Here is a 57,671-nt window from a genome sequence, read left to right on the forward strand (position 1 = left end):
GCATGCGGATTCGACGGGCCCGCCATGTTGCGCACCACCGTCGAGAGGTCGAAGTGCAGCACGCGCTCGTACACCGCGTCCTTCAGCGCATCGGCCCACAGGCCGGTGTGCTTCGCATAGGTTTCCACCAGCCGCACCTGCTCGTCGCTGCGGCCGGTGAGGCGCAGGTAGTCGATGGTCTGCTGGTCGATCGCGAACATCGCGGCCGTGGCGCCGTACTCGGGTGCCATGTTGGAAATGGTCGCGCGGTCGCCCAGCGTGAGGCTCGCGGCGCCTTCGCCATGGAACTCCAGGTACGCGCCCACCACCTTCGACTGGCGCAGGAACTCGGTGAGCGCCAACACCACGTCGGTGGCGGTGATGCCCGGCTGCGGCCGGCCCGAGAGCCTCACGCCGACGATGACGGGCAGGCGCATCCACGAGGCCCGGCCCAGCATCACGTTCTCGGCCTCCAGTCCACCCACGCCGATGGCGATGACGCCCAGCGCGTCGACGTGCGGCGTGTGGCTGTCGGTGCCGACCAGCGTGTCGGGGTAGGCCACGCCGTTTTGCGCATGCACCACGGGCGACATCCGCTCCAGGTTGATCTGATGCATGATTCCGTTGCCCGGCGGTATCACCTCCACATTCCTGAAGGCCCGCTTCGTCCAGTCGATGAAGTGGAAGCGGTCTTCGTTGCGCCGGTCCTCGATGGCGCGGTTCTTCTCGAAGGCATCGGGGTCGAAGCCGCCGCACTCCACCGCCAGCGAATGGTCGACGATGAGCTGCACCGGCACCACCGGGTTCACCTGCGCCGGGTCGCCGCCCTGCTCGGCAATGGCGTCGCGCAGGCCGGCCAGGTCGACCAGCGCGGTCTGGCCCAGGATGTCGTGGCACACCACGCGCGCCGGAAACCACGGAAAGTCGTGCTCGCGCTTGCCTTCGACGATCTGCCGCAGGCTCTGTTCGAGGATGGCCGGATCGCAGCGGCGCACAAGATTCTCGGCGTGCACGCGCGACGTATAGGGTAGCGTGGCCCATGCGCCTGGACGCAGGGCCTCGACGGCCTCGCGCGCGTCGAAATGGTCCAGCGAAGTGCCGGGAAGGTTCTTGCGGTACTGGGTGTTCATGGGGCGGCGCTCGGGCCTCTTGCCTTCTTGTCTTTTTACTTCCGATCCTGGATCGGCGCGAACTTCAGGTCTTCCGGCCCGGTGTAGTTGGCGCTGGGCCGGATGATCTTGTTGTCGACGCGCTGCTCGATGATGTGCGCCGCCCAGCCCGAGGTGCGCGCGATGACGAAGAGCGGCGTGAACATGGCCGTGGGCACGCCCATCATGTGATAGCTCACGGCGCTGAACCAGTCGAGGTTGGGAAACATCTTCTTGACTTCCCACATCACGCCTTCGAGCCGCTCGGCGATGTCGAACATCTTGGTCGAGCCCGCCTCCTGCGACAGCGACCTCGCCACGCCCTTGATGACCACGTTGCGCGGATCGCTCACCGTGTAGACCGGGTGGCCGAAGCCGATCACCACCTCCTTGGCCTCCACCCGGCGGCGGATGTCGGCCTCGGCTTCGCCGGGCGAGTCGTAGCGCTTCTGGATCTCGAAGGCCACCTCGTTGGCGCCGCCGTGCTTGGGCCCGCGCAGCGCGCCGATGGCGCCGGTGATGGCCGAGTACATGTCGGAGCCGGTGCCCGCCACCACGCGCGCGGTGAAGGTCGATGCGTTGAACTCGTGCTCGGCGTAGAGATTGAGCGAGGTGTGCATCGCGCGCACCCAGGCCTCGGAGGGCTTGCGGCCATGCAGCAGGTGGAGGAAGTGGCCACCGATGGAGTCGTCGCCGGTCTCCACGTCGATGCGCTTGCCCTGCGTGGACCAGTGGTACCAGTACAGCAGCATCGAGCCCAGCGAAGCCATCAGCCGGTCGGCGATGTCGCGCGCGCCCGGCAGGTTGTGGTCTTCCTTCTCTGGAAGCATGCAGCCCAGCGACGACACGCCGGTACGCATCACGTCCATCGGATGCGCGCCGGCGGGCAGTTGCTCCAGCGCCTCCTTCAGGCTCGCGGGCAGGCCGCGCATCGACCTGAGCTTCGCCTTGTAGGCGCGCAGCTCCGCCGCCGTGGGCAGCTTGCCGTGCACCAGCAGGTGCGCGATCTCCTCGAACTCGCAGACCTCGGCGATGTCGAGGATGTCGTAGCCGCGGTAGTGCAGGTCGTTGCCGGTGCGCCCGACGGTGCACAGCGCGGTGTTGCCGGCCGTCACGCCGGACAGGGCCACGGACTTCTTCGGCTTGAAGCCGGTGGGGGCTTCGGCAGGGGAGGCGATGTCGTTCATGCTGCTTCCTTTTCTGGATTCGGTTGTGCGTTGGGGATGCGCCTGGGCCGCCCGCTCTTGTCCACGGCGACCATCTCGAAGAAGGAGTGCAGCGCCTCGCGCGGCGCCTGCCCCAGTTGCTCGAAGCTGCCGGTGACGCTGACGGTGAGCGAGCTGCGGCCCTGCCGGCTGACCCAGGCGCGCAGCCGAAGCACGCTGCCGACCGGCACGGGCGCGAGGAACTGCGCGTCGCCGCAGCCGGCCATGACCACGTCGGCCTGCGCGAAGTCGCGCGCCGCCAGGAAGGCCGCCTTGGACATCAGCATCAGGGCGTTGCCGCCGAACAGCGTGCCGTAGTGGTTCGCATGCTCCGGGAACACGATTTCCGTGAGCTCGAGCGCGGTGTTCCGGTTTGTCATGATTCGCAATTTACGCAAATGCGTACCCATAATGAAGGACTGAATTTGCCAATCATTGCGAATAGAAAACGCCTGATTTGCAAATATTGCGAACACTAAAGATGCAGCAAGGAGCCGCACGATGAGCAAGACCTTCATGGGCGTGCGCCTGCGCAAGCTGCGCGCCGAGCGCGGCATGACGCAGGTGGCGCTGGCGCAGGCGCTGGGCCTGTCGCCCAGCTACCTGAACCAGCTTGAGCAGAACCAGCGGCCGCTCACCGTGGCCGTGCTGCTCAGGATCAGCCGCACGCTCGGCGTCGACGTGCAGCAGTTCTCGGAAGACGAGGAAGCCCGCCTCGTCTCTGGCATGCGCGACGCTCTGGCCGACAACCCCGGCGGTGAAGCCGTCGCCCTGCCCGAGCTGCGCGAGGTGGCCTCGCAGATGCCGGCCGTTGCGCGCGCGCTGCTCGCGCTGCACCGCCGCCACCAGGAAGCGATGGAGCGGCTGGAGATCATGGCCGCCGAGCTGGGCGACGGACGCGGCGAACTCACGAACGCGCGGCCCATGCCCTTCGAGGCGGTGCGCGACTTCTTCTTCGCCCACCAGAACCATTTCGAGGAGCTGGACCTGCAGGCGGAAAAGCTCGCCGACGAAGCGCACGCCCGCGGTGGTCCGCTGTCGGAATGGCTGCAGCAGCGCCTTTCGAAGCAGCACGGCGTGCACGTGGTGCCCACCGATGACGACGCCATCGACAGCCAGCGCCGCTACGACCCCGCCAGCCGCGTGCTGCACCTGTCGGCCGGCCTGGAGCCCGGCCAGCAGGCCTTCCAGCTTGCGACCCAGCTGGCGCTGCTGGAGCAGGCGCGGCTGATCGAGTTGCTGCTGCAGGGCGCCGACTTCAACGACGACGCGCCCACGCATGCGCTGGCCCGCATCGGCCTGGCGAACTATTTCGCCAGCGCCATGCTGCTGCCCTACGGCCTGTTCCTGAAGACGGCGGAAGCCCTGCGCTACGACATCGACCTGCTGGCGCGCCGCTTCGGCGTGGGCTTCGAAACCGTCTGCCACCGCCTGAGCTCGATGCAGCGGCCCGGCGCGCCCGGCGTGCCCTTCTTCTTCATCCGCGTGGACCGCGCGGGCAACATCTCGAAGCGGCAGTCGGCCACGCACTTCCACTTCTCGAAGACCGGCGGCACCTGCCCGCTGTGGAACGTGTACGAAGCCTTCGCGCAGCCCGGGCGGGTGCTGCGGCAACTCGCGCGCATGCCCGACGGGCGCACCTACCTGTGGGTGGCGCGCACCGTGTCGCACGGGCAGCGCGGCTTCGGCTCACCGAGCAAGACCTTCGCGATCGGCCTGGGCTGCGACATCCGGCATGCGCCGAGGCTGGTCTATTCCAAGGGTCTCGACCTCGCGGACCAGGAAGCGCCCACGCCCATCGGCATGGGCTGCAAGGTGTGCGAGCGCACGGCCTGCCCGCAGCGGGCATTCCCGTTCATCGGGCGGGCGCTGGACGTGAACGAGAACGAAAGCCGGTTCACGCCCTACGCGGTAGCGGATTCCTAGACGGCCGACATGGCGGCCGGGGCCTAGACTGCCGATACGGCGGCTGATGCCGCAGCGCGGCCGTCGCCGTAGACCGGCGGCGCCTTGACGATCGAAGTCAGCGCCGGCTCGGCCGCGCGCAAAGCGGTGAGATCGGGACGCGGCCTGCGCAGCTGCGCGCTGGACGAGAACGCCGCCTCCATCGCATGGGCTGCGCCCAGAACCTGGTGGTCGGCCCTGAAGCCGCCCACCACCTGCAGCCCGAAGGGCATGCCCGCATGGTCGAGGCCGCAGGGCAGCGTGATCGCGGGGTGCGTGGTCAGCGTGACCACGTAGGTCAGCGCCAGCCAGCGGTAGTAGTTGGCCTGCGGCTCGCCGTTGATGGCGGCGGCGTACAGCTGCGTCCACGGGAAGGGCGAGACCGGCGTGGTCGGCGACAGCACGAGGTCGTAGTCGGCGAAGGTGGCCTGGAAGCGCTTCAGCAGCCGGGTCTGCTCGGCCTGCGCCCAGGCACTGTCGAGCAGGCTCATCTTCGCGCCCATCTCGTAGTTGGCGCGCGGGTTGGGGCCGAGGCTGTCGGGGTCGCGCTCGTAGGCCGCCTGCATGCCGGCCACGAAGGCCTCGGCGCGCAGCACGTCGAAGCAGCGGTGCGCCTCGCCCATGTCGAACTCGACCTTGTCGCAGCGGCCGAACAGGTGCCGCATGGCTTCGATCTTGCGGCGGAAGGTGGCGCGGATGCCGTCGTCCACGGCGCAAGTGCCGAAGTCTTCGGTCCATGCCACGCGCAGCCGGCCCAGGTCGACCGGCGGCGGCGTGAGGAACGACATCGGGTCCAGCGGATAGCTCAGCGGATCGCCCGCGCACATGCCGGCCGATGCCGCCAGCTGCAGGCAGGCTTCTTCCACGGTGCGGCCCATGGGGCCGACGACAGAGATCGGCGTCCAGCCCAGCGGCTTGCGCACGCTGGGCACCACGCCGGGCGATGGCCTGAAGCCAACCACGCCGCACTTGGCAGCCGGAATGCGCAGCGAGCCCCCGGTGTCGGAGCCGGTGCACACCGGCAGCATGTCGCAGGCCAGCGCGGCCGCCGAGCCGCCCGAGGAGCCGCCCGCATTGAGGTTCGGGTTGAACGGGTTGCCCGTGGCGCCCCACACGTCGTTGCGCGAGTTGGCGCCCGCGCCCATCTCGGGCACGTTGGTCTTGCCCGCGACGACGGCGCCCGCGCGGCGCAGTCGCGCCACCAGCTCGATGTCTTCCGTCGGCACGTGGTCGCGGTAGATCGGCGAGCCCCAGGTGGTGAGCAGGCCCTCGGTAGGCTCCAGGTCCTTCACGCCCATCGGCAGGCCGTGCAGCAGGCCCAGCGCGTCGCCGCGCATGACGGCGCCTTCGGCCGCCTTCGCTTCAGCACGCGCGCGGTCGAAGCAGGTGGCGGTGACTGCGTTGACGAAGGGGTTCAGGCGCTCGATGCGCGCGATGCATGCCTCCAGCAGCTCGACGGGCGAGACCTGCTTGCTGCCGATGAGGCGGCGCAGTTCGACAGCGGATTTTTCGACGAGTTCGCTGGCGGAATCGTGGGTTGTCTTGGCAGAGGTCATCGATGTCTCTTGTTCTGGGCATGGCGCTGCGAATTCGCGGGACACCACGGAACCGGCTTCGCCGGGCCGTGGGTGTCGCCCCCGGCGAGGGGGTTGGCGCAGCGACACGAAGTGCGCGAAGCCCGGGGGAGAGCCAATTCAATCGGCGGTGATGTTGGCTCGCGCGGCAACGGCTCGCATGATCGGCAGTTCGCGGTTGATCAGCTCGACGCTTGCCGCCGCGCTGCTGTAGCTCGGCTCCAGCCCCGCGGCCAGCAGCTTGCTCCTGGTTTCCGGATCGGCGATGGTCGCGGCCAGCGCCTTCTCCAGCTTCGCCTTCACGTCGGCGGGCACCCCTTTGGGGGCCGCGAGCATGAGCCAGGAATCCATCTCGACATCGGGATAGCCGCTCTCGGCAAAGGTGGGCACGTCGGGCAGCAGCGCCGAGCGCTTCGCGGTGGTCAGCGCGATCGCCTTGATCTTTCCGTTCTTGAGCTGCGGAACGGCCGCGCTCACGGTGTCGATGCTGAACGGGATCTGCCCGCCCATCAGGTCGGTCATGGCCGGGGCGCTGCCCTTGTAGGGTATGTGCGTCATCTTCAGGCCAGTGGCGTGCAGCACGGTTTCGCCCGCGAACTGCGCGGTGGTGCCGGTGCCGAAGGAGCCGTACGAGTACTTGCCAGGCGCGGCCTTCACGTAGTCGACGAACTGCTTGACCGTCTGCACCGGCACTTCGCTGTTGGCCAGAAGGATCAGTGCTACGCGCCCGGCGATGCCGATGGGCTCGAAGCTCTTCACCGGGTCGTAGGGCAGGTTGCTGCGGATCGCGGGATTGACGGTGAAGGTGGAGCCCGAACTCAGCAGCAGCGTGTAACCGTCGGGCGTGGACTTCGCCACGTAGCTCGCGCCGACCACCGTGCCGGCGCCACCGCGGTTCTCGATCACCACCGGCTGGCCCAGTTCCTTGCCGAGCTTCTGGGCGATCACGCGGCCGTTGACGTCGGTGGCGCCGCCGGGCGGAAAGGGAATAACCAGCGTGACCGGCCGCGCGGGAAAACCCGTCTCGGCAGCAAGCGAAGCCAGCGGCATGGCGCCAAATCCAAGGCTGCAGCACAGCAATGCCATGCGCGCCACGAGCGGGAGACGGTTCATCGGGACTCCTGGAATTTCGACTGGATGACAGGGGTTCGAGGGTGCGAACGAGTTCATCCTAGGATCGTCATGACGGTGTCACAAGCGCAATGTTTAGAATTCTTCGTTGCCGAATCGGCAATCCACAGACTTCATCCAGATCACTTGCAGGAGCAATACATGGCGCCTCGTGCCTTGCAGGAAACCGCGGTGCGCTACTTTCTCGAGGTCGTGAAGACCGGTTCGGTGAAGGAAGCCGCGGTCAAGCTCAACGTCGCGCCTTCGGCCGTGAGCCGGCAGGTCGCGCGGCTGGAGCGCGAGCTCGACACCCTGCTCTTCGAACGCCATGCGCGCGGCATGGTGCCCAATGCCGCGGGCGAGCTGCTGGCGGCGCACGCCAAGCGCGCGCAGCAGGACATCGAGCGCGTCGCCAACGAGATCGCCGGCCTGCGCGGACTGCGCAGCGGCCATGTGCGCGTGGCGAGCACCGAGGGCTTCGCCTTCGACTTCATTCCCCGGCTGATCGCGCAGTTCCGCCTCAAGCACGCGGGCATCCGCTTTCACCTGGAGGTGTGTGCGCCCGCCGACATCTCACGCCTGGTGCGCGATGGCGAAACCGACGTGGGTATCACCCTCAGCGCCCTGCCCGAGCCAGGCATCGAGGTGGAGCTGCGGCACCCGAGCCCCATCCTTGCGGTGATGGCGATGGACCATCCGCTCGCGCAGCAGCGGCAGCTGTCGCTTCGCCAGGTGGTGGCCTATCCGCTGGGGCTGCCGCAGGAAGACAGCTCCATTCGCCGGCTGCTCGATGCCAGCTGCTCGCGGCAGGAGCTGCGCTACGAGCTGGCCATGTCCAGCAACCATGCGAACTCGCTGCTGAGCTTCGCGGCCGCGGGCGGCGGCAGCATCGCCTTCTACGGGCCGCTGTCGATCCGCACGCTGCTGCAGAGCAAGGCGCTGGTCGCTATTGCGCTGAAGGACCGAGAGATGCACGAGCGGCATCTCGCCATCGAGACCATGGCGGGCCGCTCGCTGCCCGATGCGGCGAAGGCCTTCGTGCGCTTCCTGGTGGATGCGGTGAAGGCCTCGGGCTGAGCGCTCAGCGCTCCATCAGCGTATTCGACGGCAGCGTCTCGTCGAGCAGCTTGCGCGCCGTCTCGATGCCGGCCACCGGCAGCAGCTTCGGGTCGAGCAAGCCCACCTGCACCAGCACGCTGGCCTGGTCCCAGTAGATGTGCTCGTGATAAAGCTTGTCGCCGCGGAACTTGATGACCGCGAGCAGCGGAATCTCCACGCGCTTGCCGGTGGGCGCCACGCCCGGCAGCATCCACGGGATCTCGGTGGTGTGGGTGAAGCAGAACAGCATCTCGTCGACCACCTGCGTGGCGCCGATGGTGCGCGAGATCGGCACCAGCGAGGTGTCGGGCGGGTTGCTGTTGACGAAGTGGTTCGAATAGAAGGCGTGCAGGTTCCTGTAGCCCACGCCGCCGGTCATGGTCGGGATGTGGTTGACGTAGGGCTCGGCCACCATGGTCGACATGGTGTCGTCGACGTTGCGCGTGCCGAACTCGTACTCGCAGTGCTTGTCCCACAGCGCCGAGAGGTCGTAGTGCGGTCCGATGGCGTCCTTCAGCGTGGCGATGCTGCGCTCGTGCGCCATCAGCGCCGAGGGCTTGTGGTAGTGCTCGCCGCCCAGGCGAGCGAAGGCGTGGTCCATGCCCGGGTACACGTGCAGCGAGACGCCGGGGCGGCCCTTGAGCGCCGCGGCGATGCGGTCGCGCGCCTCGGGCGGGCAGAACTTGTCGAGCTCTGCGATGTGCAGCGTGAGCGGGCGCCTGATCTTGTCGGCCTCGTCGAGCGCGGCATCGATGCCCACGCCGTAGTAGCCCACGGCCACGTCCGCGTCGGTGCGGCATGCCGCGAGGTAGGCCAGCTTGCCGCCGAGGCAGAAGCCGAGCACGCCGACCTTGGCACCCTGCACTTCGGGGCGCTGGCGCAGGGCGGTGATGGCGGCCTGCATGTCCTCCATGCCCTTGGCCTCGTCGAAGCCCTGGTAGAAGCCGAAGGCGCGCTGCCAGTCTTCGGGCGAATAGCCCAGCTCCACGTCGGGCTGCTGGCGCCAGAACAGGTCGGGCACGAGCACCACGTAGCCTTCTTCCGCGTAGTAGTCGGCCACCTCGCGCATCGTGGAGTTCACGCCGAAGATTTCCTGCGCGATGACCAGGCCAGGGCCGGTACCCGAGGCCGGCAGTGCGAGGTAGCCGCTGAAACTGCCGCTCGCGTCGGTGGCCTCGATGCGGATGCGTTGTGGTGCCGCTGCTTGAGGTGCTTTCTGCTGCATGTGTTTTGCTCCGTTCATGGGGTGGTGGTTGATGCGGGCCGCGCGCTCATTGCATGCATTCCGGATGTCTTGTGGTCACCTGGTAGTAGCCCGAATGAAAGACCAGCGGCTCGCCGTCGAAGCGGTCGTAGCGCTCGACCTCGCCGATGAAGATGAGGTGGTCGCCGCCATCGTACTGCCTGACGTTGCGGCACACGAATCGCGCGATCACGCCGTTGAGCAGCGGCACGCCGGACGTGCCCTCGCAGCACTCCACGCCGCCGAACTTGTCCGCCTGCGGCGTCGAGAACTGCCGCGACAGGTGATGCTGGTTCGCCGCCAGCACGTTGATCGCGAAATGGCTCGCGCCGGTGAAGTCGGCCAGGCTCGGCGCCTGCCGCGCGAGGCTCCAGAGCACCAGCGGCGGATCGAGCGAGACCGAGGAGAACGAGTTGGCGGTCATGCCCACTCGGCGGCCGTCCATCGCGCGGGTGGTGATCACAGTGACGCCGGTGCTGAATTGCCCCAGCGCCTTGCGGAAGTCGCGCCGGTCGAAGCGGTCCACGACGGCCTCGCGCGCCCGATCTTCGAGAAAGCGATCCGCCTCGGCGGCATCGAACCACCAGGGCGCGAAGGCGCGCGGATCGTCGAAGCCGTTGACCACGATGCTCGCGACCGCGGGCATGCTGGCGGCGCTCTGCAGCAGCTTCTGCAGATGAGGTTGGGGCGGCGCGAGCAGGCTGTTGGTCCAGCCTGTGGCCCAGCGGGCATAGCCTTCCCAGTAGCGGTCGAAGGTCTGCTGCATCCACGCGGCGTCGAAGGGCGCGTCGCCGTGTTCGAGGATGCGCTTGAGGTAGATGTCGGCGCACTTGGCCGCGTTGTTGGAGCCCTGTCCGGTGATCGGATCGTTGAGCACCACCGCGTCGGCCAGGCCCAGGACCTTGCGGCCCGACGGCAGCCGCGCCACCGGCTTGCGCACCGTGGGCGTGAAGCGGCCCGAGAGGATGCCGTTGTCGTCGGTCAGCTCGATGTCGCGGCAACGCTCGGCCTCCCAGGGCAGGAAGGTTTCCAGGATCCACTTGCTGCGGGCAAGGTGCTGCTGCGGTGTCTTCACGTCGGCCCAGCAGTCCATCGGGCCGCCCGGCACGCCTTCGAACACCATGATCTCGCACGGCCCCGTGGTCGTCAGCGCCGGAAACACGAAGTACTCGCCGACGCCGGGAATCAGGTTGAAGCACACCGCCGAGTGCGACGCGCGCGGCTTCATGCCCTTCACGTAGGTCAGCGCCAATGCGCGCTGCGGCTGCTCGTACGGGGAACGCTCGTCGTCGCGCTCGAAGAGCCTGGAGATCTCGCCCTTGCCACTCGCGACGACCACGAGGTCGTTCATCCGCGCGCAGGTCTCCAGGTCGTCGATGCCCATGTCCTGCAGCACCAGCCGGCCGCCGCGCCTCTCGAACTCGGCCATCCACGCGGGAATCTTGAGCCGCTGGTCGACCGACTGCGCGGGGCCGTCGAGCTTCGCGCTCCATTCGATGGCCTTGCCGCCCTCCGGATTGCGCACCGCGATGCCGATGCCCTCCACCGGCGGACACTCGTCCGCCCACCAGTCCAGTCCCAACTCGCGCTCGGTCTGCAGCGCGGTCTCGAACATGCACTGGCTGGACATCACCGGCCCTTCGCCGATCTCCTGCGCGCTGCGGTTGGAGAAGACCGTCACCTCGAGCCCCGAGCGCTGCAGGCCCAGGGCGAGCTGCATGCCGGACTGGCCGGCGCCGACGATGGCCACGCGTCGCTTCATGATGGGCTCCGCTCCAGGCTATGCGACGGCGGCGCAGGTGTCGATGAAGCGCTGCGCCTCGGTCGGATCCGCGAACCACGGAAAGTAGGTGCGCGGATCGTCGAAGCCGTTGGAGAATGCGCTGGCCAGCGGCGGCATCGCACCGGCCGCGCCGAGCAGGTTGAGCACGTGGGGCGGCGGCGGTGCCAGCAGCATGTTGGTCCACTGCGAGACCCATTGCGCGTAGCCGAACCAGTAGCGGTCGAAGGTCTGCTGCATCCAGGCCGCGTCGGCCGGGCCGTCGCCGCGCGCGAGGATGCTCTTGAGGTAGGTGTCCGCGCACTTGGCCGCGTTGTTCGAGCCCTGCCCCGTGATCGGATCGTTGAGCACCACCACGTCGGCCAGGCCCAGGACTTTGCGCCCCGATGGCAGCGTTGCCACCGGCTTGCGCACCGTGGGCGCGAAGCGGCCCGCGAGGATGCCGTTGTCGTCGGTCAGCTCGATGTCGTGGCAGCGCTCGGCCTCCCACGGCGTGAAGGTGTCGACGATCCACTTGCTGCGCGCGAGGTGCTCCTGCGGCGTCTTCACGTCGGCCCAGCAGTCCATCGGGCCGCCGGGCACGCCTTCGAACACCATGATCTCGCACGGCCCCGTGGTGGTGAGCGCGGGGAACACGAAGTACTCGCCCACGCCGGGAATCAGGTTGAAGCACACGGCCGAGTGCGGTTCGCGCGGCTTCATGCCCTTCACATAGGTCAGCGCGAGCGCGCGCTGCGGCTTGTCGTAGGTGGATTTGTGGGCATCGCGCTCGAAGAGCTTGGAGATTTCTCCCTTGCCGCTGGCCACCAGCGTGAGGTCGTGCGTCTGCGTGCAGGTCTCGAGCTCGTCGATGCCCGCATTCTTGAAGACGAGCTCGCCGCCCTTCTTCCGGAATTCGTCCATCCACGCCGGAATCTTCACGCGCTGGTCGACCGACTGTGCGCTCGAATTCAGCCGTGCCACCCAGTCGATGGCCTTGGCGCCCTTCTGCTCGGGATGCGGCACGGCCAATCCGATGCCATCCACCGTGGGGCACACGCTGCCCCAGTGGTCGAGCCCCAGGTCGCGCTCGATCTGCAGCGAGGTGTGGAACATGCACTGGCTCGACATGACCTTGCCCTGGCGGATGTCGCCTCCCGTGCGGTTGCTGAACATCGTGACCTCGTAGCCCGCGGCAAGCAGGCCCAGCCCCAGTTGCAGGCCCGACTGGCCCGCGCCGACGATTGCGATTCGCTTCATTGCCTTGCTCCTTGCTTGGTTGCTTGCTAGTCCATCAACTTGGGAATGGCGGGCACGGCCTGCTCGGGGCCCATGGCGGAGTAGCCGCCGTCCACCGCATAGTCGGCGCCGGTCACGAAGCTCGCGTGGTCGGAACACAGGAACAGCACCACCTGCGCCACCTCGTCCGGGTCGCCGACGCGGCCCAGCAGGTGGAAGGGCGCGGCCACGCGGTCGGTCTTGGCGCGGTCGCCATTCGTGAGCTGGTTCATCACGGCCGACCAGGTCCAGCCCGGGGACACGCTGTTCACGCGGATGCGGTCGGGCGCGAGGTCCATCGCCATGTTGCGCGTGAGCTGCGCCATCGCGGCCTTGCTCACCGGATAGAGCCAGCGGCCCGTCTGCGCCACGCTCGACGAGATGCTCGTGAAATTGACCACCGCTCCGCCACCGGCCGCCACCATGTGCGGATGCACGGCCTGCAGCATCGCCACCGCGCTGGCCACGTTCACGTTGAACGAGGTGAGCCAGTCGGCGCGCGGCGACTTGAAGCCGTCGTCCACGTAGGAGCACGCCAGGTTGACGAGAAAGTGCACGCCGCCGTGCCGCTCGGCCGCTTCAGCCACGCAGGCCTTCACCTGCGCGTCGTCCGTGATGTCGGTGCGCACGAAGTGCACGCCGGCGCCCAGCGAATCGGCCAGGGCCTGGCCGTTGCCGGCGTCGATGTCGGCGATGACGACCTTCACGCCCGCCGCATGCAGGGCGCGCACCACGCCCGCGCCTATCAGTGTGGAGCCACCGGTGACGATGGCGCTCTTGCCTTCGAGTCCCTTGAACATGACGCTTGCTCTCCTCGGTTGATCGGGCAGGCCCGGCTGGTGCCTGTGGGAGCGAACGTTAGGGGCAAGGGTTGCCAGGACGAGTCCCGCAAACGCAGGCGCTGTCCCTGGCGCGCAGATTTCTGGGGAGACGGCTCTCGCGGGCCCCGAGGGGAGGCCCGAATTGTGGGTAGGGATGGTTTTTGCTACGGTGCCCTGGCCCTGTACTCGCCCCATGGAAACCCTCACGACCCCACCGTTGCCGTTGCAGCGCTACCGGCTTTTCGAGAGCCACGACGTGGACGAGGCTCGTGAAAGCGTGGCCCGCATCTTCTGTCCGCACGGCCTGGTCATGCTCAGGCCGCGCACCACGCTGGACGCCTGCCACCACAGCGCGCGGCTGCATCGGGACGTGAGCCTCAACTACGTGCAGTACGGCCCCGGCGTGCAGATCGACCCGGGCTACCTGCAGGATTTCTTCCTGTTGCAGATTCCGTTGCGCGGCGGCGCCGAAATCCGCTGCGGCGCGCAGCAGATCGACGCCACGCCCCGCCTCGCATCGCTGCCCTCGCCCACCGAGCCGCTGTCGATGCGCTGGGCCGACGGCAGCCCGCACCTCATCGTGCGGCTGGCCCGTTCGGCGCTGCATTCGCGGCTGGAGTCGCTGCTGCAGGCGCCCCTCGGACGGCCGCTGGTGTTCGACCTCGGCGTGCCGCTGGACAGCCCCACGCTCGCGCCGCTGGTGCATTTCATCGACTACCTGCGGCTCACGCTCGACGCCGGCAACGGGCTGGAGGCCGGCGGCCCGCTGGCCGAGCATGCGGAGGCGTACCTGATCTCCAGCCTGCTGATGTCTGCCGGGCACAACCACTCGAAGGCCCTCGCCGGGGACAACCAGCGGCGCCTGCTGCCGCGCGTGGTCAGAAAGGCGCAGGAATACATGTCGGCGCATGCGGACCAGCCCCTGTCGCTGGCCGACGTCTGCCGCGAGGTCGGCTGCAGCGCACGCGCCCTGCAGCTGGCGTTTCGCCAGCATGCGGGTCAGGGGCCGATGGAGTTCCTGCGCGAGACGAGGCTCGACAGGGTGCGCACCGAGTTGCAGCGCACATCGGGCGGCGCCGCCGGAGCCGGCGTGCGCGAGGTGGCGCAGAAGTACGGCTTTCTCCACCTGGGGCACTTCGCGGCGCAGTACCGCTCGCGCTTCGGAGAGCGGCCCTCGGAGACGCGGGCTCCGCGCCCCTGCTGACCGCGCGCCCGCTGGGAGTGGATCAGACCGCCAGCGTCTGCTCCACGTCCTGCGTCTTGCGGCGCGCGAGCGCGAGGTTCGACTTCGACTTGTCGAGCACCAGGTAGATGAACAGGCCTTCGTGCTTCTGCAGCGGGCGGATGATGTGGTACTGGCGCCCCAGGGTGATCAGGATGTCCTCGATCACGTCGTTCAGGCCCAGTGCACGCATCGTCTTGTGCTTGGCGCGCACCACTTCGGTATTGCCGGCGGCGGCGACTTCCAGGTCGACGCCCGAACCGATCTGCCCAAGGATCATGCCGCTGCCCGAATCGACCAGCGCCGCGCACAACGCACCGTCGATCGTCATGAGTTCGTCCATGGATTGCTTGATGTTTGCCATCGGAGTCTTTCGTAGGTAGTCCATCGCCCTGATGATCGGCCGCCGCCCGGGCGAATGATGAGCGGCGGCCGCTTGTAAAAAGGCTGGGTGCTCAGGCTCGCTGTAGCGCGAGCGTGGCCTGCTTGGAGAAGTACAGCGCCTGGCCGATGACGGCGTCCTTGCCCGTCACCACGCTCACGATCAACCCCGCTTCCTCGTGGCGGGCCTGCAGCATCAGGATGTGGCCCAGCGCGGTTTCGATGGCGACGTTCTCGCACTGGCCGAGGCCGCTCTCCTCGCCCGCCACCGCGCCGAGCGCGGCCAGCGAGCTCGCGATGGCCGACATGCGCGCGACCTGCGCGGTGTTCTCGGCGCGCGCGGCGAGCTCCATGCCGTCCTCGGTCGCGATCACCACGGCCTTCACGCCCTTGATCTCGCGCATGAGCGTGTCCACGACGGTCTCGGCGGCGTCCTTGATGCGGGGTGCGATGTTCATGTGGGTGGGGTCCGGCGTTGCGGCAGGAAGAGAAGAAAAGGGAAGAACAGGAAAAAAGAAAGCAGTCCGGTGCCCGCTCAGGCTTCGAGCTGGATCAGCAGCAGATCGAGCAACTGCACCACCTGCTGCGGATCGGTCACGTTGGCGGGCAGCACGGGGCACAGCACGCCCTTGTCCTGCATGCGCTGGGCGTAGGCCTCCAGCCCGGGCTCGGGGTGCGTCTCCATGCGGCCCACCGCGACCACGCAGGCGGTCTTCTCGATGAGTTCGGCGAAGCCATCGAGATACACCTCGAGATCGGCCAGCGGATCGGGACGGCTGTTGTCGACCAGGACCACGAGGCCCAGCGCGCCGCGCGCGAGGATGCGCCACATGAAGTCGAAGCGCATCTGCCCGGGCGTGCCGTACAGGCGCAGCTTCTCGCCGTTGTCGAGCGTGAGCTCGCCGTAGTCCAGGCCGACGGTGGTGGTGGCCTTGGCGACCGAGGCGTCGTTGTTGCGCACCTCGGTGCGCACCGGTGGAATCTCGCTCACCGCGGCGATGGCCGTGGTCTTGCCCGCACCCATGGTGCCGGTGAAAAGAATCTTGTGCTCCACGCTGTTCAGGCCCTCGGTCCGGATGACAGCAGCCCCAGGCGGCTGCGGATGCGCGCGAGCAGGCCCGGCTCCACGGTGGCTCGCGGCGCGGGAGGCGCGGGAGGTGCGGCGTGAGGCGCCTCGTTGCCGGTTGCGATGTGCGAATCGGGCCAGATCGACTCGGGCGCGCGGCTGTTGGCGAAGCCGGTGGCCCCATGGCCACCACCACTGCTCGCGACGAAGCCCGCGCGTTCGAGCGCGGAGATGAAATCCGCGCACTCCTGCGCGCTGGCGTTCGAGCGCTGCTGCAGCGCCTGCAGCGAGGCCGGACGACTCGCGAGCAGCGTGGCGAGCTTCATGCGCATGGTGGTGTCGAGCAGCGTCGACGAGGGCCAGCGCAGCAGCCGGTATTCCTCGCTGCGCGCGGCCTGCTCGTTGCGGCTGCGCGAAGCCGCGGCCAGCCCGAGTTCGCGGGCATGGACCACCATCGCGCCGAGGCGGTTGAGCATGGCCTCGAGCGCATCTGCATGCAGCGGCAGGCGCAGGAACGGGCCGCGCGAGGGTGGCGTGTCGCCGATGGTCAGCAACGGCACCGGGCGGTCGGCCGGGTCTTCTTCAGGCGGCGCCGCAGCGAGCTTGTCGCCCACCACGCGGAGGTCGGCGTCCTCGACCTGCCAGGCCCAGTGCTGATGGGTGCGATGGTCCAGCAGCCGGACCAGGGACTTGAAGAGCAGTTCGTCGCGGGCCGGCAGGCCCTCGACGCTGAAGCTCAACAGCGGCCGGCGGGCACGCGAGGCGGCGACCGGCGTGTTCATGGACAGCCCCGGGACAGGCATGCGACGGCCGAAGCTGGCCGCACCAAATTGGGGCTTTCTTGCGGCTTGAACTGCAATTCCGGAGCTCCCCATGATGAACATTCACAGGGAGACGCGACGTCTGCCCTGGACTGAATGCCTAAGTGTTATGAGAATGTTTCTGGGAAAATATAACATTCGTTGCAAATAAAAACACTAGATTACAGAACCCGACTGTGGCCTACGGGAATCGGTGGGGAGGGGTGTGGCGAGGCGGCGACGGAATGGCGGATGGCTCGCCACTCCATGCACGTCGATGTGGCTGTCAGCCTGGCTGCGCGACTTCGTGAAAGCCCCGCGATCTGTCCCGCGCACGAGCTTCCCTCTGGGCAAGTCCAGGGCTGCCGGGAACTACCATCGGAACGTGGAAAAACAAATGAAATCTGCTGCCAGCCTTCTCGCATTTCTTCTGGCAGCCATGACCGCTCATGCCCAGACGAGCTACGAGCAACTGTCCCCCACCGCGCGCAAGAGTTACGACGCCTGTACCGATGCGGCAGCCTCGAAGCCAACGACCGAGGGCGTCCGCATTGCCATGAGCACATGCAACCGCCGCTTTTTCTCCGAAGAGCCATCTGCGGCGGCGGAGACCATGGACACGGAATCGTTGGCGGCCGCAATTGCCGAAGGCTTCAACAAGGAGCAGCAGCTACCGGAGGACGTCATCAGCAGGTCCGCCGTAGCCATCGGCAAGCAAGTCATCATCAAATACAAGGTGCGTTCGGGAGCTTGGGCTCCCGACAGTTTGGCTCGGAGGAAGAAGTTCGAGAATCTCGCCAAGGATGGTTGCGAAGTCTTCTCGGCGATTCCGGAGTTCTCGACTGGCGGGCTTTCGGTCACTTACATCTACGACGATGACGAAGGAAGTCGGCTAGCCAAGATCGTTACGAGTCAAAGGCACTGTGATCTGATTCGGTATCGCTAACGTCTCCCAGCGGGGAGCACCTGGCCGAGAAAGGTGCGAGGGCAGATCAAAGAAAAAAGTCCCGTCGCATGAACTGCGCGGGACTTTCAGAAACTGCCAGAGATTGATTCTGGCGGAGAGTGTGGCCGCCAAATTATAAACCCAGCGCCACCCAACAGCAACCAGCAAAGTACAAAAAACCTTTGGCCGCAAGCACTTACGCAAAGGCCATTGCCCAACAAAACCCAATGCGGTTTATTGGCAGCCAGTTCAAAAAATGGGCAAAAACAGGGGCATTTTTTAGGGTGCCACCCGGTAAAATTTGGGCCTAAAAGCAGCCGCCTATTAGTTGCAAATCCAACAAGGTACAGCTAGGCCCAAAAAAATGACCCGCCACAACCTACTAACCATCACCAGCATCAAAAGCAAAGCCAAAAAGCCCGGCTACCACCTGGACGGCCGGGGCCTGTACCTGCGCGTGGCCCCTGGCGGAAGCCAAGCCTGGATACTGCGCTACACCTTCCTGGGGCGCGTCCGCGACATGGGGCTTGGCTCCCTGGCCGACGTGAGTTTGGCCCGAGCTCGGGAACGCGCACAGGAGCACCGGATTCGAATCGCCGAAGGCATCGATCCCATCCAGCATCGCGAGCAGAGGAACATCGAACTCAAAGCAGCCGCCGCTCAATTGGCACAAGCTGCTGTCACCTTCAAAACATGTGCCGAGGAATACCACCGCGAACACGCTGGCGACTGGAAAAACGAAAAGCACAAGGATCAATGGATCAATACGTTGACCACCTACGCCTTTCCGCATTTTGGTGCTACACCTATGCGCGAAGTTGGGAAGCCGGAAATCCTCAAGGCGCTGACGCCGATTTGGAAAGAAAAGGCCGAAACTGCTGATCGCCTCTTGCAGCGGATTCGCAAGGTAATCAATTACGGTGCGGCCAAAGATTATTGCGGTGGCGTGGATAGCGAATTCTGGGAACAAGTCCGAATCGCGCTCGGCGCCAACAAGAAGGCCCGCGAGGTTGAGCACCACCCGTCTTGCCCGCATCCGCAGGTCGGCGCGCTGCTGGCGCAGGTGCGCGCCAGCACAGCAACAGCTACGGTGCAACTCGCCTTCGAGTTCGGCGTGCTGACGGCTGCCCGGTCGGGGGAGATTCGCGGTGCTCGCTGGTCAGAGTTCGACGAATCTCTGAGCAACTGGACGATTCCGGCCGAGCGCATGAAGGCTGGGCGTGAGCACCGAGTCCCGCTGCCGAACCGAGCTACCGAAGTGTTGCGAGCAGCGCGCGCCCTTCAAGCGGAACGGGAGGCCGAGCGCGACGGCGCAGCGAAGACTGCCGAAGCCAACGATCTGGTGTTCCCCTCGCCGCGCGGCAAGACCTACAGCGACATGGTGTTCACGCAGTTGCTGCGCCGCCTTGAGCAGCCGTACACGATGCACGGCTTTCGGGCCAGCTTCCGCACGTGGGGCATGGACCACACGCAGTACCCGGTTGAAATGCTGGAGTTCGCGTTGGCCCACTTGGTCGGCGATCAGACGGTGCGCGCCTACGCCCGTAGCGACATGGTGGAAAAGCGCCGGCAGCTGATGGAGAACTGGGCAATCTACATCGCGAGCCAAGCGACCTCAGCCGCGTAGTCGAATCCTTTACTGTCCACGCCGAAATAGAAACTGAGCTTCCGGGGCTAGCGCGCGTGCCGGCTCTGAACGCCCAATCAGCACCGCCACTCGGGAGAGCATACGACAGGCCCCTCCGACAGGCCTGCCGAGCAGGTCTACTCCGCAGCTTCTTTAGAAAACTGCGTTCTTGCGAGATTTCGAAGTGCAGGCACTTCCTTGTCGAAAACCGCTTCCATTCGCCTCACATGATCGACAAGCCATTCGATCATCTTCGGCCACGTATCACGGTTATGGCCTTCAAAGGGCGCAGCGCACTCGATGAGCGAAACCTTCTTGTCGTCCATTCGCCTCCAAGAAAGCGCCTCACCGAACTCCGCATCCAGTTGTTCCCGACGGGCATAAAGGTGGTCAAACAACGCCTTGTTCGCCTCCTTTGACCGCGTCCCAAGCGCAAAGTCCACACGCGCCTCGTCTCGATTAAAGATCATCGAGTAATAGATGCCGCTCGCCCCCGAACCGGCGTTGAGCCAGATGTCTCGGCTCGGGCTCACATTGGCATAAAGGCCGACATTGGACATCCGCAGAGCCTCAAGAGCTGCATGCCAGAAATCCGTACGCAGTTGATGGCGGGTCGCTTGACCGCGCTCGGAAGATTGCTCTTCATCCTCCTTCTCGGAGATCCCAATCATGAGTTCCTCGGCTTCAGGCAGCGGTATCACCTGCTCCACCGTAAGGAAAAGATCGCCACCGTCTTTGAATGGGGTTACTCTGAAACACTTCACAAGCACGCGGTGCTTCAAGAGCCATAAAACGGTTGAGGTTACTTCTTTGCGAAACTGCGCAGCCACCATGATTAGGCGCTGGTCGTTCCCGGGGTTGAGCACCACCTCGGCAAATTCTTCCTGCCCCAGGAAGTCACAGATGAGGGCCTTTGCATCTTGCCCAGGACCGGACTTATCGAGGTACTTCTGGAATATCTCGGCAATCTGCGATTTCGACAACGTCGAACAGTAGGACGCATACTTGAGTGCCTGCCACACGACATCTTTTCCGGAGTCGTCCAGCTTGTTTTCAATGATGACCAAGCCTCCGCTCTTGTCGATAGCTAGAAGATCTAGTCTCTCGCGGGTGTCATCGAAGCCATCAAATTCCTTTTGAATGATGAGCAGGTCTTCACCGAGAGCGTCAGGCTGGTTCGCGAGCCATTCCTGCAGATGGTTGCGCTCTGTGAATCCAAGCTCCGAGAAACTGAACTCCTTTACCTTGAGGATACGGTTCGATGTAGGATTGATTCGAAACATTGGGGCCGAGCAAGCTGACGATCAGATATCGGGCTGAAACAGGCAGACGCGGATTCCGACTTCGCAAGCTTTCAGTGCGGAATTGAGATTGGCGTGTCCGAAATGATTGGTGCCTGAGCCGTCAAGCTCACGGACCAGAGGCCCTCTGCCTCCTGCTTCGGCACCAGCAGATCATAGGTTCGAACCATATCGAGCAGGCCGGAGTGGCCGTAGGACTTCGGCGAGAAGGCCGGGTCGGTACGTTTGAGGTACTGCCCAAGCGCACCCAGACCAACCTTGCCTTCGGAGGTATCGCTAGCAAGTAAGCTGACTGCATCGACGATGAACCGAGGCCTGCGCTTGACTACCGGTTTGGCCGCTTCAGGCTTCGCCGTCTCGGGCTTCATGACAGCCCTTTCAGGCGTATCCACTGCCAGTTGAACAGCTTCAGACCTCGCCCATTCGAAGAACTGATCGCTGGCATTGCGGAGCGCATCCGGCGTCTTGGCCTCGCCAACGATGCAGACCGTCGCGCCACGCTCGCGTAGTTTCCGACAAAGATAGGCAAAGTCGGAATCACTGGTGACCAAGCAGAAGGTGTCGGCCCGGTGATCGAACATGGCCTCCATCGCATCGAGAGCCAGCGCGATGTCTGCGGTGTTCTTGCCGGCCGCATACTGGTACTGCAGGCATGGGGTGAACGCCAACCGGACCAGAGCCTCCTGCCACTTGTGAGCCAAGGTGCCGTGATTCCCATAGCCACGGCGCAAGACGACACGCCCAAACTGGGCGATCACGCGCAATGCGTACTCGAGGATTTCCGGGGTGACGTTGTCGCAGTCCACAAGGACTGCCACTCGAGTTTCAGCACTTGCCGACGCAGGATCCATCCGAAGGCTCGCCTCAGCGGTACCGGGCGAGCAGCGCCTGCAGTCGCTCCTTGGCTGGCGGCTTTAGACGCTCCGATCCTGCAAGCTCGCCAGCTTTGGCAAGGAGGCTGCTTTTCGCTTCGGCTTGCGAAGTCTTATAGAACTGCACAAGCTGCTGAGCATTGTCCGAAACAGCCACGGGGACTGGCTTTGAGCTGCCCCGATAGATCATCTTTTCCGGTCCTGGCAAGACACCGGATAGCTTAGGTTGAAGCACAGTCAACATCGCGAGCTGGATGCCGATGGCCTCGACGTATTCCTCTTGATACCACTTGCCCTGGCTTTTCTCGAACGCCGTTTCGTAGCGCTGAAGAATAGGTGGCAGTCCGTTGAGAATCTCGTTCGTGGCCTTCTCATTGCCGACGCCTGCGTGGGCGAGGCCATAGAACACCATGGCCGCGTTGTCCGCGTTCAAGACCGTGTCAACGCTCCTGCCGCCCTCGTCATGCAGCCAAAGGGGCTCATCTGGATATGCGACTTGTCGCTTCTCTGCCGCTCGCAACGCCAATACGTATTGATTCAAGAGGCTGGAGCTTTGGATTGCCGGATATGGCAATGCGGGCAGCGTGGCACGCCCGCAAGCAGTCGTCGCAACGACGGCACAAAGCACAAGCACTAGGCGGAGTTGGGGAATCTGCTTCATGTCACCAGTGTAATCATTGGTAACCAGAAAACCATCCCATATTCGTGCGAGTCGACTGGTGAAACTACTTACATTTCTTCATGCCGAGAGGGCCAGTTGATGCTGCCCGCTCGCCCTCCCCAAATTGCGACTTCAGATCTCGAATTCCGACAAGGATTTGCCCGCAGCCAGCACGTCAACTACCCACCTGGGCTTTCGTCCACGACCACCTGACCAAGTTTCACCGTTGGCATTACGGTATTTGGGAACCCCGATAGGGCGACCACCTTTGCTGCCTTTGGACGCAGCGAGCTTCAGGTCAGCAGCGGTGATGCCGTACTCCGCAATCTGCTTGCGTACTTCCTCGATCACCGTACCACGCTCGACTGCGTGAAGTTCCTTCGCTTGCTTCTTGAGTTGAGCAATCTTCTGCTCTTCTTGCTCGATTTGCAGGTTGATGTCGGCGAGCGATGTCATTCGGGTCTTTCCAAGTGAGGTTGAGTGCTTGAATAATTCCGCAATTCATTGCGGCGCACGCATTGTGCTTGCAAACCTCCGAGGGTTTATCCGAATTTCGAACGCCTATGACTTATTCACCCGAATGGTGAGTGAGTTGATGATTGAATGCTGGGCATGCCAGAGGAGTTGCTTTTGAGGTTCAGCCATCGCCAATTTTCTTGCGCTCTGCTCTCCGCGCTTTCTGATCAGGAACTCTTTGTGGATGATTTCGCCATTGAAGCGGGTTCCAGCGATCCAGGATGCCGGATTTGTTGGTACTGATGATTCGCTTTGACTTCTCGCGCTTGAGAATTGTGGGACGCCGCTCCCGCTCTTCTCTGGCGGTGCTGTGTCGTTTCACCGCCGGTGGATTCACATACGGATGGCACCTGTGAACCGCTTGTAAGGAATCTGGGCATAGACCGACACGATCTCGTGCCAGTGCTCAAGCAACTGGCGAGGCACCGCATGCGGGTCGTTGGAGAAAGCTTTGATGTGAATCGCGCGATCTTGCTCCAGCCTGACGAATGTCAGCCCCAGGCTCGCACTCCCCCAACGATTGAAGTCAAACCAGCTTGCGCTCGAGCCGTCGCTGGACAATGCCCCGATGACCGGATACTGCGGGTAGTGCCCCCAATCGCCAATAGGACGGCCCAGCATTCCGTCGAGAAAAGCACGACCGTCCTGGGTCGATCCATAGGTCAGGCTCGCCACGCGATGCTGCATCTCACGTTCCACCGCGACAGCGTCGGTCTCGAACGTCACATAAGCCTCTATGTGCGAATGGGGGGCGACGGTTGCGTTGACCTTGCCATCGCTGACGACTTTGGCATCTGCGGCAAAGTAGAAGAAGTACTCACCGAACGGCTCACGGCCCCATGAATAGATATCGTCGAGGACGCCCGGTGCATCTGTATCGACGGGCCTTTGCATCAGGATGTCCATGGTCGCGTTCTTATCAAGTGCAGTTGCAGAGCCGAGTAGCTCATGGCGATATTGTCCGATAGCGGAAGTCCAACCTGCAGGTCGATGACCCATCAATTCGTCGAGTTGAGATTCATGTTCGCTGACTTTCTGGTTGCGGGGGTCGATGTCGACCAGAAGCATCTTGCGTGGCGATCTTCGCCTCGCGCACGACTTCCTCGACCGGATGGACCCGCGCCATTCCCTGCATCTGTGCGAGCTGCCTTTGCCGTTCGGCAATGGCAAGGCGCTCTGCATCCTCGCCATAGCGGTAGACACTGAACGCTTTTTGCAGGATGTTGCCCGGACCTACCCATGTCTTCGCAAGCCACTGTCGCGGACGACCGTCGGGCCACACGATGCAGGTCACGCCCGGGATGCCCGTCTTGTTATTGCGTCGCACCTTCTGGGCGCGCTCCTTGCGCGCGACTGGCGGGTGGGCCGCCACGATCTCATCGCGCCACGCTTGGGCCAGTGCGAGTGCCACATCCCGCCCTCCAAGCTTCGCGAACGAGAACGTGCGGTTGAAGCGCTGTCGGTTGCGTTCGATCTTGACCCGCCAATGCGTCTGATGTTCGACGACCCCGTACATCGGCGCGCTTCGCAGGCCATTCGACAAGCGGTCGGCTTGTTGGCTATGTACGAGGTGAGTATCGTAGTGGGCCACCATGAGCAACAACTGCCGTTCGCGAGCCATGATCGCCAGTTCGCGTGCAGCCTGGCTTTCACGGGTGAATCGGTGGACTCGGCCAGGGCGGGCATCGGGGATTTGCGCGCCAACATCAAAATACTCACGCAGCACCGCGCCATTACCCAGAGGCGTTTCCGCCCACCAACGTTCAGGGCGTCCATTGACGTCCCGTTGAAGCCGGATGCCACCCGGTTTGCCACCACACAATGCCAACTCGATGATGCGCCATCGGGTGATCTCGCGATGAGTGGCCATGACGTCATCGCGCCACTGCTGGGCTATCGCCAGCGCGGTTTGGACGCTACGTTCAGGGCGGTCTTGATTCCCGCCTTCCGAGCTTTTGAAGGCCTTGCGATGCGATATGCCATTGCGAGTGATCTCGACCACCCACCCGGCTCGTGCATTGCGCACGATGCACTGCATCGCAACGGGGTTGGGCTGGCCTTTGGGCATTGCGGTTTCTAGAATCTCGCATTGAGATTGAAGGCAAGCATCAAAACCCCGATTCCCACGGCATGGCCTCATCCGTGCCGCTGGACCCGCAGTACGCCCAGGGCTCGGAACGCCTGTAGCCGCCATAGCCAGTACTGAACTGCACCTCGTATGGCGGCAGCAATGATTGGTGAGGTGACTGCCGATACATCCGACTCAAGGCACAGGATTGCAAGGCCTCATTCATGGTATGGACGCCCAGCTAAAGGTCTTGTCGCCGCTTGCACGCCTTGTGTCCCGTCCACGCGTCGCTGTATGCCGGCTCCACAATGACAGGAAGCGACGTGTCGCCGATCTTTTGGGATACTGTCAACAAGCACTGGAGGCCGAGAATCTGGCCCTGAAGTACATATTGCGCGTCCGCCGTCGTGGCACGAAATGAAGCGGTCACACTGCATGACATAATTCCACTGCCGTAGGCATAGCCGACAAGAATGTCCTTGTTGACAGGAATCTTGTAGACAGTTTCGGCATGCTCCGGTTTCGCAGGCTCAGACTTGAAAAATCTTCCGCAGCCGCGGTCGTCGGCTATCGAGAAACTCAACGTCTTGGAGCCAGCACTTCCTGGTCGCCAACTTGTTATCTTTGAGGGGACGACTAGCATGGCGGACGGACCGTCATCGCTAGGCACGTACGGTACTGCCGAGACACAACCGCCCAGTGATATGGCCATCACAACGGCAAGAACTCGTTTCAAGCAACCTCCACCAAGTGTCTGTGCTTCACTCAGAAGCTGGCATTCAGATTAAAGCCCAGCGTGACCTTCGCAGTGCGATAGCCCTCCGGCTTGCTGATCGGTGTGCCGACGAAGAAGTCGTAGCTCAGTTTGCTCCACTGGCCTCGCACACCGACGACTGCGCCAGCCAAGCTGCGGCCGAGCAGATCGACCGTCGAGCGGCCGCCGACATGGCCATAGTCGGCACCGACGTACAGCTCTGCCCCGCTTTGACCCACGGCCCATCCGATGTCGTTGCGGATGAGCCAGCCGCGCTCGCCCATCAGGCTTGTCTCTCCATCGAAGCCGCGCACCGTGTAGCGCCCGCCGATAGCGAAGCGGTCCTGCGGCGTCAGCGGCGTGCGATTCCACTGGGCGCGGATCAGGCCGGAGTAGCGCATCTTCTGCTCGCCCAGCTTGAAGGGCGCGTTGAGGCTGATGTCGGCGGTATAGAGCTTCAGGCGCGAAGTGCCCTCGCCGAACTCCTCTTCCGGCGCAGCACGCGAGCCGAAGCCACCGGTGCCGCGCTTGTAGGCCAGCGTGCCTTCCAGCGTCGCGTCACCGATGTACTCCTTGTGATTGAGGCTGAGCTCCCAGCCACCGACCACGCGGTGCTGCACCTCGACCTCGGTGTCGTCCACGAAGTTGCGCGACTCACGGCGCCAGCCCTTGATTGCCACGGTGGTCTTTCGGCTCTGGTCGCGGTAGACGAGACGTGAGAGCTTGACCTCGGCGTTGTTGGTCTTGCCGGCGTAGACGTAGTCCTGGTTCAGGCCGGTCACGCTCTGGTGGTACTGGCTGTTGGAGGCCGTGAGGCCCAGCAGCCAGTAGCCGTACGGCAGCGAGTAATGAACGGTCTGGCCCTCGGTGCCCTTGGCTGGGTCGCCGAAGACGTGGTTGTTGATGTTGTGGTTGGCGCTGACGTAGAACAGGTCGTTCAGGCCGAAGGGGTTGTCCAGGGACAGCGTGGCGCCGGCCTGGTAGCGGCCGGTGGCTTCGGTGCCACTGTCGTCCAGGCTCAGGGTGACGCGCCACTTCTTGGACTGGACGTATTTGACGACGAGGTCGCTGTCGCCGGGTTTGGCGTTGGGGGCGGTCGAGGGTTCGATCTGGATGTCGGCTTCGGCGGTCGGAGCACGCTTCAGGTTCTCCAGACCCTGCTCGATGTCGCGCAGGTTCAGCAGGTCGCCGCGGCGGGCTGGGATGGCGGAGGCGAGCAAGGCGGAGGCACCAAGCAGTGTCGACGAGGACTCGGCCGTGGTACGAATGGCAGCAATCCGGCCGGGCACCAGCGAGAGCGTCAATGTGCCAGTCGACAAGTCCTGTGGGGCAGCGAGGGCTCGGGTGGTAACGAAGCCGCGGGCGATGACGGCTTGCTGGGCGCGGGCAAGAACCACGTTGACGCCAGCCGTGCCGAGGCAGCGGCTAACAGGTGAATCATTGCCTTCGGGACCGGACAGATCGGCGACGGCCCACTGGAAAGACTCGGACTGTTCGCCAACCAGCAACACGCGGTCGATGCGAAAGCACGGGGACTCGGATTCGGGGATGCGCTGCGCGGGCGCAGCCGGCGCGGCCTGCGGTCGTTGATCGGCGGTGCGCTCGTTCTGCTCACGCAAGGCGCGCTCACGCTCTTGCTGCCGCTGTTGTTCGACAAAAGGTTGGGGGGTGCTAGCTGATTGAGCCCACGAACACAGTGATAGTCCCATGAGACAGGCCATCCATGCCCCTTGTATGGCCGTAGGTAAGCCAACTTGGCTGCGTCTTTCCAATTTTCCTCCCAGCTCGACTTCTTATTTTGAGAAACTCAATCACTTGAGGCAAAGCTCAAGAAAATGAAATTAAACCCTTGGCCGTGTCACGGGCTCATTCTTCGTAATAAATTTCGTCCACAACAAATGTCTTGCAGATAAAGGAGTAATCGCGAATCTGTCGAATTTCTTCCTCAGCAAGCCACTTCGAGGGTGCCAATTCAAGTTTACTTATCACCCACTCAAGGTCTGCAGCGGCTTGACCAAAGGTAGGAAACTTCAAATACTCCTCTCGCGAGAGAGCGTCCCACTCCATTTTTTGGGTTGTAAGAGATTCAACTTTCCCACCAACTCCATCATGGACGACAAAGAATAGCTGGTTGCAATCTCCATGGCCCAAAAAGAAAGAGAAGCCTGAGATAAAAGCAAAAACAGAAGATCGAAAAACCGAATCAACAGGATTGGGCTTGCCAAGCGATTCAGGATAAGCGTAGATCTCATCCATCAATGAGATCATTCCATCCTCTAAACTTTGATAGTCAAATTTGAGAGTTACTTCTTTGACTATCAACTGATCCCACAACCCCTCAATCTGCTCCCTCAGATCAAGCTTTCTGGGAAAGCCAACCTCTTTAATTCTGATTTCAATGTTTTTGTAGAAAACCTGAGCGCAAAAAGCAGAAAACACCATCTGCCGCTCTACAGGCAGCGCGCTTAGCCGCTGAAAGATTTTCTCAAGTTGCGAATTTTTTTTGATCTGAATCAACATTTACTGTCCTCGATAAGATAGCCAGCGATCTGTTCCTGTACCATTTTTTGACGCTTTGTTTGAAAAGGTCACGCCAGGAGCATTTGTTATTGGTATTCCACTGGTTGTCTGGAAAATGGTGCTATTGCTTTCACAATTGGTGCACATTGGCTTGCTGGGGGCAAGAACGATGGATTTAATTTTAACCCCAGGCAGGGCTTCTGCAATATTTGTGACGATTGCATTAACGGAATTCCCTTCCGCATGCACATTTACGCCACCTTTTGCCAAAGGAACAATGCCGTTGGCTGTAAGGAAGTCTCTAGCGTCACGGCTCAAGACAGTCCCGCCGCTCTGAGAACCCACCAGAATGGTAGAGCCGTCTTCCAGTGTGACGCGTGAAATGTTGATCGTCTTGTAGTTGCCAAGCTGTGCGTCCAGTGACTTGGCCAGCGCAACCAGTCCCTCGTCCCCTGCGGTCTCGTAGGCCTTGGCCGTATCAAGTGCCTTCTGCCGGAACGCCGCGGAGGCCAGTGTGTCGCTAGCCAGTGGAGTCCCCATCGCATCGATCATCTTCCCGATGTTCGGACTAATGGGAGGCAAGGGCGCGGCGGTTGCAGAGCCAGTAAACCATTGCTTGACCCCCGTGCTGAGTCCTCCCACGAGATCAGATGCAGTCTTCCACGTGATCCCCGCAGTCGAGCTGACTGCCTCCACAATCGCGGCGACCCTACCAAGGTCACTCGTCGCTATAGAGCCTTCGGCCGCAAGCCCGAACTCCACGAAGGCAGCACCAACGACCTCGCGCTGAGTTGGCGTGAGCGGATAGCCCGAACAGTCGGTTGCGGCGGCGCAACTTTGAGCCAATGCCAGGACACCAGCGACGACGACGTTGCTCATGCTGCGAACGCCGCCCGTATCGTTCTGGTTGCGGAAAGCCTGATACAGCCCGGCAGCATCATTCAGCGCAGCACTGAGCGTATCCAGATTGGCTTTGCTGGGATCGAGCAAGGCAGCTTCTTTGGCTGCGGCCAGCTTGGTAATCGTGCCCTGCTGGGCTTTGTCGACCACATCCCATTTGATGCTTGTCGTGATGCGGCAACCAAGGTCATCACCGCACGCGGCAAGTTCCGCGCGTTTCTTGCGCTCTTGCGATCCACTCAGCTTGTTGTTGGCCGCTGCGTTCGCACCGGCCGCTGAGGCGATATCCACAGCAGCCTGGCCACCCCCGACGAGCGCCCCTGCCAGACCGGCCATCAACCGGCTGATCTGGACCGTTTGATCCTGATACGCAAGATTCCCGTCGGGGTTGTACAGGTCCGCTGTCAGGTGACCAACCAGTGCACCAATCGCGCCCGCACCACAGCCACTTCCAGAACTGATGCCGCTGGTACCACCTGCTCGGCCCGCTCCGACGACACACCCCGCAATGACATGGGCGACATTACTGGTCAGCCCGTCGATGTCCGCCTGGCCGATGGCAAAAGCGCTCTGTGCCGCCAAGGTGTCCAGGAAGGCGGTTCTCAACCCATTCTTGAGGTTTTCTTCCAGGCTGCCACCATTGATCGCTGTTGCGACCAAAGCGCGCGCGGTGCTCGCCTGCAAGTTCTGCCCGAGTTGGGTGAAGAAGCCTTGGCTGCCGCCACCGACTGCCGGCAAGCCGAGAGGATTTAAGTCAAGGCCCGCCAACACGCCACCCGTAACGATGGCTGTCAGCAGGTTCTTCACATTGGCACTGCTACCCAGATCATGCAGGGCCCCTGCAAGATCGCCTTGGTTGTTCGCGAGGGCAACTGCCGCTTGTCCCGCCAAGGCTGTGAGCCCCGCAGTCACCGCTCCACCCACAACCCCCGAGATGGTGAGACCCGTCCCAGTCAGGAATGCTCCGCCACCTGACAATGCAACGCCTTCCCCAACGCCGATAGCGGCCGAATTGCCAACTGCTGCGCCAGCACCTTGTGCAGCCCCGAAGCTCAAGTAGCTTGCGACCAGCGTCACAATGGCCGCACCTTCTGGCGTCAGCCCCTGCTTGTCGTAGTCCCAGGTTTTGTGGACTTCCTCGACACGCTGCCAATCGATCTTGCCGCTGAGCTTGGGATCATTGGCTAACTGGTTCACCCAACCCATGCCTGGCTGCTTGGAAAGCTGTTCGATACTGTCACGAGCGCCCAGGCCGGCCTGTACATGATTCGCAGTGACGGACAGGCTTCCAGCGTTGATCTGGTTGTAGTTCGTCGTCTGGTTGGTGCTTCCGTTGTCCCGGTTTACCTGGTAAACCACGTCGCGCCCCTGACTGGTCGTGCGCGTGGTCTCTTCGGTCGTCTGCGTTCCCATCAACAACGTATCAGCGGTCAGGCTCACTTTGCCCGGCGTGTTGATGGTCGTACCCGCCAAGGCCAATGTATCGGCGGCGGTGATGCTGACATTTGCGCCGTTGATGTTGGTTCGGGTCAAGGTCGTGGTATCCACCTCGGTGGCGGTGGTCTCCCTCGCCTTGATGCCTTTGCCGACATCCTTGAGGATGGCCATGCTGCCGAAGTCGTACCAGGCGCTCTTGCTGCTGGTCGTCCCGGTCACCGACTGCTTGTTCGTGGCCGCCTGAATGACGACATTGCCGCCCAGGATCTCGACATCCTTGGCTGCATCCACCAGCACGCCCTGCAAGAAGACACCGTTGTTGCCTTGCAGCAAGATGCCGCCGTTGCCGCTGGTGACGGTGCTTGGCGCAGCAATGTCGGACTTGACCTCAATGCCCGTGGTCGTCGCCTTTCCGGACGGCATGACAAACCCCATGGCGGCGCCAAGCGCACTGATTCCTCTTTTTTGTTGATCCAGTTCGACACTGACGTTCGAGGTGTTGCGTCCTTCTACGACCGTGAGGTTGCGTTCCGCCACTATGGCAACGCCATCCTTGCCGCTGATGCTGGAGCCAATGATGTTGATGTCGTTTTTCGCGCCAATAGAGACAAGTCCACCAGAGAACTTGCTGCCCACACTTGTCGTGGCGTCGAAGCTGCCGGAAAGCTTGTTGTCTGTACGACTGAAGGTTTTCTTGTCCGACCACTGCGCGGAGTAGTTACCAAGCACCTTGGCTTCACCCGCTTCGATATTGATGTCCCGGTCTGCATGCACGCTCAGCAAGCCTTTGCCCGCATCTACGGTCGCCTGACGCGCATTGACGTCACGCCCGGCACTCAAAATCGTGGTGCCGTTGGTGGAGATAGTGCTTCCAAACTCTTGTGAGCTGGCCATCGCCATCGATGTCGTGGAACTAACGCCCATCATGGCTCGGGTCTCTGTCACAGTCCCCAGGTTGACATCGTTCTTTGCCGTGATCGAGGTGTAGCTGCCAGCGCCTTGATTGGAGATGATCCCTCCGATCAGGTTCACATCGCGACCGGCGCTGGCAATCAGCGTTCCTCCCGGGTTCGTCACGTAGAGGCCCGCGACGCGGTCCACGTTCGTGTTGTATCCGTTCGTCTGGGTAGTGGTGCGGATGTTGATGTCGCGCCCCGCATCGATTTTCAGACTGTCGCGAGCGTCGATGCTCCCGCCGATATTGTTCAGATCAGTCTTGGCATTCAGCGTGACGCTGCCGCCACTGATACGACCACCGAGGTTGTTGATGTTGTCGGCATCGATCCTGAGCAGGGTGCGGCCGGCGATGGTGCCCGTATTGACGAGGTCCCCGCTGCCCTTGATATTGAGCGTATCCGCGCTCAGCACTGCGCCATTGCCGTTGATGTCCCCTGGGCGTACACGAACATAGAGCTGCGGAACCAAGACCTGCTGAGTCGAACCGTCGGGCAAGGTCACGGTTTGCTCGACCAGCCAAACGATGTCACTGGTGAGCTGCGCCATCTGCGCCGGAGTCAGGGCGATGCCGGGGCGCAAGCCATACTCCTTGGCAAAGGTCGCGCCTGCGTTCATCAACGCGGCGTATTGGTCTTCATCACTACTGAACCCGTCAAGGTAGCGGTAGCCCGTCAGTTGGGCTACTTGCTCGCGGATCAGTTTCTGCTCGTAGAAGCCATCGCCCAAGCGCTTGAGCGTGTTGTTCGGGTCGAGTCCAAGACGGTCGAGCAGATAGTCGCTGCTTAGCCATTGACGATAGTTCGCGAAGCGTGGATCTGTCTCGATGAGGTATCGATTCCCTCCGTTCAGGCCGAACAGGCTGGCGCGTGGAACGGTGACATTGGGCGTGCTGGTACGAACCACCATCGGCACGGCTTGTCCTCCGGCGCTTGCGGCCCCATCCGTGCCTGTCGCTGCACCTGCGCTCGCCCCGCTGGCTTTGATCACGCCACTCACATTTGACGGCACTTCAACGATAGCGCCCTGGCGCCCACCAGAAGCAACGCCGCCACTGCCACCTACGACGTTACCGACGGTGGTGTAGCCAGCGACGCCAGCGTTGTAGCCCTTAGTCGCGCTCAGATGCTCCTGAGGTTGGTAGTCCGTGAGTTTGTAGGTACTTGTCGTCGTTGTAGGAGGGATATAGAGCGGATCCTCCGGAGGCTTTCCAGGGCGATTGGGGTTGTAGCCAATCCAGATTGCGCTCACGGTGGTATCGCGTTTGCCCGGCGTAGCCTGGTTGTCTACATCAGGCGCGTCCAGAGCGCCGCCCGCCATGATCTGGCTGTCGCGGTTGTAGACGTGACCATCAAGACGCATGTTGCCGCCGGAGACGATGCGCGCTGGGTCTGCCGTCCCCGGGGTGACCGAGTCTTCAGTGACCGTGATGTTGGTGACGGCGTTGGTCCAGCCCTTACCAATCACGCTGACCGTGCCGTCTTCAGCCTTGTGATAGACCAGCCGTGTACTCGGGTCGCCCCACGTGATGAGGTTGCCCTGTGCATCGAACGGCTCCCAGGATTTCCCATCCATCGTGATGATGCTGGGGACCGAAACGGTGCTGCTGTTGGTTGCGACCTTCAGGTGCGTGTCGAGGTTGTTGATGCTGCCCATGGCGATGGACATGTCACCTAACGATTCGATGCTGGCACTCTCGTTGTTGAGCGTACCGCCCTTGCCGGTTGCTTGCCGCTTGGAGTCCAGGGCGCCACCGATAAACATGTCACCGGAACTGAAAAGCAGCGCATGCTCGCGGTTATTGATGGTGCCCGCGCCGATATCCAGGCTGTCACGAGCAGCTATCGTTCCAGCTTTGGTGACACCATTGGCCGTCTCTGCATCATTGTTGAGCGTACCCGCCGCAATGGAGACTGCGTCGCCGTAGATGCGTCCAGTGCCGATGTTGGTCAGTGTTCCCGCATTGACCTGCGTGCTTCCCTGGCTGTCGATCAGGCCACGGTTGGTCAGTGTTCCCGCGGCGTTGATGACGGTGTGCGTCCCGGAAATCTCCGCGTTGACGGCATTCTCGACATCGTTGCCACTGGCCGTGACGGTTCCACCCGCCAGCAGCTTGCCGTTGTTGGTCAGCTTGCCGGTGGTCGCATACGTGAGGTTGCCGCCAGCCTTGACGTCGACGTTGTTGGTCACATCCTGCGCCAAGGCAATGCGCAGGTCATTGACGCCCACGGTCGTGCCGTCGCCGCTGAAGCCCTTGGCGTCGATCTCCAGCTTGCCGAATGCGGCGGTCTGAACCTTGCCGTCCGAGCCGAGCACAGCGGCCGTGCCTGCGATCAGCGTGCCGCCGGTGTTCACGACGCTCAGCGTCTTGGCGCTCGGATTGGCGGCGTTCGGATCGACGAGCTTGAGGGTGTCGCCGGCTGACATGAGGCCGCCCGAGGAATTGTCCACGGTGCCGCCACTGGTCACCGTGAGGTTCTGCGCCGCACGCACCGCGCCCGTCTGGTTCCCAAGGTCCGTCGCATTGATCGCGACGTTCGTGCCCTCGATGCCCTGGTTTGTGCCGCTGGTGCTGGCGTTGTTGACGTTAGCAGCGTTCAGGGTGAGGGTGTCGCTGGAGCGCAGCAGGCCGCCGGCATTCTGGACAGCACCGGCATTGACCGTCAGGGCGCCGACCGCCTGCGTCTGGCCGCCGCTGTTGTCGTAGGTGGCGCCGTTGGTGTTGACCGTGACGGTGGACTGCCCGATGACCTGTCCGCCAGCGGTGTCGGAGAAGCTTTGTGTACTGGCCCCGATGGCGCCCTTCGCGCCGATGAAGCCGGCCGCGTTGTCGAGCACTCCTGTCTTCAGATCGAGCGTGCTGGCGCTCGCGATGCCGCCCTGGCCACTGGTGTAGCCGGCGGCGTTGGTGTTGGTGAGCGCCTGACCGTTCGTGTCGATGGTCATGGCAGCACCCGACTGGGCGAGGCCTGTGTCGTTGTTGAGCGCCCCTGACTTGATATCGACAGCGGTGGTCGCAGCGATTGTCCCCTTGGCGCTGTTGTCCAGGGCATTGCCGTGCGTGTCGATGCTCAGGCTGTTGCCGAAGACCTTGCCGCCCTGGTTGCTCAGGCCACGGTTGTCCAGCGTGGTGGTGCCGCCAGCCTGCAGCGTGCCGCTGTTGTTGGTGGTCGTGCCCGTGGTCCTGACGGTCAGGATGCCATTGACGGCTGCGGTCGCCCCTGCGCTGTTGTCCAAGCTGGCGGCGGTGACCGTGGTGTTGCCATTGGCGGCCAGCGTGCCGCCTGCGTTCGTCGCAGCTCCGCCGACAGTGGCGTTCAGGTCCCCAACCGCCGTGACATTGCCAGTGTTGTTGTTGAAACTGCCTGCCGCGATGGTGGTGTTGCCACCGGCGCCGATGATGCCCTTGTTGCTGTTGTCCAGGAGGCCACCAACCGTCAGATCGAGACTGGAGGTTTCTGCTGCGCGTATGGTGCCGCCCTGACTCGTCAGGCTACCGGCCGCGATGTTCGTGTTGCCATTGCTGGCAATGGTGCCGGAGGTGTTATCGACCGCGCCCACGACCGTGATACGGGTGGCATCGGAGCCGGTCTGAACAATCTGGCCGCCCCGATTGCTGAGCGAGCCGGCGTCGATGGTGATCTGCTTGGCGCTGGTCGCTGCCTTGCTTCCATCCTGATTGAAAGTGCCCGACATGGCGACAACCAGCGCATTGTTCGCCGTGATCTGGCCGTCCGTACCGCTGAAGTTGCCGCCCGTAAGGGTCAGGGCGCCGCCCCCGGCATGCTCGATCTTGCCGGAGGCATTCGTGATGGATGCGCCTTGGAGCGTCAGATCCTGGCCGTTGCTGGCGATGCGACCGCCGTCGTTGTTCAAGGTGCCGCTGGTGGCGATGGCCGTCGCACTCGTGCCGGTCTGCACGATCTCGCCGCCGTTCGTGTTGGCGAGGTTCGAGACCTTGACCTGCAACTGGCCGGCATTGAGCTGACCGGCATCGTTGACAAGGGTTTGCGCGGCGTTGCTGTTGGCGGTGACGGCCAGCGTGCCTGGAGTGACCACCGTGGCCTTGCTGGTGGTGACGTTGCCCTGCGTGGCCGTGATCGCAATGTTGGCCGCGCTGGTCTGGCTGGCGGAGAGGTCGACGCTCTGACCTTGCAGCGTTGCGTTGCCGGCCGCGAGGTTGGTGCCGTCGGCGACGAGTGCGCCTGAGGCGGTGACGCGAAGATCGCCGACGCTGCCAAGTTTTCCATCGCTCTGGATACCCGCGCCCAGCACGCCCGAGTTGTTGCTCTGCACGCTGCCGGCTGTGAGCGTGGTGTTGCGTCCCGCCGTGATGCTCCCATCGTTGGTTAGCGCGCTACCGACCGCAATGGTGACATCGTTGCCACCACGCAGACTGCCTCCATTGGCCAACGAGCCTGCCTGGACGCCCAGATCGGTGGCCGCATTGATGCTGCCACCGTTCGCATTGGTCAGCGCGTTGGTCACGCCGAGCTGCACACCGGCCTGTGCGGACTGGATGCTGCCCTGGGTGTTTTGCAGCGAGTCGGACTTCAGCGTCAGCGCCTGGTTGGAAGCCAGGGTGCCGCTGTTGTTGATGGTGGCTCCAGCTACGTTCGCGGTCAGTGCGCCTGCGGCCGAGATCGTGCCCCGGGTGTTCTCGACTTTGCCGCTGACCGAAAGGTTGGCATCGGTGGCGCTGGTCAGCGTGCCGTCCGTGTTGATCAGGTCGCCGCTGGTGGCGATGTTCAAGGAACCGGCGTTCAGCTTGCCACCGGTGTTGTCCAGTTGTCCGACGTTGGCGCTGAAGCTGTTGCTGACGTTGAGAGTGCCGCCCGCGTTGCTGAAGTTCGGACCGGTGACGGCCATGGTGGCCACGGAAAGAGTTCCACCCGCATTGTTGATCTGCGGCGTTTGCAGGGCGATAGGACCGCCTGCGTAGATGCGGCCACCGTCGTTCAGGATGCTGCCAGCCGCTGTGATGGTGCCGGGTGAGGTGGGAACGAATGGAGCCGGTGCTGGTGCGGCAGTGGAACCGCTGGAGCTGGTGCCCGTCCCGGAGGTGGGCGTGCTGGGGCTGGTGGTGGTGCCGCCTGTGCCTGCACTGCCTCCAGTTCCAGCGCCTGTACCGCCACCCGTGCCAGCCGTCGGCGTCGACACAGGTTCAATGCCGATCACGCCGCCATTCGTGTTCGACAGCGTTGGTGCGGCAATTGTGAGACCGACGCTGCTGGTCTGGCGGATCGTTCCGCCACGGTTGTCGATGTCTCCGGCGCTGGCGAGCTCGACGCGCGTGCCTTCGAGCGTGCCGGTGTTCTCGAGCCGGCCAGCCGAAGTGACGATGAGATTGCCGTTGCTCGCGCCGATGTTGCCAGCGTTGCGCACGCCGAGACCAGCTTCCGTCCCCACCAGGAAGATATGGTTCGCGAACATCCCGCCGAGCTGCGAAACATCCAGGGCGAAAGTCGGCGGTGCACCAGTGCCTGTGGTCGGCGTGATCTGCGAGCGGTCGGCCGAGACCGTGTTTGCACCAGTCACCACCTTGAGGTCGTTCGCATAGATCGCTGCGTTGACCTGCACTGCCCGCGCCAGAATCGCGGCGTAGTCGGTTTTGCTCACATCAAGGCCCGTGCCGTTGATGGTGATCGTGCCGCCGCGCACGACATAGGAATCCAAGCCACCGAACGCATTGAATTGGGGTTGGCCCGTGGTTAGCGTGACGCCTGCCGCGTTGATGAAGGTGCCTCCCCCGACCGCGATGCCCGATGGGTTCGCAAGGATGAACTCGGCGCGCTGGCCCGCGATCTCCACGGGGCCATTGATGTACGACGGATTGCTGGAGCTGACCTCGTTGACGATCACCCTCGCCGGGCCTGTTGCGAGGTAGGGATTCCCATTGATCCATCCCCCAATGGTCGACTGCACATTGCCGCGTGAGTTGTTAACAACCACACCTCGGCCGGAAACGTCGAACTGGATGTACTGGTTCCTGGAGACGCCAGCTGCACTCGGGGTCGTGGGGTTGATGACAGGGATGCCGTTGGGCGCCACGAGGATCGTGGGACGCTGACCACCTGGGGCCATCGGGTTGGCGACGATCTGTGCGTGGGCCGCGGGCATCGAGAGCAACCCGGTCAGCGCAACGCCGAGCAGCATGGGAGCGAAGGCAGGGGCACCGGCAGCCGTCGTCGCCGTGTTCGATCCCTTGCCAGTGCTCACGGTCGTCTCCGCTACGACCATGCGCATGCCGCGCGCAGCATTGAAAATGATGCGAAAGAGCTTCTTATTCACCGCCCGAACTCCCTGAGAATTTTGAGTAACCGTGACGGTCTTGTATCAAAACGCGTCAGAGCTCCATTGTCAGGGTACGAAAGGCCTACGCGAAGGGCTGCCGGATGTCAGCCTGCGTACAAGGTCACGAATAAAGAGGCGGCAAATCTCAAGAATTCTTGTGGCTAATACTTAAGCATTGAAGTGAGGTCAGCCTTGGCCTGCGCCGCGTTAACGGCAGGGAGGTCGGCGATGACGAGGGGCGCGCTGCCGCCGCCCCAAGAAACTCGAACCCGCGCCGTGCCGGTCATATGTCCGATAAGCGCGTTCGCATTTCGCGAAGCCAGCCGACCTGGCAGCTCCACGTTGACCTAAACTGCACACACAGGTACATTAGTACCGCGTGGGGGCCTTGCCTTTACGTTAAGAGGCTTGCCTCTCCCTTTACCATTCAGGGCACGACTGCAACGGTCAGCCCCGAAGCCAGTTCCGCAACTAGCGCGACCGGCTTTTTACTTAACGCGCTACTCTTTTTCCGGCTGGCACTCCAGTCGTTGAATCACATCCACCAGACGCCGCCGTTTCGATGGGGCGAAGCTTTGGGCTGCCGTCTTTGCGCAGGCCGAAGGCTTTTTTCTGTGCCGGATCGCGATGGAATGCGCCATCGCTTTACGTATCCGGCTGACTAGCGCGCTTTCCCAAAAAGCGATTTGTCAACAAATCTCATGAGGATTCCAATGAACCCTCCGCAGCAGTTCGTCCGGCTCAATGCATTTATTAAATTGATGGGCTGGTCTCGATCGACTTATTACAACAGAGTTAAGGCGGGGCTTGTACCAGCCGCACGCACCAACGGTCCCAGAACGTGTGGCTACTTCGCGAGCGAAGTGACGGCCATCCAGCAGGCGCTGATGACCGACTCGTCCATGGAGGCCCACACGAAGTAACCAAGCCAGCGAATGTCGCTCAAGCGGGCCAAGCAGCCAATCGGCGTTGGCCCGCCCATTTCCCGACAACCGCGGCAGCACACAACACCGAGTCCGCTGCCGCCGCCGCCTCACCGGTCATTAGTTTAATCACACCTAGCGCCGTTAGTTAGACGGCAAACCTACCTCGTCGCGACCTTGTTCTTGGATACCGCGCGATCGGCCGGGGCAAGACGCACCTCAGACCATTCAACACAGCAACAACATGCCCCACCATCTCCCCGACAAGAGCGCCACCCAGGCATCTATTCCTCCGACTGAACACGGCGCCCAGCATCATGGCAGCTGACGCCACGACACCACCTTTCGCGGAAAGCGGCGTGCTGATGTTCGCGTACACCACGCCTCTCCCTGTCGGCTATCTCAACGCATTCTCGACTCAGCAGGTGCGCACCGGAAAACCGATCGCTGGTGTACCGATCCAGCGCAGCGCCGTCAGAACGTTGTACGCCGCCCGCAATCGCATGCGGACCCAGTTCGAGGCTCAAGCTGCCTTGTTTCCTGTCCCTGCAGATGCGGCCAAGCACACGTTTCGCCATCTTGGCGAGCGCGAGTTCGATTGGGCGCGCAGCGAGGGGCTGTTCAGCGCAATCGCCGGCACCGAGCCGGGCACGGCAAGGGCGATGATGCAGCGCGTCCCCCACCCGATCCCTCCGCACATGCTCGAAGGCATCAGTCGGCTGAACATGGAGGCTAAGCGCAAGGACGTCTACATGCTGATGTTTACTCATTTCGACGACGAGGCCGATGCCATTCGATTCCGGGATGCTACGAGCGAGTTGTTTGATGTCGCGGTCTGCGAGCACGACCCTCTTTTTCACACGGCTTTCTCGATCCACAATTCGACGACGGAATCGGGGCTTCTCGTCGACACCCAGCAGGACATCTTGGTTCAAGTGCGCGCCGAAGGCCAGCACCACCGCTTCTCGACCGAGGCCTTCATCGCGGCACAAGTCATTGACCGCGTGATCTGGAAGATGCGCTGCGACGGCGCTTCGCTTGACAAGATCGCCAGCGTCGTGGGGCTGAACAAGTCAAGCGTCAAGCGCCGTCTCGACAAGATGCGCACGCCTCGTCCGGCCGAAGTCAGCGACAACTGGCGCAAGACCTACGATGGTTCGTTCAACATTCCTCCCCGAGGCGGGCACATCTTCGACAACCCGGCCGAAGACTAGCTGGAGCGCTTCCTCGCAGAGCCGGGCCTTCCAGCAGGCTCGTCCCATCGGCACCTTCCACTGCCAGCTGGTGCCGATCGGCCTGGCAGGGATTGAGGCCACCACGGACGCCGCGCCTTCTCTACTTCAGTAACTCCCGGTGCTGGCCTGGAACAGCGTTGCGGCATACCGCGCACTACTGTGCAACACGCGCAACGTGCGCAACACGCGCAACACGCGCAACACGCGCAACACGCGCAACGCTGCCGACCGGCCAACCCCACCGTCGACTCAACAAGAATCGATCATCACTATGTTCAAGCCCACTCGCGTCGATGCGTTCGATCACGTCAAGTTTCGCCTCACCGGCCCTCTTTCGAAGAAGCAAATTGCGAAACTGAAGCCGCATTGTCACGAACTGACTCATGAAGGCGTCAGCATTCACTGTATGCCCAACTCGCCCTATGTCTTGGAGGTGAGTCAGCCACATGCGACCTTCTTTCGCGTTCTTCGGCAAGAAGCCGGCACCGATATGGGGATCGAGCCCGCCGGAGCTGAAGTGGCCAGAGACTACACGACGCGCTCCCGTCTCGAAGCCAAACGGATGCTGCGCTACTTCCTTCAGACGGCCACGCTGCGCCATGGCCCGAAGAAGATCAAGCAGTTCAAGTCGACCATCTACTACGGCAGCCGCGAACGCAACCGCCGTCTGGCCCTTTACGCTGACAAGCCGTCGAAACTGTCGACCTCATCGAAAGGTATGCCCTGCCTGCACACGGAGATTCGACTGAAAGGGACCACCGCTTTGCGCGATCAAGGTCTTGGCACGCTGGATGAATTTGACAACTTCGACTTCAACGGCTTCTGGTCCCGGAATCTACGTTTCTGGGATTTTGGTACTCGCAGCACGCTCGGCAAGCTCTTGGGCAAGAAGAAGTCGATCAGCGACGAATCCGCGCGTGCACGCGTTCGCAGGATGTTTCATTCCAAGCACTACCTTGTGGCCGACAAGTTTGTGCTGCAGAAAGTGTTGATCAGATATCCCCAGATCATGAACGCACTTGAGCGAATCAACACCAAGGCCTGGGAGAGGCGAGCACGTGATGCCGCACTGGAGCAGTTCGTTCCGGGCAAGCTCTGATTCCCTACTGGTTTAGGTATTGCCTTTATTTATTTCCTGTTTGTACTCGGCATCGAAAACACAGCTTTCTCTGTTCTTTTCGATGCCTTTTCTTCACTTTCTTCTTGCTGAGGACACGGCAAAAACACTACAAAACACACTACAAATTTTGTCTGCTTCTCCTCCCCCTCCCCTCTTCAGTACACGCAAAAGTCGATCAATACGGCTTCCATACAGCCCAACACGAATCCGTAATCTCTGCCTGTCGGCAACGGTCAAGATATGAAGAAAACCAAGCTTTCCAAAGAGGCTCGGCGTATCGCCCAGTCCACCAGCCGATACGTTGAGGTTCAGGCGTGTCCGGGCAGCGGGAAGACCACGGCAGCCACTGCTCGTGTCGCCCATCTTCTGCGGGCGAACCGAGCAGCCGAGGTGTTGGTGCTGTCGCATTCGAACACCACGGTCGACAATTTCAAGGCTCGCCTCCGTGATTTGGGTCTTGGCGATCATGCCGGCATCACGGTCCTTACCTGTCACGCCTGCGCGCTCCGGACCGCTGGCGGTGGTATTTCGGTTCCCACGGGCCTGGAGCGCGAGGCCTACGACAAGATGCTGCGCCAAGGCACAAAGGCCGTGAAGAAAGACGGATCAGATTCCGTACAAGCCGACCACCTGATCGTCGACGAGTATCAGGACTGCAGCGCGCTTCAGCTCAAGTTCATCGTGCAGTTGGCTCGCCACGTTCAATCGGTGGTGGTGCTGGGGGATCGCCAGCAGGTCCTGTACGGATTCGCTGGCGTCGCCTACACGCCACTGGAATCGCTGATCAAGGACGTGACAACTCTGCCCCTGTCCACCTCGTTCCGCTTGACCCGGCAGACCGCTGATCTAGCCCAGGCGCTTTCCCGGCCAATGGGCGGAGGGATCATTACCACCGAGACCACGGGCAAGATGCCGAGGTATCGCCGCTCGGCCGATTCAACGGCGATGGCCAAGCGCGTGGCCGCCAGTATCCGGAAACTGGTAGACACCGAAGTATCGCCGTCCAGCATCGCCGTGCTGGGGCGCAACCGGTCGACCGTCCGTCCTGTGGCGCTGGCGCTCCGATCGGCCGAAGTGCCATCCACGCTGCTCGGAGCCGGCGATCAGCTGGGCGAGCGCCTGTTGGAGCTGATTCGGGTGGTTGAAGCTGTCGAGCAGCATCTTCCCGATCCTTCGGTTGCCACCGGTAGCGGTGCCGGCGTGCGCGAGCGCCGGGCGCGTTATCGTGATCTGCTTGGCCTCGCGCTTGAAGACGTGATTGCCGAAGACGACCCGACACGCGCATTTAGCTCGACAAAGTGGAAGGCCTTTGTGTCTGAAACCGCCAAGGTGGCGGCCACCCAGTCCCGTCACCTGGAAACACGCTACATGGGCTGCGTGCGGGCCTACTTGCGCCTGCGCGGCGGCGTCCGGGCCGACAAGGAGCTGCGCAACTACCTGAACGCTTGGCAACCCATGTGCCGGGCGTTTGGTTCCGCAGCCGAGTTGCACGCGCGCGCTGTGCAAGATGTAGCGGGCGATGCGGTCACCGTTACTACCATCCACCAGGCCAAGGGCATGGAATGGGACTACGTGTTCGTAGTCGGGGTCACGGACGGCGTGCTGCCAGACAGCCGAAGCAAGTCGAAGGCGCAGTTGGACGAAGAACGGCGGATTCTGTACGTGGCGGTAACGCGCGCGCGTCAGCGCGTATACCTGCACCAGGCTCCGATATGGGGCCGACACGCGCGCCAGACGTTCACCAAAGAGTCGCGCTTCATGACCGGCAAAAACGTGAGAGCCGTGCTTCAGAAGTGAGTAGCCTTACCTTGGCGAGGGCAACGGAATCCGGCCTCTCTCGTTCTTCACAACCAATCACCCCTAACCTACGAACCGATTCTCGTTGTGCCAACGCAAGTAGGCTTCGCCGGGCCTGTGGTCCGGGTGTTCTGGCAGCCGAGACAGCGGCTGTCCGTGCAAACGGTAGTAGGCCTTGCCGTTGAACCATTCTTCGCGAATCCGGGGACTGACCTCGATGCGATGGTCCGGCGTGACAGTCACCAGACCAATGTCGAATAGCTTGTGAAAGTCGGAGCGCAACAACAGTCCGTTGGCGGGATCGTGCGGACCGCTTTCCGCATAGGGCTGGATGTGTGCCGCCTCCAACACGGGCAGGGTGGATTCACCCGTCAGCGCGCACCGGCGCTGGTAGGCATCTGTGACCAGCACGCGGAAAGCGCCTTGTCCGAGCCTGGGGCGCACTGGTATCGGTGCGCCATATCGCTCCGTCAATTCAGGCTCGCCGGCTCGCAGTGGCTCATTGAATAGAGCCATTAGTCTCGACTGCACCTCGGCCCAGAGTTGAGCTCCTGGTGGTTCGGCCGTGTCGTAGTACCGCCCGCGGACGATGTTGGCGGCAAAGTCGATCGGGTCAGGGATCCAAGCTTCACGCGTCCAGAAGAAGGGTTGTGCGAGCACTGTGCAGCCGATCTCGGGGTCCCTCACCGTGGGATCGACAAGCAGGCTGCGGATCATCTTTTCGAAAATGCCGCGCTGCGCCGCGCCGTTTTTCGGCCCGAAGGCCTCCCAGGCTATAGAGAGTGGCAGCGATGTTGACTTCACGAAATAGCCGCCGCCCGCGATGTGGTGATAAGGGCGTTTGAGCTTGAACAAGAACGGGGTGCCCGGTTCCAGCGCAGCGTAGGTGGCAGCGCCTCGGGGCTGCCAGAAGTTGACCTCGTCCGGGGCCGACTGGCTCAGAAAGTTGAACCAGGCATTGTCCGTTACCCCAGCCCAGAACTTCATTCTCGATTCCCGATTACCACGTTCGAGCCTTCGCTGAAGCGCATACGGTGATATTGCAGGTAGCCTGTATGCTCGGGAGCCAGCCAACGCAACCGCATGGGGCGGTCGAGGCCGAGCAATTCGCCATCGCGGGCTGCGATCGAAGGCGAGACAAGCATCCGGCCCGTCTCGTCAAAACTGATTAGGAATCGATCGAATAGCGCGTCGAGGTGAGCGCATAAGAGGAACCCGTTGAAGACATCGAGCCGTTCACCATCGCTGGCGCAGTCCGCCCAGGGCTTGGCATGGCTGGCACGCAGCACTGCCGGAATGTTCACCTTTGTGATCGAACAGGCGCCGCCCCAATAGCCCAGCATCGCGGCGCGGAATCTATCCTGCCCCACCCGCTGGCGCACTAGACGCTCCACCTCGGTACCACGGCTACCAGCGGGGAGATTTTTCAGCGCTTCCGCGACTTCAGCCTGGTAATCCTGCTCCGCCTGGCTGGGCAGTGCCTGCGACAGGTTGGCAGCGCGGCGCAACAGCAAAGCCAGACCTGCCACGGTGGCAACATTGAACGAATCCACGGATGCCGCAGCGCCCCCTTCGAATGTGCGATGCAGTTCCGAAAGCAATGCAGGGGAAGCCGGTTGAAAAAGGATGTTGAAACCGCCACTGTGTGGCACCGATACCAACGCGCAGGCTTGATGGCGCGCTGAAGCCATTGCAACCACGGCGGGCTCTTGCGCCAGCACATGCTCAAAGCCGTTGTCGTGGCCGGCTTTCTCGATCAGGGTGCGTTGCAGCGGATTCATCGTTGTTTACCGCTGCTTGAATCCACCCGATTCCATTCAATGGCGCGCTTGCGCCAATGCGTCTCAATGGCCTGCGCGAAGTCAGATCGAACAAGCTTCGCTCTGGCCTCGCACCATTGCTCAGACTCACGACGAATGACCACACCCTCCAGCGGCCCACAGCGATAGCGGCTGGTGGTTGTTGCCACCAATTGCTCCAGCGCAATAGCGGTGTACTTTCCACGCGCCACTAGGGGCACTGCGGCCAATTCTGCCGAGGCCGCTAGTACATTTCGGCGTGAACTGCTCCAGAAAAGCCCTGCGCGTCGCTCATACACATCAAACAGCAGAAACCAGTCCGGCAATGCAGCATAGTCCAGCGAATGGCGCGCGGCGCACCACTCGCCAAACAAGATGATGTCGGGTGTCAGAATGCAGTGCAGTGCGTCACCATGCTGGGCAAGCCATGCGGGTAGCCGGGCAAACTGCCCGGCATGGGGTTCGGCTAAGTACTGCCCACGGTTCTGCGCTCGCAGACTGCCATCGGGCGCAAGCGAAAAGCCGAGATTGGCACCATCAAGCTTTTCCTCCACCACCACGTCGCCGGCTAGTAAGGTATGGACCTCGGCAAACGAAAGCACCTTGTCATCGCGCGGATCGCCCTGACCGAACCAAGCCAAGTGTGGGGTGTGAGGGAAGCGGAAGAAGTTTCCATCCATAGCATTCAGCCCGGTAGCTGGGGGGCCGGTTTTGCAGGGAACTTCTTGCCATAGAACGAGCAGGCGTCAGCCGCGCACAAAAAATCGACTTCAATTCCCTTTATCCGCAAGGCTGGCCACCAGTCCAGCCATTTGCAGTCTGCCGCTTGCCAGATCGTGGGCTTATCCGGGTGAGCATGGGCCACGGCGGCAAACTTCCGATCCGGTGCATCGAACATTGGTTCCAGCGCGGAGTCAGGGAACTCGGCGAAACAGTTTTCAGCAGTTTCGTTCACCGTGACTTGTTCCACCAGCGCAGAGCCCGATTGCCGCAGCAGCCATTTCAGGAAGACATCCCCAACGCCCTTGGGCGGATTGAGACTGGTTTTGTGCTGGTACTCACCTAAAATTCGAAAACCATCGTCGATGACGGTAACTCCCCTCTGTTGCATGGTCTGCAGCCGCTTGACACATTCAGCGACGCATTCAGGAGAAACATCTGCATGTTGGCCGTTGGCGACCAGGAGCACGTTGGTATCGATCACCGCTTTCACAGAGCACCGCCTTGCTGGCTGAGCTCTTTCTTGCGTCGCATTGCCGCCAGGGTGCGACCTGCGATGTCGGCCATCTCGTCGCCGAAGAAGTGTTCGGGCCAGTTTTCGATCTCGCCAAACATGTTCAGTCGCAGCGGCTCCAGCTCAGTGGCTGAGCCTGCGCGGCGGCAAAAGTACACCGCCACATCTTCAGGTTTGACTACCCCTTCGGCGACTCGGCGCTGCAAGCGGTTCAAGAAATGCTCAGAGTGACTCTCCACAATCAGCTGCACGTTGCGCGGCTTTCCGCCTTCACGAGCCTGAGTCGCGGAAATGAATACGTCGGCCAACTCGGCCTGAACTTGCGGATGCAGATGGATCTCAGGTTGTTCCATCCATACGGTGGAATGCGGCGGGCAGTAGAACGCTTGCACCAACGCAGGCAGCACCTGAGAAATTCCAAAACCAACGTCAGTGATTTTCACCTCGGGTGCTTTGGCGTGCGTCTTCACCAGCACCTCGTATTCCTTGCGGCCCTCGGCCACCGGACGCACAGAAAAGTCGTGTATGACGCCCAGATCTTTGAGCCACGCCGCAATAAACTCGGCAAAGCCTTTGGTGTGGTGCCCGACCTGGCGGTTGAGTCGTCGGCCTTCACCTTGGGCCGCCAAAATGGCTGCCACCGCGTACTCGCCCATTTGCCCGACGCTGGCTGGCGTATCGCCTGACCACTGGTAAATCCGCTGCGGATGGCTGCGCAAAGGCCCCAAGTAAGAAATGCGCTCTAGCATGGCCTCGGTAGCCAGCGCGAAATCCGCCAGAAAACCGGCGTTCTTGTATCGTGCCATGCTGATATCGGACAGTCGGTAGAACTTCTCGGGCTCTTCCAACGGCCATTTGCGCCCGTCGGCCATCTTGAAGCCGTAGTGGTCAGAAGTCAGGTTGAGCTTGCGCTTCTCGTCGCGCTCAAGCGCAACGTCGAGTACCTCGTTGTCACCTGAAGCCAGGGCGTAGCGTAGTGCCTGAACTTCCGGTTGCTGCGCTTTGTTGGCGGCCAGCGTCACATTCAGGTGCATGTGATCGCCCTCGTAACGAGACTCGATCTGTAATGGATCCCGGATCTCCATGGTCTTGGGCAGGAGCCAGCCAAGCTCAAAGGAAAGCGACTGTTTCAGATCGTGCCCATGCAGGCAATCTGTGAACGTGCCCAAGTCGATCAGTGACGAGGCATCACCCAGATGCAGCGCGCGCTTGCGATCTGTGGAGCGTGCCGTTTGTTGCAATGCCAGGAGCAGGTGGCCCAAGCTGCTCTTGCCCGCGCTGTTGGCGCCGAAGAGAACGGTGAGCGGAGCCAAGCGAATCGGTCCTGTATCTTTCCAGGCCTTGAAGTTCTTGATGTGCAGGTGAGTAAGCATTTATGCGATTCTCCTGGGTCCGATTTTTCTCTGCGGTGGACGTGCCAGTAGTCTGTGCGCGCTCCAGTTCCTCACGTCAACGGTCTCTGCTCTGCACCCACGCGGCGGCGAAGCAGAAGACCGTTCTCGCTGTCCGAAGAAAGCCTGAGACGCTCAAAGGGCTTGAACGCCTCGGCGGGCTCTGTCGAGGTGGTGACGATGTACTGGAAGGCATCGCTTTCGCCCGATGCCACGTGGCCCAGCAGAGCCCACAGCATGGACTCGCTCATCTCCGCCTCTCGCGGCGAGTCATGCAGAAGGAAGCCCGGATGAAGGCTTTCCGGAGAGGTGCTATCGATCAGGCAGGCAATGTCTCCGGCCAGTATTTCGAGCACCTTGAAGGTCGTCGAGTGCATGGGCCCCATCTGGAACGGGCGGTTGCGGTGCTTGTCGTCATCGCTGAGCAGGCCCCAGTGAAATGAGGGGAGTGACTTGGCGACAGACTGCATCGCGGCACTGATGACCTGGCGGCGCCCTTTCACGGCGTCGCGCTCTTTGTCGAGCTGGATTTGAAGCTGGCTATGGCGGCGCTGCGTCGATTCCAGTTGGCGCTCCAGCGTCGCGATCTCCGGTGAGGATGACTTGCCTGTGGCGATGTCTTCATAGAGTTCATAGTCCTCGATGGCATCGCTGAGAAGCTGGTCGGCGGACAGGGACTGTGCATGCCTCGTGGTCAGCGCGGCATCCCGCTGGTCGATGGCTGTCAGTTGCTCATTCATGGGGACCGCTTCGGTCTCCAGTTCGGCCAGGCGGCGACGCAGGGGCAGCAGCTCGCTTTCAAGCGTCTCTTTGGCGCGCTGATGCTGTGTGATGCGTTGTTTTCGGTCAATCTGCGTCTGCTCGATCCGCGTCATCACGTGACTGCAGTCCCTCAGCAAACGGTTTCCTGCATCGCAGCGGGTGGGTAGCTGTTGCTGTAAAGACGATGCCTCTTTTTGGAGCCTATCTACCTCTTGTATGTCACCGTCCGCCAACGCTTCCATTTGCTTGATCTCATTGGTCAGAAGATCGATGCCAGCTTTCAGAGGCGCACGCTTTTCCATCCATGCCTGGCGCCGCGCCGCGAACTCTTGCCGCTCGGCATCGATGGTCAACAGTTCCTGTTGATAGGCCCCATGCCGCTGCTTGGCGATACCGATCAGATTCGGATGTTCAAGCAAACCATCTTGCCGGAACGGCGTTTGGGCTGAGACGTTCAGGCGGCGGGCCAACTGACGGCGAACGTGTTTCAGCAAGCGCCCGGGCTCCTCGCGCAGCGCTTGCAAATTTGCTTTGTGCTTTTCCAGCGCTTTGGCTGTGCCGTCCAGCTCGCGCAAAGTGGCGCCATCGGGCAGCAGGCCCAGCACGATCTGCATCAGCGCAGCAGGTGATTTGGCGGGCCAACTGAAGCCGGAGCCATCTGCGCGCCACTGGTAATAGTTCTGATAACGGGCGTTCTGATCGCGTGAGCACCAGGCCAGAATCTGATGCCATTCGATGGACTGCTTGGACCCCGGCAGTTTCTGTACGGGCAGTATTTCCACCAGATGCCGCCGTAGCGCGGCCTGGTAGGCGGCGAATTCATTCTCAGCGCCATTGGCGGCCAGTTGCTGCCAGTCCGCCGTGCGCGATGCGCGGTAGTGCTTCTGGTGCAGCCACGGCTTGACCACTGTCCAGGTTTCACCACCCACGTGCACACGCGCGGCGACAGCGCCCTCTTTCAGTTCGCGGCTGTGCAACAATTCATCGCGCAAGGTGGAGCCATCGGACCAGAGTGGGTCATCCAGCACAAAGCGTAGCAACTGACAGAACGCAGTTTTGCCCACGCCGTGCCCGGAGCTGCCCGTGCCTGGTGGCGACACGATCAGGTTCAGCCCACGCCGCAAGGGGATTTCGCGCAAGGGCTGGGTAGCTGTGAGCGAGTCCAGCAGCCACAGCGTTTCCACCCACAGACGGGGCTTAACCGAGTTTAGTGCAGAGATGCTGACGTCGCTCATAAGACTACCCCTGCTTGCGTAACTCGTGGGACTGCACGGCCGATGTCGAACCGGCCAGCGTCTCTTTCAGCGCCGCCTCCCTCCGATCGCGGGCCTGGATCAAAGCGGTAGCCAATGACTGGGTGCGGTGATCGCCAATGACGTCGGCCAGCGCCTCCGGGTTGCGGATGGACAGGGGCGCGGTGATAGGAATGCCCAGCAGGTCATGCAGCCAGCCACGCATATGCCCCCAACGCTCCGTATTCACGGGTGCCAGCCAGGAAGGCAACACCTCGACGGATGGTATGTTGTTGGGCAGCGGGGCCAACAGGATGAGCCGAAGGCGGCTGTCGTCGCACGGGCCGGCCTGTATGAGTACATCGCACACCAGGCCCGCCAACCAATCCTCGGCTTCGGAAGCCGGTGTGCCGCCCTTCAGATAGATAGGCAGCGGCACGGTGCGCCGCACCGGCTGGGGCGCCGGAATATTGACAGGGGGTTGCGCTCGCAGAGCGTCCCATGCCGCCAACACGAGCCTTTGCGTGCGGTATTCGCCCAGCTCGCGTAGCTCCTTATTCTTGAGCACGCGGAAGGTTTCGCTGGGGTAATCCTCGCCCATCACATCGGCGGGGTCGAGGATGTAGCGCAGTTCGTCTTGGGTGAGGCCGTAGAGCTTGGCGTAGTAGGCGTCGAGTTCGGCGCGTAGGATGGCGCGGCGGTCCGCATCGAAGGAAAAGGGCGGGCCGCCGTAGCCCAGGTCTTTGGCCCAGTCGACTAGGTCGTGAGCAACGTAGGTGAGTTCGAGTACCCGCGGGACGATATGGGCGAGATCGGCTTCGGTGTATCGGTCAGGGGGCAGGACAGGAAGCTGCTTGTAAATGAAATAGTTCATATGCGTGCCGCCCGTCTTGTGGCGAGCCACGAAGTCGAACACCAGCGCATCAAGGTTTCCCAGCAAGGCAGCAAACGGCCGCGAATCTTCACGCTCGGCAAACAACATGAGTGGCAATTGGTTTCCGACCCCTACCACCGGCATCACCGACGCAATCACCGTGCGTTCGTTGGTGGCATTGGTAATGTCTCGCCAGCCCATCAACCAGCCGTGCTGCGAACCCTTGTCGCTCAGGCGCTCTTCCACTTCACTGCGGTTGACCCAGTAACGCGGGGCGACGGTGAAATCCGCCGAGGCTTTTTCAATGGCGGTGACGTCGCGGCTGCCGCCATCTTCCGCGTAGGTAGCCCAGCGGTGGTCGAACTGGTGGATGAGCTTGGCTTCATAAAGCGGTAGGCGATTGAGGGCAGGCGCGTCCTTGAACAGGTGGCTGTCATTCGACATGTGCAACATGGCCATGAACGAAATGCCCCACGGGTTTTGCGCGGGCCTCACGGTCATGGCCTGCTTGCCCTCGCCTGCGATCACAGCGTCACGCATCAGCACTGGCGCGGCGCGATAGAGTTTCTTAGTCAGCTCCGCGTCGCGCTCGCTACGGAACACCGGGCAGGTCAGCGTGTTAGGGTTGATTAGGCGGAATTCGTCGGGCGTGAGGGCGAAGCGGCGGCGCGGGTCGGTTAAATCCTCAACAGACAACAGGTAATGCGCAAGATCGGCAGGGCCATCCGTTGCACCTATCGTCACGAGAGAAAACGGCGTGTCTGGATGAACCGAAGGGAAAATTCTTCTGGCGTTGTCGAAGCCAAATAGAGAAATCAGTTTCTGGTTGTTCACCAAGAACTGGAAGAATCTTTTCGTAGTGTCGTCGGTAGCAATGCCGGACGGAACGATGAAACCTCCTCGCCCTGTTGTTGAATGAATCTGCGAGATGGTCTCAGCAAACAGTGCATAGGTGTTCACATCCCCTATACCTGTGAGCGGATAGCGGCCACCGTCTTCTTCGTTGACGTGGGCAAACAGGCTGGCGGCTTCTGCGGTGCGGCGTGCGCTGATGAATTCGCGGTAGATACGCTGCTCGGCCTCGTCCTCGTGCGCTTCATGCGCCAACTCGGGGTAGAGGTGGCGCGCCAGCATGCCTTCGCCGAGCCACTGGATGCGCTGGGCACGCTCGGCCTTGTTGCGGGCATCAAACACGTCGCGATGGCGGGTGGCGAAGAATTCTTCCTCCTGCAGCTTGATGCGTTCCCACGGCGGATTGGCCAGTACGCAATCAAAGCCGCCTTGCGCGAACACTTGCGGAAAGGCCAGCGGCCAGTGGAACACGCGGGCTTCTGCGCAGGCTTGTTTGGCGGCGGCCAGCGCGGGCTGCTGGTCGGCGGGTAGTGCGCTGCCCAGCAGGGTGAGGTAGAGCGTGGAGGTGGTCGGGATGGCCTGGGCCATGCCTTCGGTCTTGGGCAGCAGGTAGGCGCCTAGCAGCAGGTCGGCGGCCAGGGCCAGGTGGTGGTTGCGTGCGTGGCGCAGGTATTGGTCCCATGCATTGGCCTTGGCGGCGATCTGCTGGGTGCTGTCTTCGGGTAGGGCTTCTAGCGCTTGCAGTTCGGCTAGGCCGCTGGCGTTGTCGAGGTGCAAGCGACTTTGCGGGCTGGTGCGCTCGACGTTCAGTTGCTTCAGTGCGTGGGCATTGGCTTTGGCCAGTTGCTTGCAGATGTCCTTGTCGTCGCCGCTGAGGGGCTTGAAGGCCTCCTTGGCAATGCCGCGTTCCAGCGCATGCAGGTCGGTCAGGCCCAGCAGGGCGTCGCCCACCTGCAGGTGGTGTTCGAGAAAGCCCAAGGGGCGGCCTTCCTCGTAGCCCTCCAGCCACAGGGCCATGCGCGCGAGTTCGATCGCCATGGGGTTGCGGTCCACGCCGTAGATGCAGTGGGCCACCACTTCGCGCAGGGCATGACGGTAGTCCTGCGGCTTGATGGAGCCTTCCTGTCCGCCTTCGAGGCTACGCAGCTGTGCCAGCTTCTCCGCCAGGCGGCGGGCGGCGGCAAGCAGGAAGTGGCCGCTGCCGCAGGCGGGGTCGATGACGCGGATAGCCAGCAGGGCCCGCACGGGATCTGCGGGCTGGGCGGCCAGGCGCTGGTCGATGACGGGATCGAGCGCGCTGTAGATGAGCTGCTGTACCAGACTGTCGGGTGTGTAGTAGCTGCCGGTGAGCTTGCGGTCATTGCCGGCCACGGTGCTGGTGGTATTGCCTTCTGCATTGAGGCCGATGAAGCCGAAGCGGCGCGCAGGCAGATCGACTTCAGGTACGAGTTCGAGCAAGCTCTCGTACACGCTGCCCAGTTCTTCGGTGCCCATGTTGCGATAGTCGATGGGAGCCAGCGGCGCGCCGGGCTGCCTGGCCCAGCGCAGGCTGTGCATGGCGGCCAACAGGTCGGCGTTGCTGAGCTGGGCGGCGTCAAGCGCGGGGCATTGCGTAGGGGCGAACAGGCCACCCAGGGCGGGCAGGCCCAGGCGAGGTTGTCCGTGGGCCAGACCTTGGAAGACGATCTTGACGCCTTGCCAGAGGTCGTCGAAGCGGTTGCGGGCGCGGCGGCGCAGGGCCAGGTCGCGCAGGCGGGTGAGGGCGTAGCCCTGGGCGTAGGCTTGGGCTGCGGCGTGTTTGGCGCGCAGCGTGGCTTCGTCGTCGCTGGGCTGCGGGGCGCTGGGGATGAGGGCGCGCTCTTCGACGCTGAAGACGAAGATGAAGCGGTAGATGAGCCGCAACAATTGGGCGTAGTAGGCGTCCTTGCCCAGGCTGCCGTCTTGCAGGGCCTGGCGCAGAACGTTGTTGGCAGGGTGCTGCACGAAGCCCTGGCCCAGGGTGATGAGGGCTTGTGTGACGCCTCGGCGCAGGCCGTTGCGCACGCGGGTGCCTTCTTCCTGCCCGGCCTCGCGCCAGGCTTCCCATGCCAGCGGTGCAGAGCTGTCGTCAGTGCCCGGCAGCAGGCCGGCGCGGCTGGCGTGCAGCAGGCGCCAAGCGTAGGCGAATTCAGCCAGGCGCTGGCCGGCCAACAGGTCTTGCAGATCGATGTCGAGGTAACTGGGGCGCGTGAGGGTGGCGGCGTCACGCAACAGGCGCAAGGTTTTGCCGTTGCTGACCAAGGCCCAGTGGTGGTCGGGGCTGGCGTTAAGCAGTTCCTGCGCGAGCTGGAAGGCAGATTTTTTGCGGCTGCCGCTGTTGCCGCCGTCAGCGTGATGCACGGCGAAGCGGGGATGGGGTTCGTCCAGCCCCAGGGTGTGTGGGGCCACCACGATGGGGATGGCGTGGCTGAGCGCGCCTCCCGCGCCCGCCGGGCCGGTGGCCAGGTGGGTAATGGGGTAGTGCCGGTCGCCCACGGTGAGGCCAGCGCTGGCTGCTACCACAGGGTAGGCCAGTGCGTCGTGCAACAGTTCGGTGATGAAGCTGGCGCTGGCGTGCTGGGCGGGGACGTCGGTGCGCTCCAGCAGCGGGGCAAAAGCACGCCATTGGGCGCTGGCGATCTGGAAAGCGCGGCTGTATTCGTCCTTGAACTTGAGGCCCTTGGGCAGGCGGTAGTCGGCCTCGGTCTGCAGGCGGGCCAGGCCGAGGGCGGCTTTTTCCAGCACATCGGGCAGGAACAGGCCGCCCTCCAGCCGCAGGGTGGGCAGGTTGAGCGTAGTGGCGTGGCGGCGGACGCTTCTCATGGGCGTTGGTAACGTGAGAACGGTTGGGTGCGCGGCTTCTGGTGCATGGCTTCGTTTGAGCTAAAGGGCATCGGGCAGCAGCACATAGACGCCCATCACATCCAGGGGCAGGCAGGGGTTGACGCTGTACTGGCCCACGTCACGTGCGGCTTCGCGCACGCGGCGGTGGTCGGCCAGCAGGGCCTGGGCGCGTTCGTGGGCCAGGGTCTGCAGGCGTTCGGGGTGGGCGGACAGAAATGCCAGGGCTAGAGCCACTTCGCGCGCCATGGCATCGCGCGGCAGGTTGCCGGTGGGTACGCATTCCAGCAACTGTGCCGTGGTGTCGTCGCTCAGCCATTCGGGCTGGCTGCGGCCGCGCACGGCCAGGGCGATGGTTTCCTCGGCCATCAACTGGTAGGGCTGGCGGCGGCGCACGTAGCCCAACTGGTGGCGCAGGCGCAGCAGCACGACAGTGGTGACCACGTCCACCGCATCGGTGATGGTGGCGGCGCAGCGTGCGGTGATGACCGATTCGCCTTGCAGGGCGGTTTCGAGCAGGTGATCCGCCAGCACGGTGACGAGCGGGTGGCTACGGTGCAGGTCCGCGAAGTCCAGGTCCAGCGTGGTTTGCATAGCCTTTATGGCGCCTTCGGGCACCAGGCCATCGTCGGCCAAGCGCTGGCGAAGGGCTTCGGGCAGGTGCTGGGTGGGCAAGCGGTAGCGGGTGTTGCCGTCGTTGCGCCGAGCGGCTTCCAGCGGAGCGCCCAGGCGGGCGCAGGCGCTTTGCACGAAGCGCAGCACGTCTTGGTTGCTGCCCAGGGCGGCTTGCTGTTTTTGCCATTCGGGCAGCACTTCGTCGGGCCGGATGCGGCGCTGGGCGAATACGGTGCGGTTGGCCTTGGCTTTTTCGAGTGCGTCGGTCCACTGGGTCTGCAGGGGGGCGAGCAGTTGCTCGGCATCGCCGAAGTCGAAACCACGCTGCAGACTGTCGGAGGAGATGCGCCTCACCAGTGCGGCTTTGACGAGTGCCTGGTTGATGCGCTGCTTGTCTTCGGGCATGGGCACGAGCACACCCAGTTCCTTCTGGATCGCTTCGCCCTTGCGCAGGATGACGTTGAGCACGAAACCATCGACCGGGTTGTCGTGCCCGTAGAGCATGGTGCAGCGCACTTCGGGGGCCTGCTGGCCAAAACGGTCCACGCGCCCTTCGCGCTGTTCGTGGCGGGTGGGGTTCCAGGCCAGGTCGTAATGCACCACGGCGGTGAACAGGTGCTGGAGGTTGATGCCTTCGGAAAGGCAGTCGGTGGCAATGAGGATGCGGCCTGCCGGGGCGTCGCCGCCTTCCTCCATGCTTTCGACGCGGTCGCGGCGCTCTTCGGGGCTGAGTTCGCCGGTCACCACTTCCACCTGTGCTTGGGAAAAGTGCCTTTTCAGTTCACCGGTCACATAGTGCGCAGTGGCCACGTAGCGGCAGAACACCACGGGGGCGAAGCCGTCCTTCAGCAAGCCGTCCAGGTGGTCGATCAGTGCAGCAAGCTTGGGGTCGCCAGCTTTGCCAGAGAGGCGTTGAGCTTCGGCGATCAGAGCCTGGAGGCGGTTGGTGTCCTGCTGCGCGACATTCCACTGGCCAGCGGGTTCCAGATCGTTACCGACCAAGTCGTCGGCCTGGCCGTCGTGCAAGCGTTCGTCGTCCAGCGGATCGTCGAGTGCGTCATCGGATTGAGCCTGGGCGAAGTTGAGGCTTTTGCCTTCCAGCCGCGTGGTGAGGGCCTTGACGGCGGCAGCGGGCGACGAGGCCACGCAGCGCAGCATGGCCAGCGTGGCGTACCAGATGAGGCGTGCACTGCCCGGCTGCTGGCTTTGCTCCACGGCTTCGGCCATTTCGCGGCAGTAGCTTTGCACGGCATCGAAGAAGGCGCCCCAGTCGCCGGTGAGCTGGTAGGTCAGTTCGGTTTTCATCCGGCGAGCAAAGCCCCGGCCGTCTTGGGTTTCTGCCTGCCATTCCACGATGTCCTTGCGGCGACGCTGCACGAAGTGCCGGGCCAGTTTCTGGCGCAGCGGGTCGTCGGCAGCGGTGCGGGACTGCAGCCGGGCAAAGGCAGGGTCGAGCAGAGAAAGCAGGTTGTAGAAGGCGACTTCATCGCCCGAATGGGGCGTGGCCGTGAGTAGGAGCAGATGGCGTTCGGCGTTTTTTGCCAGTCGTTGAAGCAGCTCAAAGCGCAGTTGCTTGCCCGTGCCGCTGCTGGCGCAGGTGTGGGCTTCGTCCACGACGATGCACTCGGGTGCAATGGAAAGGAAGTGCTCGCGGTGGCGCTCGCTCTTGATGTAGTCCAGACTGACCACGACCACGGGGTGGTGGTCAAACAGGCCTACACCGTGGGGCAGTGCACCTTCGATGCGGCTTGCGCTGGCCGAAGTGAGCGCAACGGCCTGGAGATTGAAACGGTTTTGCAACTCGCCCTGCCACTGCTCCACAAGGTGAGGCGGACAGAGCACGGCCAAACGAGTGATTTCGCCGCGGTCCATGAGTTCGCGCACGATGAGGCCAGCCTCGATGGTCTTGCCGATGCCCACATCGTCGGCGATGAGCAGGCGCACGGTGGTCAGGCGCAAGGCCATGAGCAGGGGCACCAGTTGGTAGGCACGGGGCTCCACGGCAATGTTGCCGAATGAGCGGAAGGGGCCGCCTCCCGAGCGCAGCTTGAGGCGCAGTGCATCGCGCAGCAGCAGCGCAGCCGCATGGTTGCCCGCTTGCTCGGGCTGAGGCCAGGCAAAGGTGGCTGGTTCTACCGGCGTGAATTCCAGCTCCGGAATGAGGGTGATGGCGTCTTCGTCTGCACCGCCCAGGGGGCGCAGACGCAGCAGATCTGCACTGTCGTCATGGCGGGTATCAGCAAGGATCACCCATTCGCGCCCACGGGCGCGCACCAGGTTGCCGGGCATGAAGTCGTGGGTCGCAGTGGTCATGCGGATGGCTTAGCTGAAAACATGGGGATAGCTGGCGAACTGTTCAGGCCAGTGCTGGGGGTTGGACATGTCCAGCACGGCTTGGCCTTTGTCCACCAGGGCCGCCACTTGGGCTGGGCTGGGCGGAGCCAGGACCACCACCGTGCGCGCGGCCTTGTATTGGCCTGCTACGGTGAGTTCGCCGCCCAGTGCAGGCACTTGATACTGATCGGGCTCGCGGTGACTGCCGGCGCGCAGAGCTTGCTGCCATTGCATGAAGAGGTCGCCATGGCCTGCGCCAGGATTGGGTTGCATGACTCCGTTCGCCGTTGGCGCTGCGGCGCAAGGAGGCTGCTCTGGTTCCGCAGGCGCCACCTGCGCATTGGCCAGGGCCACGAGCATTTCAATGGCCTGGGCGTTGCGGCGGTTGATGTGGTTGTGGTCGGGCTGGTTGAAGTACGACAGCAGGCACTGGTAACAGCCGGCTTCGCAGATGCTCTGGCCGTGTTTGTTCTTGTGTTCCAGAGCATCCAGGCCTTCGACCGTCCAGGGGCCGGTGGGGGTATCGTGGTGCATCAACCGCAGTGCGGCAGCGGCAACCTGAGCCATGGCTCCCGGCTCCGTGGCCAGGCGCGTGAGCACGCCCGCACCGCCTTCGGCAGCCTCATAGAACAGCAGAGCCTTGCGGTCGTCCTGCTTGGGCAGGGATTCGGCCACGAGTTCGGACTCTTCAATCTGGAAGGTCATTTCAATGCCGCGCTTGAGCGCGGCCTGCAGCGTGGCCATGGCCTCCATGTCCAGGGGCATCCTGGGGGAGAGGATGAGGATGTTGCGGTGATCCTCCACGAACGGCACGATTTGCTGGTTGGGCACCTTGTCCAGTAGGTCGCCTTCGGGTTCGGCTCCGTCTGTGGTGGCACCAGGCTCGTCCTTTTTGCTCCACTGTCCGGTGATGGGGTTGATATAGAAGCCGAGCTGCTCTTTGTATTTGCGACGGCGCCAGCCACGGTTGATGCGCCAGATTTGCGCCGCCGGGGCATAGGTCAGCGCCGCGAGGACGTCGGTTTCGCCGCTGCCACCCGCGCCGCCTAAGACGAGAGACTTGTGCTGCGCGATCTTGCCCTCGGGGCCGGGCAGGAAGCGGTAGGTGGTTTGCAGTTCGAAGCCCTGGCGCTGACGGTCTTCGTCATTGATGGAAATGCGCTCGA

Annotated in this window: 39 protein-coding genes and 2 pseudogenes (2 of these 41 only partly in view); 9 read left to right on the plus strand and 32 right to left on the minus strand. The window is 62.8% G+C overall.

The window, feature by feature from the left end; translation table 11 throughout:
- The 3 genes in view from acnD to EJP67_RS27985 are tightly spaced (at most 35 nt apart) and all read right to left on the minus strand, a layout consistent with a single transcriptional unit that may run on beyond the window.
- Nucleotides 1-1,109 carry the 5' end (the start) of a Fe/S-dependent 2-methylisocitrate dehydratase AcnD gene (gene acnD / locus EJP67_RS27975; protein ID WP_126025004.1) on the minus strand. Its footprint begins 1,492 nt before the window's first position, so the window shows 1,109 of its 2,601 coding nt (coding positions 1-1,109); it begins with the start codon at nucleotides 1,107-1,109; its stop codon lies beyond the left edge, outside the window.
- Nucleotides 1,110-1,144: 35 nt separating this feature from the next.
- Nucleotides 1,145-2,314, minus strand: a complete 1,170-nt coding sequence (prpC, locus tag EJP67_RS27980) for a bifunctional 2-methylcitrate synthase/citrate synthase (RefSeq protein ID WP_126025005.1) — start codon at nucleotides 2,312-2,314, stop codon at nucleotides 1,145-1,147.
- On the minus strand, nucleotides 2,311-2,712 hold the full coding sequence (locus tag EJP67_RS27985) for an acyl-CoA thioesterase (protein WP_126025006.1): 402 nt from the start codon (nucleotides 2,710-2,712) through the stop codon (nucleotides 2,311-2,313). Before EJP67_RS27985 ends, prpC begins: the two co-directional genes overlap by 4 nt.
- Nucleotides 2,713-2,833: 121 nt before the next feature.
- On the opposite strand from EJP67_RS27985, the gene EJP67_RS27990 reads away from it, so the two are divergent.
- Entirely contained in the window at nucleotides 2,834-4,258 is a 1,425-nt protein-coding gene (locus tag EJP67_RS27990; RefSeq protein ID WP_126025007.1) for a short-chain fatty acyl-CoA regulator family protein, read from the plus strand.
- Between the two features lie 23 nt (nucleotides 4,259-4,281).
- On the opposite strand, the gene EJP67_RS27995 is transcribed toward EJP67_RS27990, so the two are convergent.
- Together EJP67_RS27995 and EJP67_RS28000 are read right to left on the minus strand one after the other, a co-directional pair.
- Nucleotides 4,282-5,832 carry an amidase gene (locus tag EJP67_RS27995; protein WP_126025008.1) on the minus strand — a complete coding sequence of 517 codons (1,551 nt, stop codon included), beginning with the start codon at nucleotides 5,830-5,832 and terminating at the stop codon, nucleotides 4,282-4,284.
- Nucleotides 5,833-5,970: 138 nt separating this feature from the next.
- Nucleotides 5,971-6,963, minus strand: a complete 993-nt coding sequence (locus EJP67_RS28000) for a Bug family tripartite tricarboxylate transporter substrate binding protein (RefSeq protein WP_126025009.1) — start codon at nucleotides 6,961-6,963, stop codon at nucleotides 5,971-5,973.
- Between the two features lie 159 nt (nucleotides 6,964-7,122).
- Here EJP67_RS28000 and EJP67_RS28005 point away from each other — a divergent pair, with 159 nt between their 5' ends.
- Complete coding sequence (locus EJP67_RS28005) at nucleotides 7,123-8,037, plus strand: LysR family transcriptional regulator (RefSeq protein ID WP_126025010.1); 915 nt, start codon at nucleotides 7,123-7,125, stop codon at nucleotides 8,035-8,037.
- Between the two features lie 4 nt (nucleotides 8,038-8,041).
- On the opposite strand, the gene EJP67_RS28010 is transcribed toward EJP67_RS28005, so the two are convergent.
- The 5 genes and pseudogenes from EJP67_RS28010 to EJP67_RS28025 form a co-directional block, all read right to left on the minus strand.
- The gene (locus tag EJP67_RS28010) at nucleotides 8,042-9,283 is read right to left on the minus strand and encodes a dienelactone hydrolase family protein (protein ID WP_126025011.1); all 1,242 of its coding nucleotides are present in this window, start codon (nucleotides 9,281-9,283) and stop codon (nucleotides 8,042-8,044) included.
- 46 nt (nucleotides 9,284-9,329) lie between these two features.
- A complete protein-coding gene (locus EJP67_RS34040) occupies nucleotides 9,330-9,827 on the minus strand; it encodes a flavin reductase family protein (protein WP_240650810.1) in 498 nt (165 codons plus the stop codon).
- Nucleotides 9,825-11,063, minus strand: a pseudogene (locus EJP67_RS34190) (styrene monooxygenase/indole monooxygenase family protein); the annotation flags it as partial. The pseudogene EJP67_RS34190 and the gene EJP67_RS34040, both read right to left, overlap by 3 nt.
- Nucleotides 11,064-11,081: 18 nt before the next feature.
- Nucleotides 11,082-12,320, minus strand: coding sequence for a styrene monooxygenase/indole monooxygenase family protein (locus EJP67_RS28020; RefSeq protein WP_126025013.1), 1,239 nt, complete (start codon nucleotides 12,318-12,320; stop codon nucleotides 11,082-11,084).
- A gap of 26 nt (nucleotides 12,321-12,346) precedes the next feature.
- A complete protein-coding gene (locus EJP67_RS28025; protein WP_126025014.1) occupies nucleotides 12,347-13,138 on the minus strand; it encodes an SDR family oxidoreductase in 792 nt (263 codons plus the stop codon).
- Between the two features lie 214 nt (nucleotides 13,139-13,352).
- Here EJP67_RS28025 and EJP67_RS28030 point away from each other — a divergent pair, with 214 nt between their 5' ends.
- Entirely contained in the window at nucleotides 13,353-14,363 is a 1,011-nt protein-coding gene (locus EJP67_RS28030) for an AraC family transcriptional regulator (protein WP_126025015.1), read from the plus strand.
- 22 nt (nucleotides 14,364-14,385) lie between these two features.
- Here the strand turns inward: EJP67_RS28030 and EJP67_RS28035 are convergent, their stop codons facing one another.
- From EJP67_RS28035 to EJP67_RS28050, 4 genes are all read right to left on the minus strand, one after another.
- Entirely contained in the window at nucleotides 14,386-14,745 is a 360-nt protein-coding gene (locus EJP67_RS28035; RefSeq protein WP_019656468.1) for a hypothetical protein, read from the minus strand.
- A gap of 91 nt (nucleotides 14,746-14,836) precedes the next feature.
- Nucleotides 14,837-15,220 carry a roadblock/LC7 domain-containing protein gene (locus EJP67_RS28040; RefSeq protein WP_126025016.1) on the minus strand — a complete coding sequence of 128 codons (384 nt, stop codon included), beginning with the start codon at nucleotides 15,218-15,220 and terminating at the stop codon, nucleotides 14,837-14,839.
- A 77-nt stretch (nucleotides 15,221-15,297) separates the two neighbouring features.
- Nucleotides 15,298-15,816 (minus strand): GTP-binding protein, encoded by a 519-nt coding sequence (locus tag EJP67_RS28045; RefSeq protein ID WP_126025017.1) that lies wholly within the window; start codon nucleotides 15,814-15,816, stop codon nucleotides 15,298-15,300.
- 5 nt (nucleotides 15,817-15,821) lie between these two features.
- Nucleotides 15,822-16,610 carry a hypothetical protein gene (locus EJP67_RS28050; RefSeq protein WP_240650807.1) on the minus strand — a complete coding sequence of 263 codons (789 nt, stop codon included), beginning with the start codon at nucleotides 16,608-16,610 and terminating at the stop codon, nucleotides 15,822-15,824.
- A gap of 415 nt (nucleotides 16,611-17,025) precedes the next feature.
- Here EJP67_RS28050 and EJP67_RS28055 point away from each other — a divergent pair, with 415 nt between their 5' ends.
- Entirely contained in the window at nucleotides 17,026-17,574 is a 549-nt protein-coding gene (locus tag EJP67_RS28055) for a hypothetical protein (RefSeq protein ID WP_126025018.1), read from the plus strand.
- A 364-nt stretch (nucleotides 17,575-17,938) separates the two neighbouring features.
- Nucleotides 17,939-19,201, plus strand: a complete 1,263-nt coding sequence (locus EJP67_RS28060) for a tyrosine-type recombinase/integrase (RefSeq protein WP_126025019.1) — start codon at nucleotides 17,939-17,941, stop codon at nucleotides 19,199-19,201.
- 137 nt (nucleotides 19,202-19,338) lie between these two features.
- On the opposite strand, the gene EJP67_RS28065 is transcribed toward EJP67_RS28060, so the two are convergent.
- The 9 genes from EJP67_RS28065 to EJP67_RS28105 all read right to left on the minus strand — a co-directional run bounded on the left by EJP67_RS28065 (nucleotide 19,339) and on the right by EJP67_RS28105 (nucleotide 37,475).
- Nucleotides 19,339-20,484 (minus strand): DUF4268 domain-containing protein, encoded by a 1,146-nt coding sequence (locus tag EJP67_RS28065; RefSeq protein WP_126025020.1) that lies wholly within the window; start codon nucleotides 20,482-20,484, stop codon nucleotides 19,339-19,341.
- Between the two features lie 71 nt (nucleotides 20,485-20,555).
- Entirely contained in the window at nucleotides 20,556-21,353 is a 798-nt protein-coding gene (locus EJP67_RS28070) for an NYN domain-containing protein (protein ID WP_126025021.1), read from the minus strand.
- A 13-nt stretch (nucleotides 21,354-21,366) separates the two neighbouring features.
- Entirely contained in the window at nucleotides 21,367-22,035 is a 669-nt protein-coding gene (locus EJP67_RS28075; RefSeq protein ID WP_126025022.1) for a hypothetical protein, read from the minus strand.
- 132 nt (nucleotides 22,036-22,167) lie between these two features.
- Nucleotides 22,168-22,491: an H-NS histone family protein gene (locus tag EJP67_RS28080; protein ID WP_126025023.1), complete on the minus strand. Its 324-nt coding sequence runs from the start codon at nucleotides 22,489-22,491 to the stop codon at nucleotides 22,168-22,170.
- Nucleotides 22,492-22,884: 393 nt separating this feature from the next.
- Complete coding sequence (locus EJP67_RS28085; protein WP_126025024.1) at nucleotides 22,885-23,619, minus strand: hypothetical protein; 735 nt, start codon at nucleotides 23,617-23,619, stop codon at nucleotides 22,885-22,887.
- On the minus strand, nucleotides 23,570-24,619 hold the full coding sequence (locus EJP67_RS28090; RefSeq protein WP_126025025.1) for a hypothetical protein: 1,050 nt from the start codon (nucleotides 24,617-24,619) through the stop codon (nucleotides 23,570-23,572). The genes EJP67_RS28085 and EJP67_RS28090 overlap by 50 nt, the downstream gene beginning before the upstream one ends.
- A 765-nt stretch (nucleotides 24,620-25,384) precedes the next feature.
- Complete coding sequence (locus tag EJP67_RS28095) at nucleotides 25,385-27,094, minus strand: ShlB/FhaC/HecB family hemolysin secretion/activation protein (RefSeq protein ID WP_126025026.1); 1,710 nt, start codon at nucleotides 27,092-27,094, stop codon at nucleotides 25,385-25,387.
- A gap of 145 nt (nucleotides 27,095-27,239) precedes the next feature.
- Nucleotides 27,240-27,893: a hypothetical protein gene (locus tag EJP67_RS28100; RefSeq protein WP_126025027.1), complete on the minus strand. Its 654-nt coding sequence runs from the start codon at nucleotides 27,891-27,893 to the stop codon at nucleotides 27,240-27,242.
- Nucleotides 27,894-37,475, minus strand: a complete 9,582-nt coding sequence (locus tag EJP67_RS28105) for a two-partner secretion domain-containing protein (protein ID WP_126025028.1) — start codon at nucleotides 37,473-37,475, stop codon at nucleotides 27,894-27,896.
- A 764-nt stretch (nucleotides 37,476-38,239) separates the two neighbouring features.
- Here EJP67_RS28105 and EJP67_RS34245 point away from each other — a divergent pair.
- The 4 genes and pseudogenes from EJP67_RS34245 to EJP67_RS28120 form a co-directional block, all read left to right on the plus strand.
- Nucleotides 38,240-38,287: pseudogene (locus tag EJP67_RS34245) on the plus strand (hypothetical protein); the annotation flags it as partial.
- 431 nt (nucleotides 38,288-38,718) lie between these two features.
- Entirely contained in the window at nucleotides 38,719-39,615 is an 897-nt protein-coding gene (locus EJP67_RS28110; protein ID WP_126025029.1) for a hypothetical protein, read from the plus strand.
- A gap of 139 nt (nucleotides 39,616-39,754) precedes the next feature.
- Entirely contained in the window at nucleotides 39,755-40,735 is a 981-nt protein-coding gene (locus EJP67_RS28115; RefSeq protein WP_126025030.1) for a hypothetical protein, read from the plus strand.
- A gap of 261 nt (nucleotides 40,736-40,996) precedes the next feature.
- Nucleotides 40,997-42,553: a 3'-5' exonuclease gene (locus EJP67_RS28120; protein ID WP_126025031.1), complete on the plus strand. Its 1,557-nt coding sequence runs from the start codon at nucleotides 40,997-40,999 to the stop codon at nucleotides 42,551-42,553.
- Between the two features lie 63 nt (nucleotides 42,554-42,616).
- On the opposite strand, the gene EJP67_RS28125 is transcribed toward EJP67_RS28120, so the two are convergent.
- From EJP67_RS28125 to EJP67_RS28165, 9 genes are all read right to left on the minus strand, one after another.
- The gene (locus tag EJP67_RS28125) at nucleotides 42,617-43,540 is read right to left on the minus strand and encodes an HNH endonuclease (protein ID WP_126025032.1); all 924 of its coding nucleotides are present in this window, start codon (nucleotides 43,538-43,540) and stop codon (nucleotides 42,617-42,619) included.
- On the minus strand, nucleotides 43,537-44,334 hold the full coding sequence (locus EJP67_RS28130; protein ID WP_126025033.1) for an HNH endonuclease: 798 nt from the start codon (nucleotides 44,332-44,334) through the stop codon (nucleotides 43,537-43,539). Before EJP67_RS28130 ends, EJP67_RS28125 begins: the two co-directional genes overlap by 4 nt.
- Entirely contained in the window at nucleotides 44,331-45,032 is a 702-nt protein-coding gene (locus tag EJP67_RS28135; RefSeq protein WP_126025034.1) for an RNA ligase family protein, read from the minus strand. The genes EJP67_RS28130 and EJP67_RS28135 overlap by 4 nt, the downstream gene beginning before the upstream one ends.
- A 5-nt stretch (nucleotides 45,033-45,037) precedes the next feature.
- A complete protein-coding gene (locus EJP67_RS28140; RefSeq protein ID WP_126025035.1) occupies nucleotides 45,038-45,565 on the minus strand; it encodes a hypothetical protein in 528 nt (175 codons plus the stop codon).
- The gene (locus EJP67_RS28145; protein ID WP_126025036.1) at nucleotides 45,562-46,959 is read right to left on the minus strand and encodes a DUF3696 domain-containing protein; all 1,398 of its coding nucleotides are present in this window, start codon (nucleotides 46,957-46,959) and stop codon (nucleotides 45,562-45,564) included. Before EJP67_RS28145 ends, EJP67_RS28140 begins: the two co-directional genes overlap by 4 nt.
- Nucleotides 46,960-47,030: 71 nt before the next feature.
- Nucleotides 47,031-48,974, minus strand: coding sequence for a coiled-coil domain-containing protein (locus EJP67_RS28150; RefSeq protein ID WP_206169565.1), 1,944 nt, complete (start codon nucleotides 48,972-48,974; stop codon nucleotides 47,031-47,033).
- A 4-nt stretch (nucleotides 48,975-48,978) separates the two neighbouring features.
- A complete protein-coding gene (locus EJP67_RS28155; RefSeq protein WP_126025037.1) occupies nucleotides 48,979-53,538 on the minus strand; it encodes an Eco57I restriction-modification methylase domain-containing protein in 4,560 nt (1,519 codons plus the stop codon).
- Nucleotides 53,539-53,598: 60 nt separating this feature from the next.
- The gene (locus EJP67_RS28160; protein WP_126025038.1) at nucleotides 53,599-56,484 is read right to left on the minus strand and encodes a helicase-related protein; all 2,886 of its coding nucleotides are present in this window, start codon (nucleotides 56,482-56,484) and stop codon (nucleotides 53,599-53,601) included.
- A gap of 9 nt (nucleotides 56,485-56,493) precedes the next feature.
- Nucleotides 56,494-57,671 carry the 3' end of a DEAD/DEAH box helicase gene (locus EJP67_RS28165; protein WP_126025039.1) on the minus strand. The gene runs 4,159 nt beyond the window's last position, so only the last 1,178 of its 5,337 coding nucleotides appear in the window; the start codon falls outside the window, past its right edge; its stop codon occupies nucleotides 56,494-56,496.

This window comes from Variovorax guangxiensis, assembly GCF_003952165.1.
In the GTDB taxonomy this organism is placed as follows: domain Bacteria; phylum Pseudomonadota; class Gammaproteobacteria; order Burkholderiales; family Burkholderiaceae_C; genus Variovorax; species Variovorax guangxiensis.

What these genes read in the sequence shown, in the direction of transcription:
- EJP67_RS28040 (WP_126025016.1), bottom strand. Translation starts at nt 15,220, where the DNA reads ATGAACATCGCACCCCGCATCAAGGACGCCGCCGAGACCGTCGTGGAC.
- EJP67_RS28120 (WP_126025031.1), top strand. Translation starts at nt 40,997, where the DNA reads ATGAAGAAAACCAAGCTTTCCAAAGAGGCTCGGCGTATCGCCCAGTCC.
- EJP67_RS28000 (WP_126025009.1), bottom strand. Translation starts at nt 6,963, where the DNA reads ATGAACCGTCTCCCGCTCGTGGCGCGCATGGCATTGCTGTGCTGCAGC.
- EJP67_RS28020 (WP_126025013.1), bottom strand. Translation starts at nt 12,320, where the DNA reads ATGAAGCGAATCGCAATCGTCGGCGCGGGCCAGTCGGGCCTGCAACTG.
- EJP67_RS28110 (WP_126025029.1), top strand. Translation starts at nt 38,719, where the DNA reads ATGGCAGCTGACGCCACGACACCACCTTTCGCGGAAAGCGGCGTGCTG.
- EJP67_RS28145 (WP_126025036.1), bottom strand. Translation starts at nt 46,959, where the DNA reads ATGCTTACTCACCTGCACATCAAGAACTTCAAGGCCTGGAAAGATACA.
- EJP67_RS28150 (WP_206169565.1), bottom strand. Translation starts at nt 48,974, where the DNA reads ATGAGCGACGTCAGCATCTCTGCACTAAACTCGGTTAAGCCCCGTCTG.
- EJP67_RS28050 (WP_240650807.1), bottom strand. Translation starts at nt 16,610, where the DNA reads ATGAACACGCCGGTCGCCGCCTCGCGTGCCCGCCGGCCGCTGTTGAGC.
- EJP67_RS28095 (WP_126025026.1), bottom strand. Translation starts at nt 27,094, where the DNA reads ATGGCCTGTCTCATGGGACTATCACTGTGTTCGTGGGCTCAATCAGCT.
- EJP67_RS28060 (WP_126025019.1), top strand. Translation starts at nt 17,939, where the DNA reads ATGACCCGCCACAACCTACTAACCATCACCAGCATCAAAAGCAAAGCC.
- EJP67_RS27995 (WP_126025008.1), bottom strand. Translation starts at nt 5,832, where the DNA reads ATGACCTCTGCCAAGACAACCCACGATTCCGCCAGCGAACTCGTCGAA.
- EJP67_RS28065 (WP_126025020.1), bottom strand. Translation starts at nt 20,484, where the DNA reads ATGTTTCGAATCAATCCTACATCGAACCGTATCCTCAAGGTAAAGGAG.
- EJP67_RS27985 (WP_126025006.1), bottom strand. Translation starts at nt 2,712, where the DNA reads ATGACAAACCGGAACACCGCGCTCGAGCTCACGGAAATCGTGTTCCCG.
- EJP67_RS28090 (WP_126025025.1), bottom strand. Translation starts at nt 24,619, where the DNA reads ATGCCCAAAGGCCAGCCCAACCCCGTTGCGATGCAGTGCATCGTGCGC.
- EJP67_RS28100 (WP_126025027.1), bottom strand. Translation starts at nt 27,893, where the DNA reads ATGTTGATTCAGATCAAAAAAAATTCGCAACTTGAGAAAATCTTTCAG.
- EJP67_RS28035 (WP_019656468.1), bottom strand. Translation starts at nt 14,745, where the DNA reads ATGGCAAACATCAAGCAATCCATGGACGAACTCATGACGATCGACGGT.
- EJP67_RS28085 (WP_126025024.1), bottom strand. Translation starts at nt 23,619, where the DNA reads ATGCTTCTGGTCGACATCGACCCCCGCAACCAGAAAGTCAGCGAACAT.
- EJP67_RS27990 (WP_126025007.1), top strand. Translation starts at nt 2,834, where the DNA reads ATGAGCAAGACCTTCATGGGCGTGCGCCTGCGCAAGCTGCGCGCCGAG.
- EJP67_RS28025 (WP_126025014.1), bottom strand. Translation starts at nt 13,138, where the DNA reads ATGTTCAAGGGACTCGAAGGCAAGAGCGCCATCGTCACCGGTGGCTCC.
- EJP67_RS28055 (WP_126025018.1), top strand. Translation starts at nt 17,026, where the DNA reads ATGAAATCTGCTGCCAGCCTTCTCGCATTTCTTCTGGCAGCCATGACC.
- EJP67_RS28030 (WP_126025015.1), top strand. Translation starts at nt 13,353, where the DNA reads ATGGAAACCCTCACGACCCCACCGTTGCCGTTGCAGCGCTACCGGCTT.
- EJP67_RS28155 (WP_126025037.1), bottom strand. Translation starts at nt 53,538, where the DNA reads ATGAGAAGCGTCCGCCGCCACGCCACTACGCTCAACCTGCCCACCCTG.
- EJP67_RS28005 (WP_126025010.1), top strand. Translation starts at nt 7,123, where the DNA reads ATGGCGCCTCGTGCCTTGCAGGAAACCGCGGTGCGCTACTTTCTCGAG.
- EJP67_RS28130 (WP_126025033.1), bottom strand. Translation starts at nt 44,334, where the DNA reads ATGAATCCGCTGCAACGCACCCTGATCGAGAAAGCCGGCCACGACAAC.
- EJP67_RS28135 (WP_126025034.1), bottom strand. Translation starts at nt 45,032, where the DNA reads ATGGATGGAAACTTCTTCCGCTTCCCTCACACCCCACACTTGGCTTGG.
- EJP67_RS28080 (WP_126025023.1), bottom strand. Translation starts at nt 22,491, where the DNA reads ATGACATCGCTCGCCGACATCAACCTGCAAATCGAGCAAGAAGAGCAG.
- EJP67_RS28070 (WP_126025021.1), bottom strand. Translation starts at nt 21,353, where the DNA reads ATGGATCCTGCGTCGGCAAGTGCTGAAACTCGAGTGGCAGTCCTTGTG.
- EJP67_RS28010 (WP_126025011.1), bottom strand. Translation starts at nt 9,283, where the DNA reads ATGCAGCAGAAAGCACCTCAAGCAGCGGCACCACAACGCATCCGCATC.
- EJP67_RS28160 (WP_126025038.1), bottom strand. Translation starts at nt 56,484, where the DNA reads ATGACCACTGCGACCCACGACTTCATGCCCGGCAACCTGGTGCGCGCC.
- EJP67_RS28125 (WP_126025032.1), bottom strand. Translation starts at nt 43,540, where the DNA reads ATGAAGTTCTGGGCTGGGGTAACGGACAATGCCTGGTTCAACTTTCTG.
- EJP67_RS28075 (WP_126025022.1), bottom strand. Translation starts at nt 22,035, where the DNA reads ATGAAGCAGATTCCCCAACTCCGCCTAGTGCTTGTGCTTTGTGCCGTC.
- prpC (WP_126025005.1), bottom strand. Translation starts at nt 2,314, where the DNA reads ATGAACGACATCGCCTCCCCTGCCGAAGCCCCCACCGGCTTCAAGCCG.